Here is a 56,902-nt window from a genome sequence, read left to right on the forward strand (position 1 = left end):
CAGCGCCGCCAGGTACTGGACGGCATGGATATCAAGGACACCGTGCTGAACATGATGCACACCTCCATCGCCAACCACGTCTCCCTGGCCTTCAGCGAGAGCCAATCCCTGGACGCTGCCGCTTACCGGGAGATGCTGCGGGGCCTGGAGGGCACCTATTTCGCCAAGGGCGCCGTCCGGCTGAATGAATCTGAGATCGCCGGAAAGAACCAGGAGGAATTCACGGATCTGTTCATCGAGGCCGCTGAAAAGACCTACGCCGCCAAAGAGGCCGAGATCACCGCCCCCATCATGCGGGAGCTGGAGCGGGTCATCATGCTCCGGGTCGTGGATGAATACTGGATGGACCACATCGACGCCATGGACGATCTGAAACAGGGCATCCGGCTCCAGGCTTACGGCAACAACGACCCAGTGGACATGTATAAGCGGGAGTCCCTGGGGATGTTCGAGGAAATGGTGTCCGCCATCCAGGACGAGACCGTCCGCCGCCTGTACTCCGTCCGATTGAAGAAGGACGAGGAGGTCAAGCGGGAGCGGGTCGCCAAGGGCATGGTGGAGAACGTGGGCGGCGACGGCACCGCGCCGAAGAAAAAGCCCGTCGTCAAGTCCGTCAAGATCGGCCGCAACGACCCCTGTCCCTGCGGCAGCGGCTTGAAATGGAAGAAGTGCACCTGTAAAGAATATCACGACTGATATGAGACCGGTCGTTGCGGCTGATGCGAGCGCAAGCGAGCCGCGCCATCGTGCGCGTCCAAGCGGTTTGACGCATAGCGGCAAATCCTTGCCGCAGGCAGGCTCCGCCTGCCGAGGATGTGCAATCACAGGGTTCCCATGGGGTCCCGCCCCATGGGATTCGCAACGACCCCTGTCCCTGCGGCAGCGGCTTGAAATGGAAGAAGTGCACCTGCAAAGAATATCACGACTGATATGAAAAGCCGCCCTGCCGGGCGAGATCCCTGTCCCCCGCGCTACTGCGGCGCGGACCTCCTGACAAAACAGAGGTATGCTATGTCATTTCAGACCCATGAACAAAACGGCCTGGTCTGGCTGACCTCCCCGCTGCTGGCGGGAGTACGCCACGGCTTCTCCACCCGAAAGGGCGGTATCAGCAAGCCTCCTTTTGACTCTTTGAACCTGCGGACCGGCTGTGGAGACGCACCGGAAGCGCTGCGGGAAAACTACCGCCGCTTCTGCGCCGTCATCGGTGCGGACGCGGACCGGGCGGTCCTCAGCAAGCAGGTCCACGAGACCACAGTGCGGATCTGCACCGCCGCCGACGCCGGAAAGGGCCTGGGGCAGGAACGGGACTACACCGCCGACGCTCTCGTCACCAATGAGAGAGACCTGCCCCTGGTGGTTTTTTCCGCCGATTGCGGCATCATCCTGCTGTACGACCCGATCCACCAGGCCGTGGGCGCCGTCCACGCCGGATGGCGGGGCTGTGCCGGCGGGATCGTGGAAAAGGCCGTCCAGACCATGGAGTCCGCCTTCGCCTCGTCTCCTCGGGAGCTGCTGGCCGCCATCGGTCCCTGCATCGGCCAATGCTGCTTTGAAACGGACGGCGACGTACCCGCCGCCATGGAGGCCGCCCTGGGCGCGGAAGCAGTCCCGTTCCTGAAAAAACGGGGCCTTAAATGGCATGTGGATCTGGCGGGACTGAACCGCCGGTGGCTGCTGCGTTCCGGTCTGACGCCGGACCGCGTCGACGTCTGCGGCCTCTGCACCGCCTGCCACCCAGACCTCTTCTGGTCCCACCGGAAGATGGGGGAGGCCCGGGGCGTTCAGGGCGCCATGATCACGCTGCCGCCAAGGGAGGCATTATGAAAAAACGACTGCTCGCGCTCTGCGCGGTCCTCCTGCTGCTGGTCCCGCTGACCGGCTGCTGGCAGGAAACGGAAACCGGGGACGAGGGCCTGCCCCAGCCCAGCGAGGAGCCGGCGGAGAGCCGCGTCATCCTGCCGGAGCGCTTTGCTCTGCCCTACATGCCGGACCGCCCCCTGGACCCCGTGACCTGCCCTGACGGGATGCAGCAGACGGTGGCCTCGCTGGTATATGAGGGCCTGTTCCGCCTGGGCCCAGATCTTGAGCCGGAGCCGTGGCTGTGCGAGAGCTATACCTGCGAGCCGGACAGCCGTGCGTACGCCTTTGTCCTCCGCTCCGGGGTCGTCTTTTCCGACGGCTCTCCCCTGACCGCCGCTGACGTGAAGGCATCTCTGGACCGGGCCAGAAAGTCCGAGCGTTATGGCTCCCGGCTCTCCGCCGTCAGATCCGTGGCTGTACGGGACGGGGCCGTAGTGGTGGCCCTGTCCGCGGCTAATATTGCGCTTCCCGCCCTTTTGGACGTGCCCATCGTCAAAGCCGGCACAGAAAAGAACGGCGTGCCTACAGGCACCGGTCCCTACTTTTTCTCCCAGGAGGACACCGGCGCCTATCTGGTGGCAAACCAGTCCTGGTGGCAAGGAGAGGGCCAGCCGGTGGACCGCATCTCCCTCATCGAGGCCGCCGACCAGGATGCCATGCTCTACCGCTTCACCTCTCACGACGTCCAGCTGATTACCGCCGATCTGACTGGCACATCGCCCATCAGCGCCACCGGCAGCGTCAGCTTCCAGGATGCCGGCACCACCATTCTGCAATACGTGGGCTGCAACACCGCCCGGGAAGCCCTGCAGGACCCGGCCTTTCGCCGCGCCCTGAGCCTGGGCGTCAACCGGGCGCACATTGTCAGCGCCTTTCTGTCCGGCCACGGCAGCGCTGCACAGTTCCCCATATCCCCCCGTTCGCCCCTCTACCCTGAGGAGCTGGAAACGCGATATTCCTATGACGCTTTCACCACCGCTCTGGCGGCCTGCGGCAGCGATCAGCAGCCCCTCACTCTGCTGGTCAACCAGGAAAACAGCTTCAAGGTCTCCGTGGCCCAATACCTGGCCGAGTCCTTCACCGCCGGCGGCCTGCCGGTAACGGTCCGGTCTCTGCCCTGGGCGGATTATCAGGCCGCTCTGGCCGCCGGAGAATTTGACCTCTTCTACGGCGAGGTGCGACTCACCGCCGACTGGGATCTGTCCGCCCTGCTGGCCACCGGCGGCAGCCTGAATTACTGCGGCTGGGCGGATCAGCGGACCGACCAGCTGATCGCGGCCTTCGCCGCCGCCACAGACCGGGCCGCTGCTGCCGAGGCTCTGTGCGCCCATTTGCGGGACCAGGCCCCCATCCTGCCGGTGTGCATCAAATCCACCTCTGTGCTGACCCAAGCCGATGTGCTGGAGGGGCTTTCCCCCACCATGGCGGAGCCTTTTTACGATCTTTCCGCCTGTACGATCCATTTGCGGACAAACTGAATGTGTGAAAAAAGAACGCCCCGTAGGGCGTTCTTTTTTTGTTTCTTCACCGCTTGGCCTTGCCCGTGATCTCTTCCACCGAGATCTTCCAAATGGCTGTGCGGTGCAGGCTGGCGGCAACAGCCCGGTCAAAGTCCGCCATGTTTCCCGGCGTGTGCCGCTGGCACAGGAGCCGCAACGCATGGACCTTCTCACCGTCCCCCGTCACCTCCGCCGCTGTTCCAAAGGCCACAGCGGACTCAAACAAGGTCGTGAATTTTCCCTCTGGGACCCGGGTGTCCCCCACGCAGGTCAGGCACACCCGCGGCTGACGCCGCAGGCACTCCGCCTTCCGTCCCTCCATGGCGCTGTGAAAGTAGACGGCCCCGCCCTCCCGGACGATGGTGATGGGCAGGCAGTAGGGGCTGCCGTCCTCCGCCGTCATGGCCAGGACCGCATATGTGCACTTGTCCACTACCTCCCACGCGAATTTCTCCGGCATCTGCCGCTCTTTTCGCCGCATCTCTGTCATAAGCTCCTCTCCCTTTCCTCGATCAATTTCATCTTTTGCTGCCGGGTCAGCCGCTTTATTGCGATCTCCCGCCGCAGTGCAGCGGACTTGTCCGCCGCTTCCTCCTGATAGGCCAGCGTCACCGGCAGGCGGCTGCGGGTATACTTGGCCCCTTTGCCGCTCTGGTGGACCGCCAGCCGCCGCACTGGATCGTCAGTACAGCCGGTGTACAGCGTACCGTCGCCGCAGCGCAGCATATAGACAAACCAAGCCATCCGGCTCACCTCCTGTTTTGCCCAGTATACCATATCCCACCGCAAAAGGCAAAGCCCGCTTCCACCTTTCGGCAGCGCTCAGGGCCATAAGGCACATGCCGCATTCAGCAGTTAGCGCATAATCCCCCGTCCCGAGCCACCGCGCAACCACGCTTTCCTGTAGGAACCTGCTCCGCAAGGAGCATGCCGCATTTAGCCTTTCGGCAGCGCTCAGGGCCATAAGGCACATGCCGCATTCAGCAGTTGGCGCATAGGGACTTCCCTGCGGCGCATAGGTATGAAGGAACGGGAGGGATCTTATGCTGTCTGCCGCGCTGCTGCTTTTCGCCAACACACTGCTCTTCTCCCTGCGCCTGTCCGGCGGCGGGTCGTTCCCCAAGCCCCTCACCGCCTCGGAGGAGCGGGAGTGGCTATCCCGCTGCGCCCAGGGCGATCCGGAGGCCCGGAACGTGCTCATCGAACGGAACCTGCGCCTGGTGGCGCACATCGTGAAAAAGTACTATACGCAAAACGCCGATCAGGAGGACCTGATCTCCATCGGCACCATCGGTCTTATCAAGGGTATTTCCAGTTTCGATCCGGATAAAGGTGCCCGGCTGGCCACCTATGCCGCCCGGTGCATTGAGAACGAGATTCTTATGTACTTTCGAGGACAGAAAAAGCTGCAGGGGGAGGTCTCGCTTTCGGACCCCATTGAAAGCGACAAGGAGGGAAACGCCCTGCAATTGATCGACGTAGTGGGCATGGATGACACCATGCTGGAGGACATCCATGACCGGGACAGCGCTCTGCGGGTCCGCCAGCTGGTCCAGGAACGGCTGACCCCTCGGGAGGCCGAGATCATCCGCCTGCGGTATGGCCTGGGCGGAACCGTCCCCTTGACCCAGCGGGAAGTAGCCACCTCCTTCGGGATATCGAGGAGCTATGTTTCCCGCCGCCGCTAATGTAAACGATGCCCGGAGAAGCCTTGAAATGGAAGGCTTGTCCGGGCATCGGGCATTTGAGGGTAACGCCATCGTTATTGTAAACGGTGAGAAAATTTAGGATAAGCGGCCATTCTTCATGATTAAGTGGCGTTTGTTTTCGTTGACTGAATAGTGTCCTCTTCAGTTCCTGCCGCATTCCCTTCAATAGCATGCTTTAATTCATGCAGTTCATCAGCCTTGTCCGAACTTTTAGATTCATTTAGATCTTCTGGATTAATAATCTGTTGTTCTAACTCCTTAGCATATTTGGATCGAAATTCGTGATAATGCTCTGTTTTTCTAAACTGTATAAACAGTGGCCATGTTTCAACCATATTAGGAGTCATGCCAGTTAATAGTGCCTCATCCAACAAAGGAATTGCCTTTTCGTAGTTTTCTAAGAGGATTTCCTTCGCCATCCGAATTGAGACATCCATTGCAGAAAAATCTCTGCTTTCAATTTCTTCCTTTATATCTTTAAAATGCCCCATGTTTTTGTAAGAAATCCAGTAATTGATTTGACACAGCGTACTGGTTATTTTATCTTGAGCATCGTCCTTAGTCAATAATTCGAAAATATAACCACTTATAATCCAATCATTTTCCATCATGTGGTTAAAACCAGAACTGAACAAAAATTCCAAGTATTCCGGTTCATCATCTTTATTTCCTTTTAACGATGCGTATAAAAGGCCATAAACAATGACCATAGAAACATTAAAAGCATCCAATACATATTGTCTATTCGTAAGCAATTTTTCTCCAAGAGGATGCTCCTCTTCATCTTTTTTAATCCCTGCGAGATATTGACGGTTAACTTTACCTTTGTTATGGACAATTACATTTCGTCTATAGTATATTTCCACAAATTGCTCAAGGTACTTGGAGAGTGTTGATAAATCAAATTTATGACTTTTGATAACTCTTAACCATTCATCTAAAGGTTGACTCATTATGCTGTTGGCAGCTTCTAAAGAAAGCTCTTTTTTAAGGTTTTCAAAATCAAATTTAATTAATTCAGAATATCTGATACTCTTTTCATTCAAATATTTATTAGGATATTTCTTAACAAGCCACTCAAAATAGTCGGTTAAAAAACTTTCAAAACGAATAAGTAGTGAGATTAACGCATTGTTGTTATGTATGTCAAGCATCTGACGAGCTTTTTCATACTCGATAGCTGCTTTTTCAATGTTAAGTTCGTTTTTTTCGGGATCTACGCGTACTCTATTTATAGCCACAGAATAATAATGCCTATTAGATGTCTCAATTTCTTCTACTTTAACAACGGACTCAATATATTGTAGAAGTTTTTTGCCACTTTCTGTTTCGAAAAAAGACATATCACCAGAGGAAAGGCTCCGCAAATACATATCAATTATTGCGCCAAATTGATTTTTCTTTACATTCTTTTTACTAACTCTCTCAATCTGTTTATATTGAGACACATAAAAATATCTTGCAATTTTTATTTGTCGAATAAAATGATCTGCCATTGCTGCAAACATAAAACATTTCTTCTTTCTCTAATATTTCTCCAAGCGATACATTGTTATAAATCAAGCTTTATATATCCAACGTCCATTCTCGTGGCATTTGCCGAGTCTTTCTTCTTCAACTAAGCTACCAAGAATCCGATTCGCCGTCGCCGCCGACACACCACACAGTGCTCGGACGTCGGCGTTCATAATATAGTCGTGGGTTTTCAGAAACTCCTCAATCAGCTTCCAGCGCATCGCCGCTTTATCCATCTTCCCATCGCTCATTTCATCGCTCGTTTTGATAGCGTCAATGAGCGATGCTTTGATGGTTGAGAGCATGAACTCAATGAACACCGTGGACTCTCCGGCGTCGTTGGAGGCGTTGATGGCCTCGTAGTATTCCTGCTGTCGGTCGTGGATTATGGATTCTACCGGGAGCCAGGCAAAGGCGGAGTTCCACTTGGAGAGCAGCAGGGTGTGCCACAGGCGGCCCACGCGGCCATTGCCGTCGGCAAAGGGATGGATCAGTTCAAACTCATAGTGAAACACGCAGCTACGGATCAGCATATGGACGTCGCTGTTTTTGACCCAGTCCAGCAGTTCCATCACCAAGTCAGGCACATACTGCGGCAGCGTACCGAAGTGGAGAACGTGCCCTTCGTGATCCACCACTCCAACAGGACTGCTGCGGAATACGCCCGACTCCTCCACCAAACCCCGGGTCATAATACCGTGAGCCGTCAAAAGGTCATCCACGGAATAAGAATCAAGTTCATCCAACCGCTCATAGATCTCGTAGGCGTTCTTGACCTCGGCAATATCCTTCGGCGGAGCCAATATCTGCTTTCCATTCAGCACCGCAGTCACCTGCTCCAGGGTAAGGGTATTCTGCTCGATTGCCAGAGAGCCGTGGATCGTCCGAATGCGGTTTGCCCGCCGCAGGGTGGGGCTGATAGAAAGGCGCTGAGCAGAAGTCAATCGTCCAATCAGCTCAGAAATTTCCGCAACATAATCGATAACTTTATTTGTTATTTGAAAAGGGGGTTGTTTATGTTTCATCAAAATACCTCATAAGTCGATTTGAATTTATAGTTATTTTACCATATCCATGCAAATAATACAACCCATCGCTCATTTCATCATTCAAAATATTTTTGACAGACCTAAGGTGTCATCCAGCGCTATATGTTATGCTGAATAGCCAGCCCAAAGCGGCTGGCTATTTTAGTAGAAGGAGCTAAACATATGGCATCTATTGTAAAGCGTGGGAGCAGTTATTCCGTTGTCTATATGACCATGGTCCGCGGTCAGCGAAAGCAGAAATGGGAGACATACCATTCGAACGAGGAGGCGGAGCGCAGAAAACAGACATTAGAGATGTATTACCAGGCAAAACGCAAAAAGGAGGATCATCAAATTGAAACAGTTGCACAACTCATGGAGAAATATGTGGCTCTCTACGGAGTATCAAAATGGTCGGCATCCACGTTCCAGTCCAACTCCGGCCTGATCCGAAACTACATCCTTCCGCTGTTCGGAAATATACGGCTCAAGGAGCTATCGCCGCTGATGGCGGCCGAGTTGTACCGGGATCTTTTGCAACAGCCCAGATATGAGGACCCTTACCACAAAAACTGCGGGCAGACCGTGAGTCTATCCGTCCTGCGCGATATTCACAAACTGCTGCACAGTGCATTTGAACAGGCTGTCCTTTGGGAAACAGTTGACCGAAATCCGTTCCATCGGGTGCCGTTCCCTAAAATGAAAGGAAAGCGGCGGACTTTCCTTCGCCCAGAGCAGATCCAACACCTGCTGAGCCATTGTGATGACACTTGGCTCAGGCTGGCGATCCATTTGGCGTTTGCCGGGACATTGCGGAAAGGGGAGCTGCTGGCGCTGGCCTGGCAGGATGTGGACTGGGAAAACAACTCCATACAGGTCGGAAAAACCTTGAGACGGGTCAACTGTGAGGCATTACAGGCGCTTGGGCACCGGGATATTCTGTATGAATTTCCACCATCCGCACTGGCAAAGAAAACCGTACTGGTACTCAAGCAGCCTAAAACAATGTCCAGCCATCGCAAAATCTTTCTACCGGAAACGGTCATGTCCCTGTTGAGAGAGTACTGCAACCTTCAGGTGAAACAGAGAGTTGCGGGCTCAGCGGCATGCCCAGATTTAATTTTCCAATATAAGGATGGCAGACCGCTTCAAGAGACTACGCTTTCAAAATACTTCAAGGCCGCCCTTCAGAGGGCCGGGCTGCCGCAGGTTGACTTTCACAGTCTGCGGCACAGCAGCATTACCTACAAATTGACCCTAAGTTCCGGGGACATTAAAGCCGTTCAAGGAGATTCGGGACATGCCCAGGCGGAGATGGTCACAGAACTCTACGCCCACATTCTTGACGGAGCCCGGAAACTCAACGCACAAAAGTTTGAGACAGCATTTTATTGCAATTTAAACGCTGAGGGCCAGTGCGCCCAACAATAGACATGACCAAAACCGTTTATACCTACTATGCGATCTCACTGTTGCGGGAACCTTACAGGTACGGGAAAAGGAACTCCCTCTGCGGGGAAGCAGCCCGAGATCGGATGAGAGAGCACAAAAGTGAAGAGTCACGAAATGCTGTAACCAGCATCCCGTGGCGTCTTTTCTATCCGGCATTCATAAGAGGATTCGAACCGCCGACCTACCGCTTAGGAGGCGGTCGCTCAATCGGTATTAATATAAGGGGATAAAATTATGGATGCCATCAATAACCTTATCGAATTGAGAGAAATCATGGAAATCCTGCTATCTGAGCAAAAATTATCCCAAAAACTGATTTCGAACCTGCATGACCAGGTAGAACGCACCCTCATTATGGCCGCAAATGAGGCAATCATAGACAGGCATCCAGGCTGGATCGTATGTGAGGGCCATCGGGCGGCAGAGCTTTATCTTTGCCGGAATTGGCGGCGAAGCGGCAAACTGGAGGATGAAAAGGAGCGGCTGCGGGTATTGGCGGAGCAGATGAAGAAAGATTTCTTTGCCGCCCAAAATGAGAGGGTTGACCTGGAACTGGTTGAGAAAATCATGCGGGATTTGGATGAACAGGATCACTTCACCGAAAAAGTCCTGGGCAATGGGCTGCTTCTTATCCTTTCAGCTGGATGCGCTCACCGGCGCTTCAGCGCACTGTGCCGACCTTATATTTACCAAGATGACTCTTTTAGCTGCGATGTTTACTTATTTCAACGGACTTTGGAAGATCGCAGCACCTCATGGGGAAGCATTCTGCTCCACGAACTGGGCCACGTCCTCAACTTGCGGTTGACTGGAGATATTTCTGTTGTGCCAGATGACTTCCTATCTTTCGCAGAGTGGTTCTTTCCTGGCCTTAGTACCAAATACCGCGCCAGCGCACCGGAGTTTTTCGCCCACTGCTTTGCGATGGGTGTCGCCAGCCGGTCGGGCTTGGAATGCTATGACGCGTTTCCAAATATTCAGAAGGAGCATAAGCAACTGTTTGACATATATATGCGGTCAAAAATCGCCCAATTATGAGGAAATCCGTACAAATAAATATGTTTTGCTAAAACCAGTGATTGGCTTCCAGCCTGTCACTGGCTTTTATTTTCTGTCAGAACGCAGGATAAGGCACTTAACTTTCACGCTCATATCAAACACGAAAAGAGCATGAAAGTAAGGTAAACGCATAGAGCAATTTGTATGGACAAGCAATCGGGGGCCCGATTCCGCATATGATTTATCATTTCAGATAGGGGGTGTCCTTTTGCGAGCAAACGACGTGACCATCACCTGTATCTATCAGGAAAGCGACAGCAGTATCCAGCAGATCATCTTCCGCTCATTTACCGTGTTTTTACAAAAAGAGTTGAAATGTGTTGTAAATCGTCCCTGCCATGACGTATAAGATATATGATGAATGGCCGCTTATCTCTGGAGGTTACCTATGTATTTAGAGATAAGCAACCCCATGGATTATTATGTGGCACTGTACATCAGATTGTCAAAGGAGGATGAGAACGAGGGGCCGTCGGAGAGTGTAACCAACCAAAAGTCCCTGCTGACTGAATTTGTCCAGCAGCACCGCCTCAGCGTCTACGACACATACATCGACGACGGTTGGAGCGGTACGAACTTCGACCGTCCCAGCTTCCAGCGGATGATCGCCGACATCGAGGCCAAGAAGGTCAACATGGTCATCACGAAGGACCTATCCCGTTTGGGGCGCGACTACATCCTGACCGGCCACTACATGGAGCGCTACTTCCCGGAAAAACGGGTGCGGTACATCTCCCTGCTGGACGGCATCGACACCGGGGTGGACTCCACCGCCAACGACATTACGCCCTTTCGGGCCATCATGAACGACATGTACGCCAAGGACATCTCCAAGAAGATCAAGAGCGTCAAACGGGATAAGCAGCGCAAGGGCCAATTCATTGGCGGCAAGCCGGTCTACGGCTACAAGATGCACCCCACAGAGAAAAATAAAATTGTCATCGACGAGGGGGCGGCCCCCATGGTGCGGCGGATCTTCACCATGGCCCTGGACGGCATGAGCTGCCGACAGATCGCCGCCCAGCTGAACGCCGAGGGCGTCCCTACCCCGGCCACCTATGCGGGGCTGCCCGTCGCCAAGCCCGGCCCCTACACTGGGTTGTGGAGCAGCGAGCGGATCTCCGATATGCTGCAAAACGAGACCTACATCGGCAACATGGTCCAGGGCCGCAGCGTGAAGATCAGCTACAAGTCCAAGAAGTGCCTGAAGCAGGCGCCGGAAAACTGGATCGTTGTGGAGGGCACCCACGAACCGTTGATCGACGCCGAAACCTTCCGCAAGGTGCGGATGCTGGTCAACAGCCGCAAGCACACTAGGAGCCGAACATACGACTTCCTGCTGAAAGGGTTGATTTTCTGCCATGAGTGCGGCTACCCGCTGGCGGTGCTGAACCGCAAAAATGCCGCCGGGGAGGATGTACTGTACTTCGTTTGCCGCACCTATCAGCGATTTACCAAAGCCGGCGTCTGCACCTGCCACTCCATCAAGGAGAAAACGGTCACGGACGCAGTGATCAACAAGGTATGGGAAGTCTGTAAAGCCTACCTGAACCCGGCGGAGCTGCTGCCCATCGCGGAAAAAGCAGTAGTAGAAGCTCAAGAGGCAAAGAACCACGAGACAGAAATACAAGTTCTCTGCAGTAAGATCGACAGCCTGACCGCCAACCTGGATAAGATGTACCTGGATAAACTCAGCGGCCTGTTGGCAGAGACGGATTTTGAGCGCATCTATCAGCGGGTCAGGCTGGAACGCAGCGGGTTGGAGGAAGAGCTGAAAGACCTGGAACAGCAAAAAGCAAGCCCCATCCCCACAAAGGAGTGGGCAAAAGAGTTGGTCCAACGCTTCATGGACTCAGCCTTCACCAGCCGGGAACTGCTGGTCAGTCTCATCGAGCGGGTGGAGCTCACCGAGGACAAACAGATCATCATCAAATTCCGCTTCCGGGAGATGGAAGCGATTTCTTAGCAGGCATCGCTTACAATAGCCGCGGCGAACAGTATCCCGCATTGAGAAGCGGGCCTTGGAAAAACTACGGGCGGCGCTGGAGGGCGGTGAAACAGCTGGACGAAAAAGCGGGAGCCTGTGAAGACTCCCGCTCTTTCGCGTGTTTAACGCCGAGCCGCTCTCAGGCAGGCGGCGGATGAAAAAAGGATGCTTCGGGTCACCTCCGTGTGAACGCCCGCTCCGGCAGGACCGCCGCAAGCTGAAGCACCGCCTTCAGGGTCTCCTCTTCTGTAAGGTCCAGTCCCATGGCGGGAAACGCCTTTTGCAGACAGTCGACCCTGCGTCTGAACTCCTGGGCCTCCAGAAAACCGGCGTCTGTCAGGTAAACTTTCCCGTACCGCTCCCGGACCAGCAGCCCCTTTTCCATCAGGTTCCCCAGCATCCTGGTAACAGACGGCTTGGATACCGCCAGCGCCTTCGCGATCTCTGTGGCGCCCACAGCCGGCACGGTCCGGCTCAGGTCATAGACCGCCAGCAGGTACCGCAGATGCGTCTGTGTGATTTGGCTCATCGTCTCTCCCCCATTTTACGCAGACTGCAGAAAGGAACGCAAGGTGCTTCCCGGTCCCCGCGTTCCTTTCCGCATGTCGCTTACCTGCCGTGACAGCCGCCGCAGCTGCTGCAATCACCATTACAGTGTCCGCCGGACTTGTGGGACTTCCACAGGGACCGGACGGCCAGGGCCACGACAAGGACCAGGACCGCGATCACGATCGCATTTCCAAGCATACTGGGCATCATCATGCCCTCCTTTCAAGCGTTCCTCACTTCGCGGCAGCGGCCACGGAGGTCAGATGATGGGGGTCCTCCTCAGGCTGGTAGCCCTTGCGGAACAGCAGATAAATGATACCAGCCAGCAGAGCCGCCGCCACGATGGTTCCGATACCAAGACTCGCCTCGCCAGTGAACAGACCGCCGATCTGGTAGACGATCATGGAGACCACATAGGCGAAGCCGCACATGTAGCCGATGGCGCCCAGGGTCCATTTCGTGTTGTTCATCTCCCGCTTGATAGCACCCATGGCGGCGAAGCAGGGAGCGCACAGCAGGTTGAAGATCATGAAGGAATAAGCGGTCATGGCGCCGAAGTCAGCGCCCACCAACGCCCAGATGACGCTACTGTCTTCCATCAGGTCCACATCACCCGCATAGTGGTACAGCACACCGAAGGTATTGACCACTTCCTCCTTGGCGATGAGGCCGGTGATGGTGGCAACGGTGGCCTTCCAGGCCATGTCACCCATCCAGCCCAGAGGATAGAATATCCAGGCGATGGCATTGCCGATGACAGCCAGGAGAGAGTCGTTATTGTCCTCGACCGCCTGGAACACGCCGTCCACGAAGCCGTAACCCTGGAGGAACCAGAGAACGATGGAAGAGAGCAGGATGATGGTCCCCGCCCGCTTGATGAAGGACCATCCTCGCTCCCAGGTAGCCCGCAGGACGTTGCCGGCGGAGGGCAGGTGATAAGTGGGCAGCTCCATGACGAAGGGAGCGGGTTCCCCGGCGAAGGCCTTGAACTTCTTCAGCATAATGCCGGAAATCACCACGGCGGCGATGCCGATGAAGAACGCGGAGGTGGCGACCAGGGGAGATTCGCCGAAGACGGCCCCGGCGAACAGGCCGATGATGGGCATCTTGGCGCCGCAGGGGATGAAGCCGGTGGTCATGATGGTCATCTTGCGGTCACGGTCCTGCTCAATGGTGCGGGAGGCCATGATGCCGGGCACGCCGCAGCCGGTAGCCACCAGCATGGGGATGAAGCTCTTGCCGGACAGGCCGAAGCGGCGGAAGATGCGGTCCATGATGAAGGCGACACGGGCCATGTAGCCCACGTCCTCCAAAATGGCCAGCAGCAGGAACAGCACCAGCATCTGAGGCACGAAGCCCAGCACGGCGCCCACGCCGCCTACGATGCCGTCCTGGATCAATCCGTACAGCCAGGTGCCCTCGGCCACGCCCAGAGCGCCCAGAATGGTGTCAAACAGACCGGGGACCCACTCGCCGAACAGCACGTCGTTGGCCCAGTCGGTGCCCATGGTTCCGATGGAGATCCTCCAGCCGCCCATGGCGATGGCGTAGATGCAGAACATGATCACAGCGAAAATAGGCAGGGCCAGGACGCGGTTGGTGACGATCTGGTCGATCTTATCAGAGACGGACAGACTGCCTTTGGCGGCCTTTTTCTTCACCGCCTTGCCCACGACTCCGCTGATGTACGCATAGCGCTGGTTGGTGATGATGCTCTCGGCATCGTCATCCAGCTCCCTCTCGCAGTCCATGATGTGCTCTTCCAGGTGCTCGGCCAGGTCCTTGTCCAGTGCCAGGTCCTCCAGCACCTTTTCGTCCCGCTCGAAGAGCTTGATGGCGTACCAGCGCAGGTATTGGCTGTCCACCTTTCCCTGGATGGACTCCTCAATGTGGGCGACGGCGTGCTCCACACTGCCGGTAAACACGTGGGGCAGTTCTCCGGCCCGCTTGGCCTGGGCCAGAGCCACGGCCTTTTCTGCGGCGGCCATGCCGCCTTCGCCCTTCAGGGCGGACATCTCAACGACCTCGCAGCCCAGGGCCTGGCCCAGCTTCTGCAGGTCGATCTTGTCGCCGTTTTTGCGGACCAGATCGATCATGTTGACCGCCACCACCACCGGCAGGCCCAGCTCGATGAGCTGAGTGGTCAGATACAGGTTCCGCTCGATGTTGGTACCGTCCACGATGTTCAAAATGGCGTCCGGCTGTTCCTTCACCAGGTAATTCCGGGCCACCACCTCTTCCAGGGTGTAGGGGGACAGGGAGTAGATGCCGGGCAGGTCCTGGATGACTACATCCTTGTGGCCCTTCAGCTTGCCCTCCTTCTTCTCTACGGTGACGCCGGGCCAGTTGCCTACGTACTGGTTGGAGCCGGTCAGGCTGTTGAACAGCGTGGTCTTTCCGCAGTTCGGATTGCCCGCCAGCGCGATCTTGATATCCATGGTTCTCTCCTTCCAAAATGTTAGTTGTAGCTAACTTTCGTCCTTAAAAATCGGCGGTTCGCCCGCCCTCTTCCTTTGCTGCGGAGCGGCAAAGGATTTTCAATTATTTATGTCAGGACATGCGCCTGACATAAATACCCTGACCCCAGCCGCCTTGGTAACTCCCTCACTGGGGGAGATGGGCCGGCGGCACCAGCGGCCAACGTCACTGGCGGGGGACCTGAAAGGGGAAAGCAGCGAAGCGCCGCCAGCGGCGGAAAAAGCGAGCTGCTTTCGAGGCAGCGGCACGATTGGTGGCCCTGGTAAGGGGCGGAAATCGTAGCGCCGCAACGGTGTAAGCCTGTCCCCTCTTTACCCTACTTCGATCATTTCCGCGTCGGCCTTGCGGACGCTCAGTTCATAGCCCCGCACATTCAGCTCCATGGGGTCTCCCAGAGGCGCCACCTTGCGGACGTATATCTCCACGCCCTTGGTGATGCCCATGTCCATGATCCGGCGCTTTACCGGCCCCTCGCCGTGGAGCTTCGCCACGGTGACCATCTCGCCCACCTTTGCATCCTTCAATGTTTTCATGTTCTCCTCCTTCAAATCATGATCCGGTTCGCCATGGTCCTGTCCAGGGCGATCCGGCTGTCTTTCACCTGCAGGATCAGGTTTCCCCCGATCTCGCTCACTACCGTCACATTGCTCTCCACCACGAATCCCAGCTCTGCCAGGTGCTGCCGCACCTCATCCTTGCCCGTGATCTTCCGGATGGTGACGGTCTCACCCGTCCGCGCCATTGTCAGGGGTATCATGCGTCCGCCTCCCCGCAGAAAAGTTAGTATTTTCTAACCCCTGCGTCAAAATTATGGGTTAGAAGCTCCTAACCCTGAATTCGCTTTGAGTTTACCACCACTAACCGCCTGCGTCAAGGGGGTTTTTAAAAATTTCTTGCTTTTTTGGTTAGTTTGTGTTAACCTGATAAAGAAAAAGCTGGCGGTAAGGAGGTCGTTTTATGAATATTCACGAATCCGCGGAGGATTATCTGGAGGCCATCCTGATCCTGCAGGAGCGGAAGGGCGCCGTGCGCTCCATCGACATCGTGCGGGAAAAGAATTTCACCAAGCCCAGCGTCAGCGTGGCCATGAAACGCCTGCGGGAAAACGGATATATCGAGATGGACGCCGACGGCTTCATCACACTGCTGCCGCCAGGCGAGGAGATCGCCCAGCGGATCTATACCCGCCACCGCCTGCTCTCCCAGTTTTTGAAGAATCTGGGAGTCAGCCCGGAAGCGGCCGCAGCGGACGCCTGCAAGATCGAACACGATATCAGTGCGGAGTCCTTTGATAAGATCGTGGCCTTTGCCAGAGCGCACGGCCTGCTGGATAAGGCCGTGGAACAATGACGAGCAAAGCGCTCCGGGGCTTCCCCCGAAGCGCTTTTTTCATGGCTGGACCGGCAGCAGATGACCTCCAAGCCGGACCGACGGCTTTTCAGTGCGGCGTTTCCCACATCTCCGTGAGGGGTGCCGCGCCATTTTTACACGCCGGGCCGATCCGTTTTCGGCAGGGCCTGCCATGCCTCGTGATCTGTGTGGAGCAGGTGGTGGGACCGCTCCCCCAGGGGCTTTTTCAGGTAGGTCCGGTAGAGGGCCTGGACGTCCGGATTCTCGTGGGAGAAGCGGATGGGGGCCTTGGCGTCCAGCTTCCAGAGCTGGCTGCCCCGGGAGGACGCCATCTCCACGCCCTCGTGGATGGGCTGACCGCCGCCGCCGGCGCAGCCGCCGGGGCAGGCCATGACCTCCACAAAGTCGTAGTCCGCCTCGCCGCTGTCCACAGCCTCCATCAGCCTGCGGGTATTTGCCAGTCCGCTGACCACCGCGACCCGGACAGTGCCAGCGCCGGGGATGGTGAAGGCGGCCTCTTTCCAGGGCTTGCTCCCCCGTACCTCTGCAAAGGCGTCCGGGTCGGGATTTTCGCCGGTCACCAGATAGTAGGCGCTGCGGAGGGCCGCGTCCATCACGCCGCCGGTGGTACCGAAAATAACTGCCGCGCCGGTACCGGTACCCAGGGGACTGTCGAAGGCTTCCTCCTCCAGGTCGGAAGGAACGATGCAGTCGCTGCGGAACAGGCGCACCAGTTCCCGGGTCGTCAGCACCACGTCCACGTCAGGATCACCGCAGGCGTCCCGCATGGTGGGCAGCTCGCTCTCCGCCTTTTTGGCGGAGCAGGGCATGACGGACACCACGAACATCTTTTTGGGATCGATGCCCATCTTTTCCGCAAAGTAGCTCTTGGCCACCGCGCCGAACATCTGCTGAGGAGACTTGGCGGTGGAGAGGTTCTCTGTGTAGGCGGAATACTGGGTCTTTATGAACCGCACCCAGCCAGGGCAGCAAGAGGTGAACATGGGCCAGCGGTATTTGCCCCGGTGGGTAAAGCGCTCGATAAATTCACTGCCCTCTTCCATGATGGTCAGGTCAGCGGAGAAATTGGTGTCGAACACATAGTCGAAGCCCAGCCGCCGCAGCGCGGCCACCAGCTTGCCCACCGGCGCCTGCTTGTTTTTGTTGATGGTGCCAAACACCTCGCCCCATGCGACCCGCACGGCAGGGGCCACCTGCACCACAGTGGTGACGGAGGGGTCCGCCAAAGCCCGCAGGACCCGATTGGTATCGTCCCGCACTGTCAGAGCGCCGGTGGGACAGTGGGTCACGCACTGGCCGCAAAAAGTGCAGGCGGTGTTTTTCAGATAGCGGTTGTAGCTGACATCCACCGTGGTCCGGGAACCGGTGCCTGTCACATCCCAGATGTTCATGCCCTGCACCTTGTCGCAGATCTGGACGCAGCGCATACACTTGATGCACTTGCTGGCCTCCCGGACGATAGGAACGCTCAGGTCCACGCGGGACCGCTCCGGCTGGACCTCATAGGGCTGGTAATGGATGTTCAGGTCGTGGGACAGCCTTTGCAGCTCGCAGAAGCCGCTGCGGATGCAGGTGGTGCAGTTGGAGTTGTGCTGGCTGAGGATCAGCCGCAGATTGGTCTTGCGGGCCTGCCGGACCCGGGGCGAGTTGGTCTGGATGTCCATGCCCTCCAGCACCGCGGTGTTGCAGGCAGGCACCAGCCGCTGGGTCCCCGCGATCTCCACCACGCACATGCGGCAGGCGGCGATCTCGTTGATCTCTTTCAGGAAGCACAGGTGGGGGATGGGGATACCGGCCTTTTCAGCGGCCTCCAGGATAGTGGTGCCCTTGGCGGCGGACAGTTCCCGGCCATTGATCTTGAACGTTTCCATTTTTCCACACGTCCTCCCTTGAAGATACCATAGCCAAAGTGGTCGCACCGCAGGCAGCGGGAGGACTCCTGCGCGGCCTCCTCATCCGTCATGCTGCATTCGATGCACTGAAAATCGCATTTCCGCTCGCAGGCGTCCCGCTCTGTGGCGTTCACCCGGCCCCGGGGCCGCAGATCCGTGCAGCGGGGCGTGGGGACCTTCACATCCACCTTGATCTCATGGTTGAAGCCCATATATTCGTCGATATTGGCGGCGGCCGCCTTTCCGGCAGCGATAGCCCGGATGACCGTGGCAGGGCCGGTGACGCAGTCGCCGCCGGCGAACACTCCCTCCATATCCGGGATCTGGGTGCTGGTGTTGGCGGCCACGTTGCCGCCCCGCTGGATCTTGATGCCGCTCTCCTCCAGGCCCCGGGATTCGATGCCCTGGCCGATGGCCACGATCACCGTGTCCGCCGGGATGCGCAGCGGCTCCACAGAGGCGGTGTTGGGCCGGGGGCGGCCGGCCTTGTCGATCTCGCCGATGATCTGGGGCTGGGTCCAAAGAGCTGTTACATGCCCCGTCTCGTCGGCCTCAATCTTCAGGGGCGCCTGCAGCGTCAGCACCTCGGCGCCCTCGGCGATAGCGCCCTCCACTTCCTCCCGCTGGGCCGTCATATCCTCCTGGCGGCGGCGGTAGACACAGGTCACCTTGTCGGCCCCCAGGCGGATGGCGCTGCGGGTCACGTCCATGGCCACGTTGCCGCCGCCGATGACCACCACGTTCTGGCCGGTAAAGTCCGGCATCTCATCGTCGCCGATATGGCGCAGCATCTCCACGGCGGAGACGACGCCCTGACTGTCCTCCCCCTGGATGCCGGTCTTTTTGTCGGTATGGGCGCCGATGGAGATGTACAGACAGTCGTACTGATCCTTCAGCTGGTCAAAGGTGACGTCCTGGCCCACCTTGACGCCGGTGTGGACCTCGATGCCCAGAGAGAGGATGGAGGCGATCTCCGCGTCCAGTTTCTCCCGGGGGAAGCGGTAGCTGGGGATGCCGTAGCGCATCATACCGCCCAACTGCTTCTGCTGCTCATAGACTGTGACCCTGTGGCCCATGAGGGCCAGGTAGTAGGCAGCGGAAAGGCCGCCGGGGCCTCCGCCGACGATGGCCACGGATTTGCCGGTGGCAGGCGCTTTTTTGGGCTGGGGAACGTCCCCGGCATGGTCCACGGCATATCGCTTGAGACCGCGGATGTTCAGGGCGTCGTCCACCATGTTCCGGCGGCAGCGGGCCTCGCAGGGGTGCTCGCAGATGTAGGCGCAGGCGGTGGGGAAGGGATTGTCCTTCCGAATGAGCCGCACCGCGTCGGCACAGCGGCCCTCGTTCACCAGGGAGATGTAGCCGGGGATATCCACGCCCGCGGGACACAGCGCCACACAGGGTACGGGGTTTTTCAGCGTTCCCAGACAGCGGTGGTGGAGGATGTGCTCCTCATAGTCATCCCGGAAGCCTTTCAGGCCCATCAGCACCAAATTGGCAGCGTCGATGCCGATGGCGCAGTCCGCCGTGTCCACGATGACCTGGGCGGTGTTTTCGATACGGTGCAGGATGCTGATGTCCGGCTCGCCGTCCAGCACCTCCCGGATCATGTTGGAAAGCTGAGCGAGGCCGATGCGGCAGGGCACGCACTTGCCGCAGGTCTGGGCCTGACACAGATTCAAAAAATTAAGCGCCATATCCACCGGACACAGGCCCGGCGGACTGGCAGCGATCCGCCGCTCCATGTTCCGGTACAGCTGCTCTACAACGGCCTGGGCCTGGCCTGGCATCTTGACCTCTAGTCTGCTCACGCAGGGTCCCTCCTTTTCCCTGTGCCATGGAGACCCACGGCACGTTTTTTGTTGCCTAAGTATAACGTTGTTTTTGCGCAAAAGCAAGGTATTTTCTAAAAGTTAATTTGTTAACCTAAAAATTTATTATTTCACAAAGCTGCCCTGCGGTAAAAATCCGCGGCGTGGCCGTCATGAGGCGCTGTTGGGTCTGAAAGTCAATAACCATCCAAATGGCTGTTCTTCCGTGCCGGCGCTTCAAAGGCTGTAGGGCAAAAAGGCGGCGCGGTCCTTTCAGGACCGCGCCGTTCAGATGTTTCGTTGCAGAAACAGAGCCGCTGTCAGTCCAGCACCTGGACCGCCGCGCCCAGGATGCCGTCGCCGATGTAAACGCTCAGCGTGCCGTCGATCTCGCCTGCCCAAATGTGGTCGCAGTCCGGCAGGGCCGCCGTCAGCTTCTGGCGGATCAGCTCCATCTCCGCCGGAGCGCCGCCGTTGGCCACAGCCAGATTATAGCGCCTGTGGCCGCCGCAGGCCTTGACCGTCAGCTCCACCAGCTTGTCAATGACCTGATGCCGGCCCCGGACCTTCGCAATAGAGGTCAGCTGCCCGTCATCCGCGAAGGTGAGGATGGGCTTGATCTGCAGCAGCATTCCTGCCGTGGCGGTCACCTTACCGATACGGCCGCCCTTCTGCAGGTACTCCAGCGTATCCACGGAGAAAAAGGGACGGCTGCCCGCCAGCAGCTGCGGGATGCGCCGGGCCGTCAGTTCTTCCCAGCCCATACCGTTCCGGATATCCTCCGCCGCCTGCAGGATCGTCATCCCGACCCCCAGAGAACCGCTTTTGGAATCAAACACTTTGACCGGCAGCATGCCCCGGCACTCCTCGCCGATCAGCCGCACCAGGTTATAGGTGCCGGACAGTCCGCTGGACAGCATCACAGCCACCACGCCGTCATAGCCGTCCATCACGATCTGCCGCAGGATCTGCTCGATGCTCTCCCCCACAGGCAAAGAGGTCTGAGGCAGCTCTCCGGCCCGCAGGCGGGCATAGATGTCCTTTCCGGAAATATTTACACCGTCTAAATACTCTCCATCCGCACACAGGATCCGCAGCGGGACCACATAGATGTGATTCTCTGCCGCCAGCTGGGGAGACAGGTCCGCGCAGGAATCCGTCAGCAGTGCGATTTTTTGTGGGCTCATAACAGCATCTCCAACTCTCTTGCAAGTTTTTGCGCAGTAGTATAATTATTACATAAAACCCACAAAACTGCAAGTCCCATCCTTACACTTTTCCAAAAGGAAAAGAGCCGTTCACGCGGCTCTTCTCTCAAGACTGTTTCCACCGTTCCAGCGTCGGCAAAAGCCCCCGCATATAGGTCCGGCAGGCCTCCGGCTCCGTCTGGCCCAGCGGCATGAACTGGATGCAGTGCTCGATCATTTCCTCCATGGTGCAGTCCTGGGCAAAATGTCCGTCCTCCCAGCACCATTTGCAGTACGATTCGTTCAGCGTACCGTCCGCCTCCCTGGCCAGCAGATCGTCGCTGAGGGGCATCCCGCAGCTCTGACACACCAGTGTCCGGGGACTTCCCAGCAGAGTATTGATGGACACGCCGAACAGTTTGGACACTGCCAGCAGCGTATCTGTCTCCGGCACCGTCTCGCCCCGCTCCCAGCGGCTGACAGCCTGCCGGGTCACAAACAGCTTGTCCGCCACATCGTTTTGCGACAGGGCCGCCTTTTTCCGCAGCTCTGCGAATACGTCTTTAAATTCCATATCATTCACCTCCAGTTCCAGCTTATCATGACGGAATGGGGTTGTAAAGCAACCGTCCGTTGCCCTGCCCGATCACAATCCATGCTCCTTGATATTCTGTCACGCGCCAGGTCTCTGGCGCGTCCCGTTTTTTGCCTTGCTTTTTTCCCCGGCGGCGGTATACTGAAAAAAAGGAGGCGGGTTTATGGACAGATTTTCCATCATTGTGGGTGACATCACCTGTTCGGATGCCGAGGCCATCGTCAACGCCGCCAACACGACCCTGCTGGGCGGCAGCGGCGTGGACGGCGCCATCCACCGGGCCGCCGGGCCGGAGCTGCTGGCAGAGTGCCGGACGCTGGGCGGCTGCGAGACCGGTCAGGCCAAGCTGACGGCGGGCTACCGGCTCCAGGCCAAATACGTGCTCCACACCCCCGGCCCCATCTGGCGGGGCGGCGGACACGGAGAGGCGGCCCTGCTGGCCTCCTGCTACCGCTCCTGCCTGACGCTGTCGGCAGAGCGGGGTATCCGCACCGTGGACTTTCCCTCCATCTCTACCGGCGTTTACCGCTATCCCCTGCCCCAGGCCGCCACGGTGGCGCTGAAGGCCATCATGGACTTTCTGGCGGAGCACGATCTGCCGGAGCGGGTGCGGATGGTGTGCCACACAGAGGACGCCGCCCAAGTCTACCGCCAGACCTGGAACTTCTGGTACGCTGAGAGCAAGACAGACCGTATGTGAATTTCAAAAGGAGGGGACCTGGCAGGGCCGCGCCCCCTCCTTTTCAGTGCTTTCGACGCCGCCCAACTGTTTTTTAAAACAGGCCGATATAATAGCTTATATTGCTATTTTATTGTGCGTCTATCTTCTCTTTCAACTCATTGAGATAGACCCAGCGCTCTGTTTTTTCCTCCAGCTGGGTCTCCAGCTCCGCCTGCCGGGCCTGCAGCTCCTGGAGCTTCACATAGTCGCTGCCGCACCGGCCCTGGGCCTCCTGGCAGGCAGCCAGCCGGACTTCCAGCTCTGCCAGCTCGCCGTCGATAGTCTCAAATTCCCGCTGCTCCTTGAAGGAGAATTTCAGCTTCCGCTCCCGGGGCCGCTCCGCCACCGCCTTGGGTTTTTCCGCCCTGGCGGGGGCCTCCTCCGCCTGCCGCTTCCGTGCCCAGTCGGACCAGTTGCCGGTATAGCGCAGGATCTCCCCATTTCCCCGGACCTCCATAATGGACTCCGCCAGCCTGTCCAGGAAAAAGCGGTCGTGGGACACTGTCAGGATGGGGCCGGGAAAGCCCTGTAAATAGTCCTCCAAAATGGAGAGGGTCATCACATCCAAATCATTCGTCGGCTCGTCCAGCAGCAGCACATTGGGCGCCTCCATCAGCACCGACAGCAGGTACAGCCGCCGCCGCTCCCCGCCGGAGAGCCGTCCGATGGACAACGACTGCAGATCGCTGGGAAACAAAAACCGCTCCATCATCTGGTTGGCGGAGAAGGTCCCCTCGTCGGTCTTCACCTCGTCGGCAATGTCATGGATAAAGTCATAGACCCGCTGGTCCAGGTCCAGCTCCCGGCCCTCCTGGGAGAAATGGCCGATCTTCACCGTGGTGCCGGCATCCACGGTCCCGCTGTCCGGCTCCAGCTCCCCGGCGATGAGGTGCAGCAGCGTGGATTTGCCCGCGCCGTTGCGGCCCACGATGCCGATGCGGTCGTTCCGCAGCAGATTGTAGGAGAAATGCTCCACGATGGGCCGGCCGCCGAAGGACTTGGAGACATCACGCAGCTCGATGATCTTCTTGCCCAGGCGGCTGGAGGCCGCCGCCATCTGCACCGTGCCGTCGGTCTCCGGTGCCTCCCGGTTCAGCAGGTCCTCATACCGCTGGACGCGCTCCTTGCTCTTGGTGGTCCGTGCCCGGCAGCCCCGCATGATCCACTCCCGCTCGACCCGCAGGATGGACTGGCGCTTCCGCTCGCCGGCCTCGGCCATCTCCGCCCGCTGGGCCTTCAGCTCCAGGTATTTGGAGTAGTTGGCCTCGTAGTGGTACAGCTTGCCCCGGCTCAGCTCCGTGATGTGGTTCACAACCCGCTCCAGAAAGTAGCGGTCGTGGGTCACCATAACAAGGCCGCCCTTGAAGCGGCGGAGCCAGTCCTCCAGCCAGGCGGTCATCTCCGCGTCCAGGTGGTTGGTGGGCTCGTCCAGAAACAGCACGTCCGCCGGGCTGAGGAGGGCCGCCGCCAGGGCCGCCCGCTTCCGCTGGCCGCCGGAGAGGGTCCCCACCTTCTGGTCAAAATCCGGCAGCCCCAGCTTATTCAGCATGGCCTTGGCCTCGTACTCGTTCAGCGCCCGGAACTCCGCCGGGAAGTGGAGAAAGACCTGCTCCAGCACAGTGGCATCGTCGTCCATCACCGGGTTCTGGGGCAGGAAGCTGACCTGCACGTTGGGATTCCGGGAGATGCGACCCCCGTCCGCCTCCGTGGCCCCGGCCAGGACTTTTAAAAAGGTGGACTTGCCGGTGCCGTTGATGCCGATGACGCCGGTCTTGTCCCCTTCGTTCAAGTAAAAATTCACATCGTCCAGCAGCTGGCGGCTGCCGAAGTTGATGGAGAGGTGTTCCGCAGATAAGAGCATGCAATTGCCTCCTACATCGTAAATCAAGTTTGCCTATTAAAAATTGGGATTTGTTACCTGAGTTTCATTTTTCCATGGCATAAATTCCCCATGCCAGCAAATACCCAAGCAGGACAGCGGCCATGATCCACAGGCACACAGCAGCGCCGAACTCCCATCCCAGGAATCCGGACGACGGTCTTCGAAACACGTAATAAAATGTCCCTCCAAGTGGAAACAATCCCATGAAAACGATGGAGAGGTATCGAATTTTACACTGGGGCTTTTCTATTCCAAACAGAATAAACACCTGCACCATGAATGCAAATATGCCGCAGCAAGCTATGAATCCCACAGATACTCCTCCATTCCTCCATAAGCTCCCGTTTGCTGTTCTGAATATGATTATATAGTGTCGTTCCATTTCTTACAAGCTGTCCGGCAAAGTTTTAAATAATTATGTACTCTAGCTAAACTTCAAAATCTGTGCTATTCTAAGCTCCGAAAGGGGGCCGCGCCTTTGGAAACCATCACGAAAATCATCACAGCCAAAGAGGACGGCTCCACCGTCCGGCACATCTTAAAAGCCGTGCTGCACTTCTCCTCCCACGCCGTCTCCCGGCTGGCCCACGCGGAGGACGGCATCCAGGTCAACGGACGGCACGCCCGCACGGTGGACATCCTCCACACCGGGGATATCCTGACCGTGGAGACCGGGGACCACCGCCCGCCGAAAATTGAAGTCATCCCCGGCGACTGGCCCCTGCCCATCATCTGGGAGGACGGCCACCTGCTGGTGGTAAACAAGCCCGCGGGCATGACGGCCCACGCCTCCAACTTCCTGCCGGACACCCCCACGGTGGCGGGAGCACTGGCATGGACGCGGGGCACGGATTTCCTCTTCCACCCCGTCAGCCGGCTGGACAAGGGCACCACCGGGCTGATGGTGGTGGCAAAAAGCGGCTATGTCCACGACCTGCTGCGGCGCAGCCTCCACACCTCCGGTTTTTACCGGGAGTACCGGGCGGTCTGCGTGGGCTGCCCTTCGCCGGAGACGGGGACCATCGACGCCCCCATCGGCAGGGACGAACGCTCCGCCATCGCCCGGCGCATCCGGCCCGACGGCTCCCCCGCCGTCTCCCACTATGAGGTGCTGGCCAGGCAAAACGGTCTCTCCCTGCTGAAGCTGGTGCCGGAGACGGGCCGCACCCACCAGCTGCGGGTCCATATGGCCTTTATCGGCTGCCCTCTGGCGGGGGACTGGCTGTACGGCACCGAGGATCGGGACCTGATCCCCCGACCGGCTCTCCACTCTTACGCCCTGTCCCTGACCCACCCCGTCACCGGGGAGCTTCTGCGCTTCACTGCGCCGGTCCCCGCGGATATGGCCCGGCTCATCTCCCTTCCATAGCATTGAAAACTCTGTCCGGATGCTCGAAAGGCGGCCCCAAGGGGCCGCCTTTTTCCGTCGTAGTATATATCTGTATCTTTTTTGCTGAATTTCCCCGGTTTTCTCCATGATTTAGCAAATTTTCCGTATTTGTTTATAAAATTTTAACTGCCATCCCTCTTTACATTTATAAGTTGTCAGTGTATACTAGGGAATATCAACACAGCAAGGTGGTGGCCCACATGAGGCAGACAGTAGTACCGTCGCAGTATTTGCAGATCGCGCTGGACCTGGCCCGGCGCATCGCCGCGGGAGAACTTCCCGAGGGCAGCCGGGTCTATGGCCGGTCCGTGATGGCGTCGGAGTACAGCGTGTCGCCGGAGACCATCCGGCGGGCTCTGCGGCTGCTGGCGGACATGAAGGTGGTGGAGGTGAAGCCCCAGAGCGGAGCCGTGGTCCTCTCCGCCGACAGCGCCCGGCGGTACATCAAAAACTTTGAGGAGAGCGCCGACGTCCGCTCCCTGCGGCTCCAGCTGCGGGAGCAGATGGCAGAGTACGACGAACTGCACCGCCGCATGGCGGAGACGGTGAAAGCCCTGGTGAAGAGCCGGGAGACCTTCGCCGCCGCGGGGGAGCCTCTGCCCAACTACGAGGTCTCCGTTCCCCAAGGCTCTCCCTGCATCGGAAAGAGCATAGGCGCTCTGAAATTCTGGCAGTCCACCGGAGCCACCATCGTGGCCATCCGACGGGGCCAGACGGTCATTCTCTCCCCCGGACCCTACGCGGAGCTGTACGCTGGAGATGTGATCGTACTGGTGGGCAGCCTCGCCGCCGCGGAGGCGGCCAACAATCTGGTATCCCATGAAGTCCCATCCCTCGGGCGTTCCGGCGCCCCTGACATGTCCAACGGCAGAAAAGGAGGCAGAAATTGATCCAATTTGAACATGTGACCAAAAACTACGGCAAAACAGCGGTTTTGAAGGACCTGAACTTCACCATTCCGGACGGCCAGTTCGTGGTGCTGATCGGTCCCTCCGGCTGCGGCAAGACCACGACCCTGAAAACCATCAACCGGCTCATCGACATCGACTCCGGCTCCATCCTCATCGACGAACAGGACATCCGCACCGGCGACAAGGTGGAGCTGCGGCGGCACATCGGCTACGTCATCCAGCAGATCGGTCTGTTCCCCAACATGACAGTGGCTCAGAACATCTGCGTGGTGCCGAAGCTGCTGAAATACGACAAGGCCCGGTGCGGGGAGATCGTGCAGGAGCTTTTGAAAATGGTGGGCATGGAGCAGTATGCGGACAAATATCCCTCAGAGCTTTCCGGCGGCCAGCAGCAGCGCATCGGCGTGCTGCGGGCGCTGGCGGCGTCGCCCCCCATCGTGCTGATGGATGAGCCTTTCAGCGCTCTGGACCCCATGACCCGGGAGGTCCTTCAGGACGAGGTGAAGAATTTACAGCAGAAGCTGAACAAGACCATCGTGTTTGTCAGCCACGACATGGACGAGGCGCTGAAGCTGGCCGACACCATCATCTTCATGGCCGGCGGCCAGATCGTGCAGATGGCCTCCCCGGAGGAGATGCTGGAGAGGCCTGCCAGCGACCTGGTGCGGAATTTCCTGGGCAAGCACGCGTCGGACGTCCCCGCCCCCTCCGCGGTGGAGCACTTCATGCGGACCAATCTGGTAACGGTGAAGAAGGACCGGGGCGTGCTGGAGTGCGCCGAGCGCATGGCCCGCAGCAATGTGGATTCCCTGCTGGTCACCGATGAGCAAAAGCGCTATGTGGGGACCATCTCCATCGCCGACATCCGCCGCTGGGGCCGGGAGCTGACCAGCATCGAGCCGATGGTGCGGCAGACCGCCAGGACCGTTCGGGTGGGCGACGACGCAAAGGAATCCTTCGACTATCTGCTGGACTCCGGCGCGGCCTATGTGGTGGTGCTGAACGAGGACGACACCATTGCGGGCATCGTCACCAAGACCAGCGTGGCCCGGTCGGTGGCGGAGAACCTGTGGGGGGACGCGAGATGAAGGCGTTATTTGATGCTTACGGCGCCATGCTGGGAAAGGCCATCATCGTCCACACGGGATATGTGCTGGCAGCGGTCTGCGTCGGCTTTGTTCTGGGCCTGACGCTGGGCGTCCTGCTGTCCAGGGTCCCGAAGTGGTCCGGCGTCATCCTGCCCATTGTCTCCATCTTCCAGACCATCCCCGGCCTGGTGTTCATCGGCGTGCTGTTCTTGTGGCTGGGCATGGTCCCTCTCACCGTCATCATCGCCCTGTCCATTTACGCCATGTTCCCGGTACTGAAAAACACATACACCGGCATTCTGGAGGTGGAGGCACAATATGTGGAGGCTGCCAAGGGCTGCGGGATGTCCGGCTTTCAGGCGCTGGTGAAGGTGGAACTGCCCCTGGCCATGCCCACCATCATCGCGGGTCTGCGGATGGCCGCCATCTACACCGTCTCCTGGGCGGTGCTGGCCGCCATGATCGGCCTGGGGGGCCTGGGTGACTTCGTATACCAGGGCACCAACTCCAACAATAACACATTGATCCTGCTGGGCGCCATTCCGGCGGCTCTTCTGTCCATCGCCATCGGGGCAGTCATCGACGTCCTGCAAAAGAAGGTCACGCCCCGGGGCCTGCGGAAGGAGGCGGGCAAATGACCTGGACCATTGTTTGGGAACACCTGTTCATCGTGCTGGCAGCCAGTATCCTGTCCATCGTCATCGGCCTGCCGCTGGGCATTTTGTCCTACGTCTATCCAAAAGCCCGGGCCGTCATTCTCCGGGTCGTAGATATTTTGCAGACCATTCCCTCTCTGGCGCTGCTGGGCATCATCATGGTATTCATCGGCGCGGGCAAGCTGACCGTCATCACCGGCATCACCCTGTACTCCCTCCTCCCCATCGTGCGGAACACCTGTGTGGGATTGCAGGAGGTGGACCCCGGCGTAAAGGAGGCCGCCCGGGGCATGGGCATGAGCAGGGCCTACCGGGTGTTGATGGTGGAATTTCCCCTGGCCTTCCCCACGGTGTTCACCGGCATCCGCATCGCCATAGTGAACGCCATCGGCACCGCTGTGTTCGCAGCCTATGTGGGTGGCGGCGGCCTGGGCGGCATCATCAATCGGGGTATCCGCATCCAGAACATGACGCTGATCCTGGCCGGCACCGGAGTCCTGATGGTCATTGCCGTGGTCCTGGACCTGCTGATGGGCTGGTTCGAGCGGCTGATGCAAAAAAACCGGGGCAGCTCCCGGGCCATGCTGCTCCCCCTTGCCGCCTTCCTGCTGGCCTTTGTCCTGCTGCTGCCCTACGGTCTGCGCAGCAGCGGGGACGGCGAGCTGAAGCTCTATGACGGCGATTACTCAGAGACCCAGCTCATGCACCACATGGTCAAAATGCTGGTGGAGGACAAAACGGACCTGACTGTCACCATCCAGGACCAGATGTCCCAGGTGAACAACTTCAAATCCCTTATCGGTGACAGCCACACCTGCGACCTGATGATCTCCTACGACGGGACACTGCTGACCACCTTCTTCCACCAGGACGTCACCGACGTGCCGGAGGGCTTGTCTATCTACGATTATGTCAACCAGGTAGCCCAGGAGGCCTACGGCATGCGGCTGCTGGAAAAGCTGGGCTTTGACAACACCTACGCCATCGCGGTGCCCCAGGCCGTGGCAGACCGGTATGGCCTGGAGACCGTCAGCGATCTGATTCCCGTGGCGGGAGAGCTGGTATTCGGCGCAGAGCATGAGTTCTTTACCCAGGAGGGCAGCATGAAATACGGCCCCTTTACGGAGTTCTACGGCCTGAAATTCAAGGATTGGATGTCCGTGGACGTGAGTTTGAAGTACGCCGCTGCCGAAAAGGGCAGTTTTGACGTTACCGAGGTCTACGCCACCGACGGCCTGAACCGCAAGGCGGGCCTGAAGGTGCTGGAGGACGACCGGAGCTTCTTCCCCGACTACAACGGCGCTCTTCTGGTCCGGGAGGATACCTTCGAGCGCTTCGCCGGGATCGCGCCTGACCTGGAGGAGGTCTTGAACCTGCTGGCGGGCCAGATCTCCAACGATGACATGGTGGAGATGACCTATCAGGTGGACGTGATGGGCCGCACTGTGGACGACGTGGCCCAAGAATTTCTGGTGAGCCGGGGCTTGCTGACAACATAAGAATCTGATACGATGATTTCCGGGGAAACTTTTCCCCGGAAATTTTTTGGGCTTTCGTGGAACCGATCCGCTTTTTTCTCGTCTTTATTGGCAAAAGGGGGGATCATCATGAAACGACGCGCGCGTTTGCTGGCGGCCGCCGGGGCGGCTATTCTCCTGCTGGCGGCGGTGGGATACCTGAAGATCGGGTGGAGGCCCTTTCGGGGGCTGGACGCGGCGGAGATCCTGTCGGCTTCTGTCTGGCTGACGCCGCCGGACGTGACGGCGGAGCTGGACCGGGAGGAGATCGAGACCCTGGCGGAGCTGCTGCGGCAGGTACGGGTCTCCCGGCGGGACGACAGCTACACGGACTATTGCGGCCAGGGCGTGATCTTTACCCTGACGATGACCGATGGGACCGTGACGGAGGTTGTGGCCTTCAATCCCTTCCTGATCATCGACGGCGGCGGCTGGAGGATGACCCATCAGTCCCGCCCATCTTTGAACAGCTTCGGAAATCACCTATACAAACCATAAGAGAGGAGGCGGACCATGGAGGACAGAGCCATCATCGAGCTGTACTGGAACCGGGACCAGAGCGCCATTGCGGAAACCGACGGAAAATACGGCGGTTTTCTGCGGAACCTCTCCTGGAATGTGCTGCGGGACCACGGCGACGCGGAGGAGTGCGTCAACGATACCTATCTCCGGGCCTGGAACGCCATCCCGCCGGACCGGCCCGCGGCCTTCCGGGCGTGGCTGGGCCGGGTCGCCCGAAATCTGTCTCTGGACCGCTGGAAGCAGGGCCGGGCACAGAAGCGGGGCGGCGACAGCATGGAACTGCTGCTGGGAGAGCTGGACGGCTGCGTCCCCGCGCCCCACAGCATGGAGCGGGTCCTGGAGGACCGGGACATCGCGGCCCTCATCAGCAAATTTCTGCGGGAGCTGCCGGCGGAGAGCCGGATCATGTTCCTGCGGCGGTACTGGTACGGCCAGGACATCGGAGCTATCGCGGCGGGGCTGGGCTGCGGCCAGGGAAAGGTGAAATCCGCCCTGTTCCGGACCCGAAAGGCCCTGCGGGCATATTTGGAAAGCGAGGGGGTATCCATATGAAGGGCGAACGGTTATTCCGGATCTTGGGACTGGTGGACGAGGAGCTGATCGAGGAGGCAGTCCCGGGGGGGACCGTCTCCGGCGGAGCGGTCCGGCACATCCCCTGGCGGCGGTACGCGGCCATCGCGGCGTGTTTGGCGGTGGTATGCGCCGTGGGCTGGCAATTCACAGACCGCCTGGGCAATATCGTTGACGGAGCAGGCAGCAGCGGCAGCGGCATCAACCATTCGCCAGCGTCCGGCGAGGGACAGAGCGGCGCCGTTACGGACAACGAGCCGTTGTCTGTGGAGGGCACGACGTTCATGTCCTATGCCGGGCCGGTGTTCCCCCTGACCACGGCGGAGCCGGACACGGGCCTGAAGGCGGAGCGGACCCTCACCTGGGACTTTGCCATGGGCGCCTATGCCGACGGCTCCCCCCGGCAGTGGGGGGCCGCGGTGACGGACGGATACGTCCTCACCAATCCCACGGACAGCGATATCACCGTGACGGCGCTGTATCCCTTTGCGGGGTCCTTCTCTGATCTGGAAACAGAGCTGCCTGCGGCGGCGGTGGACGGCGCGGCCGTGGAGGCGGAGCTGCTGGCCGGGGCCTATGCCGGCGGCTTCCAGGGCGTGTGGCAGTCCGACGGAAAAGGCGGCTATGTGCTGGACGGCACTACGCTGAATCTGGCCCACCCCGACGACTGGACAGACTTCAAGGCCCTGCTGGAGAGCGGCGATTATCTGACGCGGGCCCTGGGAAAGGCGCCGGTGCTGGACATCCCGGTAACGGTATACGAATTTTCGGACTTCCAGGCCCCCCACGAGAAATACAGCGCCGCCACCCAGGCCGTCGAGTTCACCATCGACCAGGAGAAAACCACGGTGCTGACCTACGGCTTCAACGGCGGCAGCTGGGACTGGGAGACCGGCTGGCGGCAGTTCTCCTACTTCGTACCCGACGGTATGCGGGCGGAGCCGGAATATAAATGCCTGGTGGTGCTGGGGGAAGACATCGGAGACTACACCCTGGCGGGCTATGAGGACGGCGGCTGCGACAACGAGATCGACGGAGTCTCCTGTACCGTAGCCCGGCGGGAAACCACTTTGGACGAGGTGCTGGATACGCTGTGCCAATATTATCTGACGGAAAGAGCCAATTATCAGTATGGCATGGAGGACGCCGAAGGGACTGTTCCCTACGGACTGTTCCGTCGGGCTGTATCGGAGCTGATGGTCCAGTACGGCGTTCTGTCCGGGGAGAACGTGACGGACCGCTACGCCGACGGACGGCTGGACGACATGGTGGGCGAGACCATGAGCCACACCCGGGTGATGTACCTGGCCTTCCCCGTCACAGTGCCGGCGGGCGGGCCAGTTGACATAACATTTAACATGCGGAAGGAGCCAAGCTATGATTTTGGCTGTTCCGGCTCGGAAAACGTGGGGCTTCAGGGCTACGACCTGGTAACCCGGCTTGGTTCCACCCTGACATTCACCGCCCAGACCGCCGCCCTGGTGAACACGGAGAACGTGGAGCTGGTCCGGCAGAACCTGGGCTTCGACCTGGAAAATGGCGTGACGGAGGTGCCATTAGACATGGACGTGGAACATTATTACCTGGAGATCCGGCCAAAAGACGCGTAAGATAAAACACATCAGACAGTTGCCCCGGCCGCTTACAGCGGCCGGGGCACTTTAGCATGCCGTACTATTTTCCCGCAAATTCGACTTGACAGAAAGTACATTTTTTTCTATAATAGAAAGTACCGCCTGTGTTTCGGCAAAAAACGGCCCCGGCGGCAAAATTTTGGAAAGGAGGGAGCTTATGCACAGTCTGACCCATACCGCTGGGCAGTCCCACGATGTGGATATGACCACTGGCAGCGTGTTCCGGCATCTGCTGTACTTTTCCCTCCCCCTGCTGGCGGGCAACATCTTCCAGCAGCTCTACAACACCGTGGACACCTGGGTGGTGGGCAACTACGTCAGCAACGAGGCCTTTTCCGCCGTGGGCACCGTGGCTCCCATCATCAATATGCTCATCGGCACCTTCATGGGCCTTTCCAGCGGCGCGGGGGTCGTGATCTCCCAGTACTACGGTGCGAAAAATGAGGAGAAGGTCCACGACGCCGTCCACACCTCCATCGTCATCACGGTGATCCTGACCATCGCCTTTACCGCCCTGGGCGTGGGGATGACCCCCACCATGCTGCGGTTCATGAAGACTCCGGCGGAGGTCTTTCCCGAGTCCACCGCCTATCTCACCATCTATTTCGGCGGCATGGCAGGCCTGCTGTTTTACAACATGGGCGCGGCCATCCTGCGGGCCGTGGGCGATTCCCGCCGCCCCTTCTACTTCCTGGTAGTGGCGGCGGTCATCAACACGGTGCTGGACCTGGTGTTCGTCATCGTGTTCCAGATGGGTGTGCGGGGCGTGGCCTACGCCACCATCATTGCTCAGGGCGTGTCCGCCCTGCTGACCCTGGCCACGCTGCTGCGCACCTCCTCCTGGGTGCAGGTGATCCCCCGGGACCTGCGGCTCCACATGGACATACTGACGAAGATCATCCGGGTCGGCATCCCCGCCGCGCTGCAGATGGCGGTGACCGCCTTCTCCAACGTGTTCGTACAGTCCTACATCAATGTGTTCGGCGCCGACTGTATGGGCGGCTGGACCGCCTACCACAAGATCGACCAGCTGATCTTCCTTCCGATGCAGTCGCTGTCCCTGGCGGCCACCACCTTTGTGGGCCAGAATCTGGGGGTGCGGCAGGTCTCCCGCGCCAAGCAGGGAACTCGGACGGCCCTGTTCATGTCCATGGCGGTGACGCTGCTGATCTCCGCCGCCGTCATTCTGTTTGCCCCGGGCCTTGTGGCATTTTTCAATGACAAACCGGAGGTGGTGACGTTCGGAACCCTGTTCCTGCGGCATTTGACGCCGTTCTATGTCCTTTGCTGCTTGAACCAGGTCTACGCCGGCTCTCTGCGGGGCGCGGGGAACAGCCGGGCGCCCATGCTCATCATGCTGCTCTCCTTCGTGCTCTTCCGGCAGGCCTATCTCTATATCATGGCGAATTTCATCTCCAACGCCGTGCTGCCCATCGCCATGGGCTACCCCGCGGGCTGGCTGGTGTGCTCGGCCCTGATCCTGCTCTACTACCGTCATGCTCATTTGGAGCGGAACGTCCTGGTAACGGAGGACCAGGAAACGGCGAACTAAACTGATGCGATCTCCGGGGGATGTTCAGGTGAGGGAAAGGAGATATAAAATCCTGTTGGGATTATCAGAAGCAGACTGGGAGCGCTGAACTGATTATTTCTCCCCTGGGCAGAACGGAACGCCGGAAATTTCATCAGCCCGCCCTCGCCCGGAAGCCCTGTTTTTGCAGGCCCTCCGGGCAGTTGTTCCATATCCCACAGAGACAATGCCCCGGCATGACGCAGTCATGCCGGGGCGTTTCGCTATGCATTTTTCCGCCGGGCCAGCCGGGATACCAGCTTGGCGCCCAGCCAGCCGCAGGCGGCGCCCAGCAGCGCGCCGCCCAGCACGTCGCTGGGCCAGTGGACGTACAGGTACAGCCGGGAGAAGGCCATCACCACCGCCGCGGCCAGGGCGGGCTTCCACAGGGGGCTGCCCGCCGCTTTCAGGGCGAACACCGCCGCGAAGGAGGCCGCCGTGTGGCCCGAGGGAAAGGATGCGTCCAAAGGCGGCGGGACCAGCAGCTCCACCGCCGTATTCACCGCAAAGGGACGGATACGGCCGATCAGAGGCTTGAGCAGCAGGTTGCAGCTGAACAGGTCCAGCAGCAGGGCGCAGGCCACGGAGTATCCCTCCCGCCGCTTCCGCGCTGCCACCAGCAGAATGGCCAGAAAAATCCACAGCTCCCCGTGGTCCGCCAGCCGGGTATACCACGGCAGCACGGCGTCCAAAAAGCTACAGTGCAGATATGCCTGTATCCAGTCCAGCACCGCCAGTTCCATTGTCTGCATATCCCTGTCTCCTTCCAAGGGCTTCCCGGGTATGACCGGGTCACCTACAGCCTATGCGCCGGGAATACTGTTTCCTGATAAAACTCTTTAAAAAAGTTTTTATTGCGGCGCATCGTGCCGCCACGCCTGCGCCGCGCAGGAAAAGTATGGACTTTCATCACAGGCGGCTTCGCCGCCGGGGCCGCTTATGCGGCCCCAATCAGACAATTTCATTGTTTTGTGAGTGATTCGATCAGCCCCGGCTCCCGCAGTATGCCGTGATGGCCGCCGATAGGAACGACGCCGTCCCTCCGCCGAACCGGTCCAGATTTTTCCGGAAGCGCTCATCTGCCGTGTACATGGTGCCCAGGCCCGCCAGAATCTCATCGGTGCAGTCATAGCAGTGCGTGCTGATGAACTGCTTCCAATCCTCCACCAAGGTCCGGGCCTCCGGAGCGGCGGGATCGGTGTCCCGCAGAGCCGCGGCCCGGCGGAAAATGGCGTTCATCTCCTCGGCCTGTGCGGACCAGTCCTGGCCCGCCGCCAGCTTTTCCTGGCTCTGACGCCAGGCATCGGTATCGCCCCAGCGGGCTTTGGCCTCCGCGGCATACTCCCTGCGGGCGGCCTCCAGCTCCGAACTGTCAAACGCTTGAAATTCCATAATCTTGTCTCCTTTCAGATTAGCCTCCACCAGCGCCAGCAGGCGGTCCAGGCGGTCCCGCTTCATCCGAAGCAGCCGCCGCTGGCGCAGGAGGGCCTCTTGTTTGTCATAGTGAGGATCGGCCAAAATATCCCGGATGTCCGAAAGGGAGAAGTCCAGCTCCCGATAAAACAGGATCTGCCGCATTCGCGCCACATCGGCCTCCCCATACCAGCGGTAGCCGGAATCCGCCGCTGTTTCCGGATGGAGCAAACCGATCTGGCCGTAGTAGCGCAGAGTCCGCGCGCTGACCCCGCAGAGCTTTGCCATTTGGCTCACGGATAATCGCATGTGCCTCACCTCACTTGGGAGTGTAGACCATGACGCAGCGTCAAAGTCAAGCCTTTATTGCAGGAAATCTTTAAAAGCTCCGTCCGGCTGTGCCGGACGGAGCTTCACGCTGTTCAGGAGATGGTAAAATCCGCCGACAGGCGGCACTCCGTCCGGTACAGCTTGTCGCTGTACGGCGTCAGGGCCTTCTCGGTCTTTTGCGCAACGCGGTACTCGCCGGCGGGCAAGGACACCTGATAGCCATTGTTCCAATAGACCTGGCCCCAGCTCTTGGCCGTGCCCGGCCCCACGATGGTATCTCCGGTGGCGGCTTCCGTGTAAAATCCCAGCACGTACCAGCCGCCGTTTACCTTTCTGCACAGGCGGCTGTCCTCCTCCAGGTTCAGCCACTCCGTGCCGCTGTCGTGTACGCTGAAGGTCACGCCGGCAGCGGAGAAGCTGTCGATGGTCAGTTTGGCGTCCGGCGCCGCGTTATAGCCCGCCCAGTCCGTCTCCAGCTGGGCTCCGCCGGAGTAGATAGCCAAAAGGGCTGTCTCGCACTCCGCCCGGGTCACCTTGTCCCCAGGTCCCAGTTTCGAGGCGCTGCCGGAGAGCCACAGCCCCTCGCTCACCGCCCACCGCACCTGGGCGTCGGCCCAGGCAGGCACCGCCGCCGCGTCGGCATAGCCCTCCAGGCCTCCCTGGGGCAGGACGGCCGGGATCAGGGTCTTGAGCTTGGTCATGCTGGCGTAGCGGTACAGCATCACCGCCATCTGGGTTCGGGTCACGGCGGCATCCAGGCGAAGGCTGCCGTCGGCGTATCCCTGGACCACGCCCAGCGCGGCGGCCCACGCCGCCGGGTCCGTGGTCCCCTGGTTCCCATTGCGGGTCCTGTGGGCGTCATAGAGCATCTGGATGAACTGGCCCCGGGTCACGGTGGGCTCCGTTCCGGCAGCCCGGACCGAAAGGCTCAGCAGCAGACAGGCGCACACCGCCAGTGCCAGCAGGCGGGAAGTTCGTTTTTTCATAAGCCCCATTCCTCCGTTTGATGATACTTTGATTATACGGCCTCAGGCGGAAAAAAGCAATGGAAAGCGCAGATTTTAGCAAATGCCGCCTCCCGCCTGTCCAGCGGCAGGACGGGCCCCGCGTCCGCCGCTCACAAAGCCGCTGAAAAAAAGGACGCGCAAACTGTCACATTTGCCAATTGCGGGACAGCCGCAAATCCGATACAATTGGTATTACTTTTAAGGGTAGTACCTATTTTATCAATGAGGTGAAAGGCATGAGCCATCAGCTGTCCCAGTCCAAAACTATCCGCGCCCAACTGCTGTCCGCGATGCGCGAGGGCGAATACGCCGCCTGTGAGCGGCTGCCCCGAGAAAGCGTTCTGGCGGAAAAGCTGGGCATCAGCCGCACGCAGCTGCGGGACATCCTGGCCTCGCTGGAGCGGGAGGGCTTCATAACCCGCCGCCACGGCGTAGGCACCATCATCAACCGCCACGTTCTGAACGCCCAGACCCGCATGGACATCGAGGTGGAATTTCTGGACATGATCCGCCAGAGCGGCCATGAGGCCGCTGTGGCCTCCGTCCGGGTATCCGACGGTACGGCGGACGAAAAGATCGCCAAACAGCTGCAGATCCCCGAGGGAACGCCCATCATCCGGGTCTCCCGCCTCTGCACCGCCGATGGCAGGCCCGCCATCTACTGCGAGGATGTGGTGGAAAAGGCGCTGGCCCAGGGAGAGTACACCATCAAGGATCTGAAGCTCCCCATCTTCCACTTTTTACAGCAGTTCTGCGGCATCTATCCCTATCTGGATCTGACGGACCTGAAGCCCGTGGTGGCGGACGCCGCCCTGGCGGAGATCCTGCAGGTGCCCATAGGCGCGCCGCTGCTCCACATGGACGAGGTGGATTTCGACATCGACGGAAAGCCGGTGTTCTGTTCCACCGAGTATTTTGTGGACGGCATCTTCCGCCATACCGTGATGCGGAAAAAGCTGTGATCTGACACGAAAAAGGAGAATGCACAGCCATGAAAAAAGTAGCCATCATCATGGGCAGTGATTCCGACTGGCCCGTGGTCAAGGGGGCCTGCGCCCAGCTGGACGCCTTCGGCATCCCCTATGAGGCCCATATCCTCAGCGCCCACCGCACGCCGGCCGCCGCCGCAGAATTTGCCAAATGCGCCCGGGCCAACGGCTTCGGCGTGCTGATCTGCGCCGCCGGCATGGCGGCCCACCTGGCGGGGGCCTTTGCCGGCAACTCCACCCTGCCCGTCATCGGCATTCCCATGAAGGGCGGCGCCATGGACGGGCTGGACGCCTTGCTTGCCACCGTGCAGATGCCCAGCGGCATCCCCGTGGCCACCGTGGCCATCAACGGGGCCAAGAACGCCGCCGTTCTGGCCGCCCAGATCCTGGCCGTTTCCGACGGGGACCTGGCCGCCAAGCTGGACGCCGCCCGAGAGGACATGGCGAGGCAGATCGCCGAAAAGGAGGCCCGGCTCCAGGCCGAGCTGGCAGAGCGATCCCCTGCGGAATAATCATCAGGAGTTGGATACATGGGTGGTTTTTTTGGAGCGATCTCCAAGCGGGATTGCGTACTTGATATTTTCTTCGGCACCGACTATCACTCCCATCTGGGGACCCGCCGGGGCGGTATGGCGGTCTACGATCCCGCCAACGGCTTCCAGCGGCAGATCCACAACATCGAAAACACGCCGTTCCGCACCAAGTTTGAAAAAGATCTGGCAGACTTTCACGGCAGCAGCGGCATCGGCTGCATCTCCGACACAGACCCCCAGCCGCTGCTGGTGCGGTCTCACCTGGGGCTGTACGCCATCACCACAGTGGGCATCATCAACAACGCGGAAGCGCTGGTAGAGACCTATTTTTCTGACCACGGCCACCAGTTCATGGCCCAGAGCAGCGGCAAGGTGAATGCCACGGAGCTGACTGCCGCCCTCATCAATCAGGCGGACTCCCTGGTGGAGGGCATCCGCCACGCCCAGGAGATCATCGACGGCTCCGCCACCATCCTGCTGCTGACGCCGGAGGGCATCATCGCCGCCCGGGACAAGCTGGGCCGCCTGCCGGTGCTGGTGGGCAAAAACGGCCAGGGCCACTGTGTCGCCTTTGAGTCCTTCGCCTATCAGAAGCTGGGCTATCAGACCGTCTATGAGCTGGGCCCCCAGGAGATCGTGCGGATCACGGCGGAGGGCGTGGAATCCCTCTCGCCTCCGGGGGAGGAAATGCGCATCTGCGCCTTCCTGTGGACTTATTACGGCTATCCCAATTCCAATTATGAGGGCGTCAATGTGGAGGTCATGCGCTACCGCAACGGCGAGATCATGGCCCGGGACGAGGTGGCCCAGGGCCGCCTGCCCAAAGTGGACTTCGTGGCGGGAGTCCCGGACTCCGGCCTGCCCCACGCCATCGGCTTCGCCAACCGCAGCGGCAAGCCCTTCGCCCGCCCCTTTGTGAAATACACCCCCACCTGGCCCCGGTCCTTCATGCCCGCCAACCAGGATGTGCGGAACCAAGTAGCCAAGATGAAGCAGATCCCCGTGCCTGAGCTGATCGAGGGGAAGAAGCTGCTGTTCGTGGACGACTCCATCGTCCGCGGCACCCAGCTGCGGGAGACGGTGGAATTCCTCTACAGCAGCGGCGCGGCGGAGGTCCACATGCGCTCCGCCTGTCCGCCCATCATGTATGGCTGCAAGTATCTGAATTTCTCACGCAGCAACTCCCACATGGAGCTGCTGGCCCGGCGGACGGTCCAGGCTCTGGAGGGCGATGAAGGCCAAAAGCACCTGGATGAATACGCCGATGCCAAGACGGAGCGGGGCCAATGCCTGCTGCACACCATCTGTAAGGAGCTGGGCTTTGACTCCCTGGGCTACCAGTCCCTGGACGGGCTGCTGGAGGCCATCGGCATCGACAGGGAAAAGATCTGCACCTATTGCTGGACGGGCAGAGAGTGAATTTCTTCAAGGATGCGCAGGCGGCACCGTTGCGGCATTACGATTCCCGGCCTTTGCCAAGGCCGCCAATCGTGCCGCTGCCTCGAAAGCAGCTCGCTTCATCCGCCGCAGGCGGCGCTTCGCCGCTTTCCCCCTTGAGCATCCCCCATCACCAGTGACATCTGTCACTGGTGAACGCCGCCCAATGCGGCTGAGTCAATGTATTTTTGACACATACACGCCGCGGCAAAAATAATATCTACTCCGGGCAAAAGATTTCAGAGAACCGCTGGAAGCAGCCGTTCTGTTCCCCGTTCATTGTCCATTATCAATTCATTTACACAGGAGGACGCACATCATGCAGAAGTTAGAGCAGGTCTACGAAGGCAAGGCCAAGAAGGTCTTTAAGACCGACGATCCCGAGCTGTTCATCGTGGATTACAAGGATGACGCCACCGCCTTCAACGGCGCCAAGAAGGGCACCATCGTGGGCAAGGGCGTGATCAACAACCAGATGACCAACCGCCTGATGGTCAAAATGGAGAAGGCCGGCATCCCCACCCACTTCGTCAAGGAACTGAGCCAGCGGGAGACTCTGGTGAAGAAGGTCTCCATCGTGCCCCTGGAGGTCATCATCCGCAACATCTCCGCCGGCCATTTCGCCTCCCGCTACGGTGTGGAGGAGGGCATCGTGTTCGACCAGCCCACCATCGAGTTCTCCTATAAGTGCGACGAGCTGGACGACCCCCTACTGAACGCCTATCACGCCATTGCTCTGAAGCTGGCGACCCCCGAGGAGATCGAGCTGATCAAAAAGTACTCCTTTGCTGTCAACGATGTGCTGAAGACCTTCTGGGCCGAGTGCGGCGTGACCCTGGTGGACTTCAAGCTGGAATTCGGCAGGCTCAGCGACGGCACCATCGTCTTGGCCGATGAGATCAGCCCCGACACCTGCCGCCTTTGGGACTCCAAGACCCATGAAAAACTGGACAAAGACCGCTTCCGCCGGGATATGGGCGGCGTGGAGGACGCTTATGCCGAGATCATGAAGCGTCTCTTGGCCCATGATGCGGACTGACAGGAATATACCGGCGGGCCGTCTCAAGGTGGAGGCGGTCCCGGCCGGTTTTGACCAACGCCACATCCATGAGGAATGCGGCGTGTTCGGCGTTTTTTCGGAAGTTTCCGCTGACGTGGCCTCCCTGGCCTATTACGCGCTGTACGCCCTGCAGCACCGGGGCCAGGAGAGCTGCGGCATCGCGGTGAACGACGACGGGGTGTTCACCTCCTATCGGGACGTTGGCCTGGTCAGCGAGGTATTCCCGGCGGAGCGGCTGGCCGCCCTGGGGACCGGCCGCATCGCCGTGGGCCATGTGCGCTACGGCACCACCGGCAGCGACAACAAGCGGAACGTGCAGCCCATCCTGGTGAATCACTACAAGGGCCGGATGGCCCTTGCCCACAACGGCAACCTGACCAACTCCCTGGAACTGCGAAGCGAGCTGGAGAGCCGCGGCTCCATTTTTCAAACCACCACGGACTCCGAGGTCATCGCCTACATCATCGTGCAGGAGCGGCTGAAGGCCCCCTCCATCGAGGCCGCCGTCTCCGCCGCCATGGACCGGATCGTGGGCGCTTACTCCCTGGTCATCTCCTCTCCCAGCAAGCTCATCGCCGTCCGGGACCCCAACGGCTTCCGCCCCCTGTGTATGGGGCGGCTGCGGGACGGCGGCGTGGTGTTCGCCTCTGAGTCCTGCGCTCTGGACGCCATCGGCGCAAACTTCCTGCGGGATGTGCTGCCCGGAGAGATCATCGTGGTGGACAAGGACGGCGTCAGATCCGACACCAGCCACTGCGGCAAGGCTCCGAAAAAGCTGTGCGTGTTCGAGTTCATTTACTTTGCCCGGCCGGACTCCGTCATCGACGGCTCCAGCGTTCACACCGCCCGCCAGCGGGCAGGCGCTTTCCTGGCGCTGGAGCACCCTGTCCAGGCGGACATCGTGGTGGGCGTGCCGGATTCCGGCCTGGACGCCGCCATGGGCTACGCCAAACAGTCCGGCATCCCCTACGGCATGGGCTTCATCAAAAACAAATATATTGGCCGAACCTTCATCTCCCCAGCCCAGGCCATGCGGGAAAACGAAGTCAACATCAAGCTGAATCCCATCCGCTCAGTGGTAGAGGGCAAACGGGTGGTGCTGATCGACGACTCCATTGTCCGGGGCACCACCTGCCGCCGGACCATCGACCTGCTGCGCAGGGCCGGGGCCAGGGAGATCCACATGCGGGTCTCCGCGCCGCCCTTTGTCGCTGCCTGCTGGTACGGCACCGACATCGACGACCCCAGAAAACTCATCGCCAACCACCACTCAGTAGAGGAGATCGCCCGGATCATCGGCGTGGACTCCCTGGGCTATCTGAGCCTGGATAATGTGGTGAAGCTGGCGGACAACACGGAATGCGGCTTCTGCACCGCCTGCTTCGGCGGCGGCTATCCCACCGCCATTCCTCAGGATGGCGGCAAGGACCGCTTTGAGTGCAAGATCAGCGAAAGGAAGAAAGAACAACATGCGTAGTTTTTCTGACAGCTATCGGGAAGCCGGCGTCAACATTGAGGCCGGCTATGAAGGCGTGAAGCTCATGAGCCAGCATGTCAAGCGCACTGCCATTCCCGGCGTGGTGTCCGATATCGGCGGCTTCGGCGGCCTGTTTGCCCCAGATCTGACCGGCATGGCCGAGCCGGTGCTGGTCTCCGGCACTGACGGCGTAGGCACCAAGATCCGCATTGCCCAACTGATGGACAAGCACGACACCGTGGGCATCGACTGCGTGGCCATGTGCGTCAACGACATCATCTGCTGCGGTGCCAAGCCCCTGTTTTTCCTGGATTACATCGCCATCGGCAAAAATGACCCGCAGAAGGTGGCCGCCCTGGTCTCCGGCGTGGCGGAGGGCTGCGTTCAGGCCGGCTGCGCCCTCATCGGCGGCGAGACCGCCGAGCACCCCGGCATAATGGCTGCGGAGGACTATGATCTGGCGGGCTTTTCCGTGGGACTGGTGGACAGGCCCAAGGTCATCGACCACAGCGCCATGCAGGCCGGAGACGTGATCCTGGCCCTGCCCTCCAGCGGCATCCATTCCAATGGCTTCTCCCTGGTACGGAAGGTCTTTAACGTGGAGCACGCGAATCTGGAGCTTTACTGCCCTGAGCTGGGCCGCACCCTGGGTGAAGCGCTGCTGGAGCCAACTGTTATCTATGTCAAACCCGTTCTCCGCTGTCTGGAGGCAGTCTGCGTGAAGGGCATCAGCCACATTACCGGCGGCGGCTTCTTTGAGAATATTCCCCGCTGCCTGCCGGAGGGCCTCACCGCCAAGATCGAAAAGGCAGCCCTCAAAACGCCTCCCATTTTCTCCATGCTGCAGAAAACGGGCAATATCCCCGAACACGACATGTTCAACACCTACAATATGGGCGTGGGCATGACCGTCATCGTTTCCAAAGAGGACGCGGACAAGGCCCTGTCCGTCCTGAAAGCTGCGGGCTGCGCCGCCTATGTCATGGGTGAGATCGCGGAGGGCGATGAACGGGTGATATTATGTTAACAAAAGCTCGAGTAGCCGTATTCGTCTCCGGCGGCGGCACCAATCTGGAGGCGCTGCTGAAAGCACAGAAGGCCGGCGCCATCCCCCACGGAGAGATCGTGCTGGTGATCGCCAGCAACAAGAGCGCCTACGCCCTGACCCGGGCCGCCAACCACGGCGTGCCCGGTGTAGCCATTCCCAGAAAGCAGATGACCCAAGCGGACTTCGAGTCCGCCATTTCCGAAAAGCTGGCGGAATTCCAGATAGACGTCATCATCCTGGCGGGATTCCTGTCCATTTTATCCGAGAACTTTGTCAAACAGTGGCCGGACCGCATTCTGAATGTCCACCCCTCCCTCATCCCCTCCTTCTGCGGCAAGGGGATGTACGGCTTGAAGGTCCACGAGGCCGCTTTGGAAAAAGGCGTGAAGGTCACCGGGGCCACCGTGCATCTGGTGAACGAGATCCCCGACGGCGGACGCATTCTGCTGCAAAAGGCCGTGGACATCCTGCCGGACGACACGCCAGAGGTCCTGCAGCGCCGGGTCATGGAGCAGGCCGAATGGGTCCTGCTGCCCCAGGCTGCGGAGCTGGTGTGCAAACAAATTTGTGAGAATTGAGGTACGCTTCCATGAACGAACTGGAACTGAAATACGGCTGCAACCCCAACCAAAAGCCCTCCCGCATCTTTATGAGGGACGGCGGCGATCTGCCCATCACTGTGCTGGGCGGCAAGCCCGGCTACATCAACTTCCTGGACGCCTTCAACTCCTGGCAGCTGGTGCGGGAGCTGAAGGCCGCTACCGGCCTGCCCTCCGCCGCCTCCTTCAAGCACGTCTCCCCTGCCGGTGCCGCCGTGGGCCTGCCCCTCAGCGACGTGGACCGGAAGATCTATTTCGTAGACGAGGGTGCGGAGCTCTCCCCCATCGCCTGCGCCTACATCCGGGCCCGGGGCGCGGACCGGCTGTGCTCCTACGGCGACTGGGCGGCCCTCAGCGACGTGTGCGACGGGGCCACTGCCAGTTACCTCAAGGCCGAGGTGTCCGACGGCGTCATCGCCCCCGGCTACACCGACGAGGCGTTGGAGATTTTGAAAACCAAGAAAAAGGGCGGCTACAACGTGGTGCAGATCGACCCTGATTACGTCCCCGCTCCCCAGGAATACAAGGATGTGTTCGGCATCACCTTCCAGCAGGGGCGGAACGAGTTCAAGATCGACGGGGAACTGCTGGGCAACATCGTCACGGAGAACAAGGACCTGCCCGAAGCCGCCAGGATCGACATGATCGTCTCTCTCATAACCCTGAAATACACCCAGTCCAACTCCGTGTGCTACGTGAAGAACGGCCAGGCCATCGGTGTGGGCGCGGGCCAGCAGAGCCGCATCCACTGTACCCGTCTGGCAGGCCAGAAGGCGGACAACTGGTATCTGCGGCAGCACCCCAAGGTCCTGGGGCTCCAGTTCGTGGAAGGCATCCGCCGCCCCGACCGGGACAATGCCATCGACATCTATACCTCCGACGAGTACGAGGACATTCTGGCCGACGGCGTGTGGCAGAACACCTTCCAGGTCAAGCCGGAAGTCCTGACCGCGGAGGAGAAGAGGGCCTGGATCGCCACTCAGTCCGGCGTGACCGTCGGCTCCGACGCATTCTTCCCCTTCGGCGACAACGTGGAGCGGGCCAGGAAGAGCGGCGTGCAGTACATCGCCGAACCGGGCGGCTCCATCCGGGACGACCATGTGATCGCCACCGCTAACAAGTATGGCATGACCATGTGCTTTACGGGGATGCGGCTGTTCCACCACTAAAGCTTTTAAAGAGGGGACTTCGTCCCCCCTTTAGTTTCCCCCCACCAGTCTGCGGACTGGTGCGTGTGCCCCAAGGGCACACAAGTCAAGGTATTTTCGCCACGCGCATGTCGCGGCGAAACTGATGAAAAATCATTTGCCCGTGGCAAAATTCTATGCAAGGAGGCCCTTTGTGTCATGAAGCTTCTCGTCGTCGGCGGCGGCGGCCGCGAACATGCGATCATTAAAAAGCTCAAGGAAAATCCCAGTGTGGAGACCATCTATGCCCTTCCCGGCAACGGCGGCATCGCCCAGGACGCTGTGTGCATCCCGGAGATCGGGGCCAAGGATCTTGACAAGATCGTGAACTTTGCCAAGTCCCACAACATCGGCTTTGCCGTGGTGGCGCCGGACGATCCCCTGGCCCTGGGCTGCGTGGACCGGCTCCACGAGGCGGGCATCCCCTGTTTCGGCCCCGACGCCAAGGCCGCCCGCATCGAGGCCAGCAAGGTGTTCTCCAAGAACCTGATGATGAAATACGGCATCCCCACCGCCCGATACGCCACATTCACCGACATGGAGGAGGCCCTGGATTATCTGACCACCGCCCCGATCCCCATTGTTATCAAGGCCGACGGCCTGGCCCTGGGAAAAGGCGTCACCATCGCCATGACCCGGGGGGAGGCGGCCCGGGCCGTCCGCGCCGCCATGGAGGACCGGGTCTTTGGCGACAGCGGCAATGCCATCGTGATCGAGGAGTACCTGGAGGGCCCGGAGGTCAGCGTGCTGGCTTTCACCGACGGCACTGCCATCCGCCCTATGGTATCCTCCATGGACCATAAGCGGGCCGGAGACGGCGACACCGGCCTCAACACCGGCGGCATGGGCACCGTGGCCCCCAATCCCTATTACACCGCCGACGTAGCCCAGGTGTGCATGGACACCATCTTCCTGCCCACACTGGCCGCCATGCGGGCGGAGGGCTGTCCTTTTAAAGGCTGTTTGTACTTCGGCTTGATGCTGACCTCCGACGGTCCCAAGGTCATCGAGTACAATTGCCGCTTCGGAGACCCGGAGACCCAGGTGGTCCTGCCCCTGCTGAAGACCGACCTGCTGACCATCATGCAGGCGGTGGAAAACGAAACTCTGTCCGATTTGGATATCGAGTGGTCCGGCGGTTCCGCTGCCTGTGTCATCCTGGCTTCCGGCGGCTATCCCAGCCACTATGAAAAGGGGAAGGCCATGACCTTCCCCGCAAGTCTGCCCGCCAACGTGGCGCTCTACCACGCCGGCGACAAGCTGGACGGCCAGGGCCGTCTGGTCACCAGCGGCGGACGGGTCCTGGGCGTCACCGCCGTGGCTCCCACGCTGAATGAGGCTCTGGCGGACGCTTACGCCGCCGCGGAGACCGTGGATTATGAGGGCAAATACCTGCGCCGTGACATCGGCCGCCGCGCACTGGCCGCGATGGAGGGACAGTAAATGGTAAGACGCGTTTATGTAGAGAAAAAGCCCGCTCTGCGGCAGGAGGCCGCGGACCTTTTGAACGAGCTGCGCTCCCTGCTGGGCATCTCCGCCCTGACGGGCCTGCGGCTCATCAACCGCTATGACGTGGAGGGGCTGGAGGACGACGCCTTTCAGCGGGCCGTGCAGACCGTGTTTTCCGAGCCGCAGGTGGACGACGCCACCGCCGCCCTGCCCGCCGGAGACTTCACCGCCTTCGCGGTGGAGTATTTGCCCGGGCAGTTCGACCAGCGGGCGGATTCCGCCGCTCAGTGCATCCAGCTGATGACCCAGGGAGACCGGCCTTTGGTGCGTACCGCCCGGGTGTATCTGCTCTCCGGCGAGCTGACCCCCAGCCATGTGGAGAAGATCAAGCGCTACGTCATCAATCCTGTGGAGGCCCGGGAGGCGGGCCTGGAGCCGGTCGAAACGCTGAAGATGGAGTACGACATCCCCACCGCCGTGGAGACCGTCTCCGGTTTCACCGCCCTGGACGAAGCGGGCCTGGCCGCCCTGCTGGACAAGCTGGGTCTGGCCATGGACCTGGACGATCTGAAGTTCCTTCAGGCCCACTTCCGGGATGACGAGCGCCGGGACCCCACCATCACAGAAGTCCGGGTCGTGGACACCTACTGGTCCGACCACTGCCGCCACACCACCTTCTCAACCCATCTGGACGAGATCAACATCGCGGACCCTGCGGTCCGGGCCGCCTATGCGCGGTATCTGGCTGCCCGGGAAGAGGTCTACGGTGCGGAAAAGGCCGCCCGGCGGCCCCAGACCCTGATGGATATCGCCACCATCGGCGCCAAGACGCTGAAAAAACGGGGGCTGCTCCCTGAGCTGGACGAAAGCGAGGAGATCAACGCCTGCTCCATCCACGTCCCCGCCCAGGTGGACGGCGAGACCCGGGACTGGCTGCTGATGTTCAAAAACGAGACCCACAACCATCCCACGGAGATCGAACCCTTCGGCGGCGCGGCCACCTGTATCGGCGGCTGCATCCGGGACCCCCTGTCCGGCCGTGCCTATGTCCATCAGGCAATGCGCCTCACCGGCTGCGGCGATCCCCGCACGCCGGTCAGTGAGACCATCCCCGGCAAGCTGCCCCAGCGCAAGCTTGCTCAAACTGCCGCAGCGGGCTATTCCTCCTACGGCAACCAGATCGGTCTGGCCACCGGACACGTAGACGAGCTTTACCATCCCGGGTATGTGGCCAAGCATCTGGAAGTAGGCGCCGTGGTGGGCGCCGCCCCCGCTGAAAACGTGGTGCGGGAGCGGCCCGCCCCCGGCGACGTGGTGATCCTGCTGGGCGGCCGCACCGGCCGGGACGGCATCGGCGGCGCCACCGGCTCCTCCAAGAGCCACGACCGCAAATCCCTGCAGACGATGGCCAGTGAGGTCCAGAAGGGCAACGCTCCCGAGGAGCGGAAGATCCAGCGGCTATTCCGGGACGGCAACGTCACCCGGCTCATCAAACGCTGCAACGACTTTGGCGCGGGCGGCGTATCCGTGGCCATCGGCGAGCTGGCCGACGGCCTGGAGATCAGCCTGGACGCCGTACGCAAGAAGTACGACGGCCTGGACGGCACCGAGCTTGCCATCTCCGAATCCCAGGAGCGGATGGCCGTGGTGGTGGCCCCCGAGAACGCCGCCGCTTTCATCGCCGCTGCGGAAAAGGAAAATCTGGAGGCCTATCAGGTAGCCGTCGTGACCGAAGAGCCCCGCATGGTCATGCGGTGGCAGGGGGAAACGATTGTCAACCTCAGCCGGGAATTTCTCAATTCTAATGGTGCGGTGAAACACGCCAAGGTCGCTGTGACGTTGGCACAGGCGTCTGCGGCGGAACCGGACTGCCATGTGGATCTGCGCAAAACCGCTTCCAGCTTGAAATGCGCCTCCCGCCGGGGGCTTGTGGAGCGATTTGACTCCACCGTCGGCGCGGGCAGCATTCTGATGCCCTACGGCGGGAAGACCCAGCGCACGCCCGCCCAGGCTATGGCGGCGCTGCTGCCCGTCCTGCCGGGACAGGAAACCGACCAGGCCAGCGTTATGGCCTGGGGCTTCGACCCGGAGGCCATGAGCGCGGACCCCTATCGGGGGGCCTATGACGCCGTGACAGTCTCCCTCGCCAAGTTGGTGGCCTCCGGCGCAGACTACAAGAAAGCCTACCTGACCCTTCAGGAGTATTTTGAAAAACTCCGGAACGAGCCGGAGCGCTGGGGCAAGCCCTTTGCCGCCCTCTTAGGCGCACTGGACGCGCAGCTGGACTATGGAGCGGCGGCCATCGGCGGCAAGGACTCCATGTCCGGTACCTTCAACGATCTGGACGTGCCCCCGACCCTGATTTCCTTTGCCATCGCTCCTATCAAGGCAGGGAAAGTCATCACACCCGAATTCAAAGAGGCCGGACATCCGGTGTATTTGTTTTCTGCAGAACACGACACCGCAGAAGAACAGAAAGCAGTTTGGGCCCTGCTGTATACACTCAGCAGGACCGGAAAGGTCAAAGCCGCTTGGGCTGTGGAACACAACTTCGCCGAAGCTGTGATGAAGATGTCCTTTGGCAACCGCATCGGCTTCTCTGCCAAGGCAGAGGAGGCAAATGGTTTTTGGGACAATGCATGTGATTGGCCCGGTGCGATCATGGCGGAATTGACAGAAGACGTCGACAGTCCCTATGCTACCCGCTTCGGTATCACGACGAAAGAACCGGTCATTGCTTTGGGCGGTGACTCTGCTCTCATCGACGAGCTGCTCTCCCTCAACGAGGCCGTGCTGGAGGACGTCTATCCCAATCACACCGCCGCTGTTTCCGAAGCTGTCCCTGTGCTGGAGGCCCCTGCCGGCATCCGCTCCGCGCCCAAGATCGGCGTTGCCCGGCCCAGAGTGCTGATCCCCGTATTCCCCGGCACCAACTGCGAGTACGACAGTGCCCGGGCCGCGGCCCGGGCGGGGCTGGTCCCGGAGATCCTGGTGCTGAACAATCAGTCCGCCCAAAGCGTGGCCGATTCTGCCGCCCGCTTTGCCAGGGCGGCCCGAGAGAGCCAGATCATTTTCATCCCCGGCGGCTTCTCCGGCGGCGACGAGCCGGACGGCTCCGGCAAGTTCATCACCGCTTTCTTCCACAATCCGGCGGTGAAGGACGCGACCCACGACCTGCTGAAAAACCGGGACGGATTGATGCTGGGCATCTGCAACGGCTTCCAGGCCCTTATCAAGCTGGGTCTGGTGCCTTACGGCGAGATCATCGACACCGATGAGACCTGCCCCACTCTGAGCTATAACGTCATCGGCCGCCACCAGTCCAAGATCGTCCGCACCCGGATCGCCTCCAACCGCTCCCCCTGGCTGTCCCGCGTGCAGGTGGGCGACATTGTGAGCGTCCCCATCTCCCACGGCGAGGGCCGGTTCCTCTGCTCTCCCGAGCTGCTGGCAAAGCTTGCTGAAAACGGCCAGATCGCGACCCAGTATGTGGATCTCAGCGGCGCACCCACCATGGATGTGGACTTCAATCCCAATGGCTCTGCCTGGGCGGTGGAGGGCATTCTCTCCCCCGATGGCCGGGTTTTGGGCAAAATGGGCCACTCCGAGCGGGTGGGGTCCGGCCTGTATCAAAACGTCCCCGGCAATTATGATCTGGGACTGTTTGATTCCGCCAGGGATTATTTTGCAATTTAATTCTTGCTTTTCCGCGAATCTGTGATATCCTAGGAAAAATACTTTGAAATGAGGTGGCCGCATGGCGTACTTTTTCAGTGAACCCTCCCATACCTTCAGCGAATATCTGCTGGTCCCCGGCTACTCCTCCTCCGAGTGCATCCCCGCCAACGTCTCTCTCAAGACCCCGGTGGTGAAGTTCAAGAAGGGCGAGGAGTGCCCCCTGACCATGAACGTCCCCATGGTCTCCGCCGTGATGCAGTCTGTGTCCGGCGAAAAAATGGGCATCGGCCTGGCCAAAGAGGGCGGCATCGCCTTCATCTATGTCTCCCAGCCCATTGACCAGCAGGCCGAGATGGTCCGCAAGGTCAAAAATTACAAGGCCGGCTTCGTGTCCAGCGACTCCAACCTCCGCATCGGGGACACGCTGGCAGACGTGCTGGCCCTGAAGGAGCGCACCGGCCACTCCACCATGGCCGTCACCGAGGACGGCACCGGTACCGGCAGACTGCTGGGCCTGGTGACCAGCCGGGACTACCGTGTCAGCCGCATGGACCCCGCAACCCCTGTGACGGATTTTATGACCCCCTTTGAGAAGCTGATCTACGCCCCTGAGGGCACCAGCCTGAAGGAGGCCAACGACATCATCTGGGACCGGAAGCTCAACGCCCTGCCCATCGTCTCCAAGGACGGCCATCTGGTGAGCTTTGTGTTCCGCAAGGACTACGACTCCCACAAGGGCAATCCTCTGGAGCTGCTGGACGATCAGAAGCGCTATGTGGTGGGCGCGGGCATCAACACCCGGGACTACGCCCAGCGGGTCCCCGCCCTGGTGGAAGCCGGTGTAGACGTGCTGGTCATCGATTCCTCCGAGGGCTATTCCGAATGGCAGCTGCGGACCCTGCAATGGATCCGGGAGCGCTATGGCGACACCGTGAAGGTGGGCGCCGGCAACGTGGTGGACGGCGAGGGCTTCCGCTTCCTGGCGGACGCGGGGGCCGACTTCGTGAAGATCGGTATCGGCGGCGGCTCCATCTGCATCACTCGGGAGACCAAGGGCATTGGCCGGGGCCAGGCCACCGCCGTCATCGACGTGGCGGCGGAGCGGGACAAGTACTTTGAAGAGACCGGCGTTTACGTTCCCATCTGCGCCGACGGCGGCATTGTGCAGGACTACCATATCACCCTGGCCCTGGCCATGGGCGCGGACTTCTGCATGCTGGGCCGCTACTTTTCCCGGTTCGATGAATCCCCTACCAACAAGATCCTCATCGGCGGCAGTTACATGAAGGAGTACTGGGGCGAGGGCAGCGCCCGCGCCCGGAACTGGCAGCGCTACGACCTGGGCGGCGCGGCGAAGCTCTCCTTCGAGGAGGGCGTGGACTCCTATGTCCCCTACGCCGGCGCACTGACCGACGGCATGGCCACAACCCTGGCCAAGGTCCGCTCCACCATGTGCAACTGCGGTGCGCTGACCATCCCCGAGCTGCGGGAAAAGGCCAAGCTGACCCTGGTATCCGCTGTTTCCATCGTGGAAGGCGGCGCCCACGACGTGCTGCTGAAGGATACTACCAACGGCAATCAGCGCAGCTGATCCGAAGATATTTCCGGCACGCCGCCTTCCACTTCGCGCGGCAGCGCGTCCAAGCATTTTGCAATGCAAAATCTTGAACAGGACAGGCTTTGCCTGCCCCGTTCAGTTTCTATGCGGGGCCCCCATGCGCCCCCGGCACATGCCAGGGAACATCTGTTATAGCCCTATTGTTTATCATTTAACTTGCTAAAAGGGCTTGCTTTTTTACAGTAAAGTCTTATAATAAGAACATTACTGAATCGGTTACTTGCAATAGGAGTTATCGCGTCATGCATAGAACACCTCGCATCTTAGTCGTCGGCAGTTTTGTCATGGATGTCATCGCCACCACGGAGCGGATCCCCAGGTCCGCCCAGACCGTATATGGGAAGTCCTTTCATATGGCCCCCGGAGGCAAGGGCGCCAATCAAGCCCTGCAATGCGCCCGCCTGGGAGCGGATGTGACCATGATGGGCTGTGTAGGCGACGACCTCTTCGGAGAAAAGCTGGTGGAAACCCTCCGGACGGACGGCGTGGATACGAGCCATGTGGTGGTTCGCTCCGGCGTTTCTTCCGGTGTGGGCCATGTGACCCTGGAGGTATCGGAGCACTCCGCCCAAAATCGCATCATCGTCATTCCCGGCGCCAACCAGACCCTGACCACAGAGGAGGTCGCCTGGGTCCGGGATCAGATCGGCACATATGATATGGTCCTTCTGCAGCTGGAGGTGCCTCTCCCGGTGAACCGGGCGGTGGCCCGCTGGGCCAAGGAGGCAGGGGTACCCGTCATGCTGAATCCCGCCCCTGCCACGGACCTGGACGACGAGCTTTTGAGCTTGGTGACCTATCTGACCCCCAATGAGCAGGAGGCCTCCATGGAGACGGGCCTGCCCCTGGGCATGGATGAAAACGGCCCCCTGCGGGAGGATCTGCAAAAGATCGCCGCCGCTCTTTGGAGCAAGGGCGTGGAAAACGTCATCATCACACTGGGGGGCAGCGGCTCCGCCGTGGTGAAGGCGGATACCATCCAGTACATTCCCTGCGTCCACATGGACCATGTGGCGGACCCCACCGCTGCGGGGGATTCCTTTGTGGGTGCCTTGTCTGTGGGGCTGACTGCCGGACTTTCCCAGGAAGCCGCGCTGGCCTTCGCCAGCCACACTGCCGCTATCACCGTGTCCCGAATGGGGGCGATGCCCTCCCTGCCCACGCTGAAAGAGGTCATCTCGCTGCTGAAGGAGCGGGATTACCGAGGCTTCGACCTGTCCGCACTGGATGTACTGCAATAAAGAGAACCGGCGCCGGGATCTCCCGGCGCCGGTTTTGTCAGAAATTTGCAAGAGTTTTGTCCACTATTTTGTCAGGATCCTCTGCTACATTGGCTTTCAACAAAGGAGGGGGCTAGTGAACTATCAACAACTAAGCAAAAACGATTGCGGATACCGCCGGACCGTGGTATCCTGTGTATGAGGTGAACGGCATGCGGATCCTGTGTTTCGGCGATTCCAATACCTATGGTTACGATCCCCGCTCCTATTTGGGAGACCGCTATCCGGCAGAGGTCCGTTGGCCGGACCGGCTGGCAAGGACTACCGGCTGGGAGATCTGCAATTTAGGACAGAACGGCCGGGAGATCCCCGACACGGCCCCGGCGTTTCCTCCCTACGACCGGCTGGTGGTCATGCTGGGCAGCAACGACCTGCTGCGGCCAGGGGCCACCGCCGCCGGAGTGTCGGCCCGGATGGAACGGTTTTTACAGGGGCTGTCCCATGTTCTGCTGATCGCTCCGCCGCCCATGGCACCCGGAGCCTGGGTCACAGAAGAGCGGCTTTTAACGCAGTCCGCCGCCTTGGCGAGCTATTATGAGGACCTGGCCCGCCGTTTGGGCTGCGCCTTTGCCGATGCGGGCCAGTGGGGCGTGGAGCTGGCCTTTGACGGCATCCACTTTTCTGAGGCAGGACACCGGGCCTTTGCCAAAGCGCTCCAGCTCGTGCTGGGATCGCTGGGCTGAAACGGGACCGTTGACATGCCATGGCGCGCCAACCCGGGCAAAGCGTCATGGGATCTCCCGCTCTTGGTCATACCGCCGGCATGTCTTGCCTTGGACAGATATACATGATACAATCAGAATAGAAAGGTCCAATTTGATAAAAGGGGGGCAAAGAACATGCAGGTCATTTTGGGATTGGGGATCTTATGGACACTGTATGGGATCGCGGGCATCGCGGGATTCCAGGTCATCGATGAAGCGTACAAGCACCGCGACTGGACTGCAGACTATATCCGCATGCGGGGAATCTCATGGCTGATGCTCGGGCTCCCGATGCTGCTCCTGTATTTGTTGGTAAGCGGCAGGGACCTCAACAGGCTCTTGATGTGCCTGCTGATCCTGTTGTGCGGGACCCCCTCGCTTATATACACCGTTGTGAAAGAACGCGCGTACAAGCGTCTGCTGAGGGAAGAAGCGGACTGCTGATCCCAGCTTGCCGAGAAGTCCTTCCCGAGAAGGGTCCACCTGTTCCCGTATTTGCCAAACGCTCTTCCAGTTCAACATTCGGTGATACCAATCTGATTTAGCGCTTATAACAATCTTTTTCATCAATATAAAAGCCCTTCCACGGTATTTTCCCGTGGAAGGGCTTTTCTTACAGCAGAACATCCACTGTCCCGATCCCATAATGGCAAAACAGAGCAAGAGCTTCCGGACCGATGACCTCGCCGGAGACGGCGATGGGGATGGCCGGAGGACAGGACACTGCCGGCGCGCCGCAGACCCGGCCCAGGGCCTGCTCCACAGAAACGGTCTCCTGGGGGGCAAACAGGGCACCCCGGACGGAGAGAACGCGTTCTCCCCTCGCCAGGGGCAGGACGGGACGGGGACCGCGGGGTTTCGGAGAAACGGAACGCAGCGCGTCCGCTATGAATTGGAACGCCTCCTCATCCGTGGCCCCGGAGGCCATCAGGACCACATGGTCCTGGTCCATGTACTCCGGCTCCACGCCTCCCGTCCGCAGAATATCCGCCAGATCCAGGCCGTTCCAACCGCAGGCGGCGGCGTTGATGGTGAGCTTCAGCGGCTCATCCCCCGCCAGAGCCCAGCCCCAGACGGACAACTCGCGCTTCACTGCCGCCAGCCTCCCGGCGGCGGTTCGGATGCGCTCCGGTTCCTCCCCGGCCAAAGCCTGATTGCAGAGGTCCAGAGAAGCCAGCGTCAGATAAGAGGGGCTGGTGGACCCAAACAGGGCCAGCGCGGCCCTGGCGCACTCCGCAAAGGCCGCTGGAGCGCTTTTGGAAATGTGCAGATATGCGCCCCCCGTCAGGACAGGCAGGGTCTTGTGGGCGGAGTCACAGCACAGGTCCGCCCCTTGGTCCAGGGGGTGCCGGGAGGGCTGGAGAAAGCGGAGATAAGCCCCGTGGGCGTTGTCCACCAGCAGCAGGGTCCCCCGGCGATGGCAGACCTGTGCCAGGGCGGCGATATCTGCCATGCCGCCCAGGTAATCCGGGCTGGTGATGTAGACGGCGGCAGGAGGCGCGTCCAGTGCCGAAAGGGTCCGGTCCAGGCCCTCCGCCGTGATGGGACAGGCACAGAGGGAATCGGCTCCCTCCTCTTCCGGCCACAGCCAGACGGTCTCAAAGTCCAGCAGGGCGGCGGCGTAGACAAAGGTCTTGTGGACGTTCCGGGCGGCCGCGATGACCGGCGGCGTCCCGGCGGGGCGGTTCGTCAGAGCCAGGTGCAGCATGGCCCGGATGCACTGGCTGGATCCTTCGGTGGAGTAAAAGGTGGCCCTGGAGCCGAAGAGGGCGGCGGCATTCCTCTCGCTCTCTGCAATGATGCCCGATGCTTCGTAGAGGGAATCGGCCCCCAGGACCTCGGTGATGTCCCACTTCTCACAGCCCAGAGGCCCCTTCCCCTTGTGTCCCGGCATGTGGAAGCGGGCCATGCCCTCGATCTGGTAGCCCCGCAGGAAATCGGCGATGGGGGTCGTCATGCTTCTTCCGCCTCAGCGGCTTTCATCATAATGGCGCACTCGATCCGCTTGCGGAACAGCTCGCAGCCCGCCTCATACACGCCCCGGATGGAGCCGGTGGCGTGGTAGGCGTTGGCGGCACAGCCGCCGGAGCAATAGAACTTGGCCCAGCAGCCGGCGCACTCCGGCCGGGCATAGGCGTTGCAGGCCCGGAATTCCTCCCGCAGCGCCGTGTTGGTCACGCCGTTCCAGATGTCGCCCAGTTTGTACCGCTCCTCGCCCACGAACTGGTGGCAGGGGTACAGGTCGCCCCAGGGGGTCACCGCCATGTACTCCGTACCAGAGCCGCAGCCGGAGATGCGCTTGTAGATGCAGGGGCCGCCGGTCAGGTCCAACATGTAGTGGTAGAAGGTGATGGGCCTGCCCGCCTTTTCCCGACGGAGCATGTCCTTTGCCAGCAGCTCATACTGCTCTTTCACGATCTCCAGGTCCTCCGCTGTCAGGGCTGCCGGATCGTCCGGCGCACAGACCACTGGCTCCATGCTCAGCTCCGTGAAGCCCAAGTCGTCGGCCATGTGGAAGAGGTCTTTGGTGAATTCCGGGTTAGCGTGGGTAAAGGTCCCCCGCATGTAATAGTTTTTCCCGCCCCGGGCCGCCACCAGCTTCTGGAACTTGGGTACGATGCGGTCATAGCTGCCGTT

General features: G+C 60.1%; 54 protein-coding genes (1 of these 54 cut by a window edge). 34 read left to right on the plus strand and 20 right to left on the minus strand.

The window, feature by feature from the left end:
• The 4 genes from Q0Z69_RS09570 to Q0Z69_RS09585 form a co-directional block, all read left to right on the plus strand.
• On the plus strand, positions 1–696 hold a 696-nt coding region (locus Q0Z69_RS09570; protein ID WP_298032613.1), incomplete at its 5' end, for an SEC-C metal-binding domain-containing protein.
• A gap of 119 nt (positions 697–815) precedes the next feature.
• Positions 816–929: an SEC-C metal-binding domain-containing protein gene (locus Q0Z69_RS09575; RefSeq protein ID WP_298032616.1), complete on the plus strand. Its 114-nt coding sequence runs from the start codon at positions 816–818 to the stop codon at positions 927–929.
• Positions 930–1,011: 82 nt separating this feature from the next.
• The gene (gene pgeF, locus Q0Z69_RS09580; protein WP_298032620.1) at positions 1,012–1,827 is read left to right on the plus strand and encodes a peptidoglycan editing factor PgeF; all 816 of its coding nucleotides are present in this window, start codon (positions 1,012–1,014) and stop codon (positions 1,825–1,827) included.
• Complete coding sequence (locus Q0Z69_RS09585; RefSeq protein WP_298032624.1) at positions 1,824–3,341, plus strand: ABC transporter substrate-binding protein; 1,518 nt, start codon at positions 1,824–1,826, stop codon at positions 3,339–3,341. The genes pgeF and Q0Z69_RS09585 overlap by 4 nt, the downstream gene beginning before the upstream one ends.
• Before the next feature lie 46 nt (positions 3,342–3,387).
• Here Q0Z69_RS09585 and Q0Z69_RS09590 read toward each other — a convergent pair whose 3' ends face one another.
• A complete protein-coding gene (locus Q0Z69_RS09590) occupies positions 3,388–3,852 on the minus strand; it encodes a pyridoxamine 5'-phosphate oxidase family protein (RefSeq protein WP_298032627.1) in 465 nt (154 codons plus the stop codon).
• Positions 3,849–4,106, minus strand: coding sequence for a GIY-YIG nuclease family protein (locus Q0Z69_RS09595; RefSeq protein ID WP_298032630.1), 258 nt, complete (start codon positions 4,104–4,106; stop codon positions 3,849–3,851). Before Q0Z69_RS09595 ends, Q0Z69_RS09590 begins: the two co-directional genes overlap by 4 nt.
• A gap of 299 nt (positions 4,107–4,405) precedes the next feature.
• On the opposite strand from Q0Z69_RS09595, the gene sigK reads away from it, so the two are divergent.
• Entirely contained in the window at positions 4,406–5,050 is a 645-nt protein-coding gene (gene sigK / locus Q0Z69_RS09600; protein WP_298032633.1) for an RNA polymerase sporulation sigma factor SigK, read from the plus strand.
• Positions 5,051–5,172: 122 nt separating this feature from the next.
• Here sigK and Q0Z69_RS09605 read toward each other — a convergent pair whose 3' ends face one another.
• Both Q0Z69_RS09605 and Q0Z69_RS09610 read right to left on the minus strand, forming a co-directional pair.
• The gene (locus Q0Z69_RS09605) at positions 5,173–6,579 is read right to left on the minus strand and encodes a hypothetical protein (protein WP_298032636.1); all 1,407 of its coding nucleotides are present in this window, start codon (positions 6,577–6,579) and stop codon (positions 5,173–5,175) included.
• Between the two features lie 51 nt (positions 6,580–6,630).
• Positions 6,631–7,530 carry a Fic family protein gene (locus tag Q0Z69_RS09610; protein WP_298032667.1) on the minus strand — a complete coding sequence of 300 codons (900 nt, stop codon included), beginning with the start codon at positions 7,528–7,530 and terminating at the stop codon, positions 6,631–6,633.
• 267 nt (positions 7,531–7,797) lie between these two features.
• On the opposite strand from Q0Z69_RS09610, the gene xerC reads away from it, so the two are divergent.
• From xerC to Q0Z69_RS09630, 4 genes are all read left to right on the plus strand, one after another.
• Positions 7,798–9,045 (plus strand): tyrosine recombinase XerC, encoded by a 1,248-nt coding sequence (gene xerC / locus Q0Z69_RS09615; RefSeq protein ID WP_298032669.1) that lies wholly within the window; start codon positions 7,798–7,800, stop codon positions 9,043–9,045.
• A gap of 255 nt (positions 9,046–9,300) precedes the next feature.
• On the plus strand, positions 9,301–10,104 hold the full coding sequence (locus Q0Z69_RS09620; RefSeq protein ID WP_298032671.1) for a hypothetical protein: 804 nt from the start codon (positions 9,301–9,303) through the stop codon (positions 10,102–10,104).
• 229 nt (positions 10,105–10,333) lie between these two features.
• Positions 10,334–10,474, plus strand: coding sequence for a hypothetical protein (locus Q0Z69_RS09625; RefSeq protein ID WP_298032673.1), 141 nt, complete (start codon positions 10,334–10,336; stop codon positions 10,472–10,474).
• A 39-nt stretch (positions 10,475–10,513) separates the two neighbouring features.
• The gene (locus tag Q0Z69_RS09630; RefSeq protein ID WP_298032674.1) at positions 10,514–12,091 is read left to right on the plus strand and encodes a recombinase family protein; all 1,578 of its coding nucleotides are present in this window, start codon (positions 10,514–10,516) and stop codon (positions 12,089–12,091) included.
• Between the two features lie 196 nt (positions 12,092–12,287).
• On the opposite strand, the gene Q0Z69_RS09635 is transcribed toward Q0Z69_RS09630, so the two are convergent.
• The 5 genes from Q0Z69_RS09635 to Q0Z69_RS09655 all read right to left on the minus strand — a co-directional run bounded on the left by Q0Z69_RS09635 (position 12,288) and on the right by Q0Z69_RS09655 (position 15,896).
• The gene (locus Q0Z69_RS09635; RefSeq protein WP_298032677.1) at positions 12,288–12,641 is read right to left on the minus strand and encodes a metal-dependent transcriptional regulator; all 354 of its coding nucleotides are present in this window, start codon (positions 12,639–12,641) and stop codon (positions 12,288–12,290) included.
• An 80-nt stretch (positions 12,642–12,721) separates the two neighbouring features.
• Positions 12,722–12,874 (minus strand): FeoB-associated Cys-rich membrane protein, encoded by a 153-nt coding sequence (locus tag Q0Z69_RS09640; protein ID WP_298032679.1) that lies wholly within the window; start codon positions 12,872–12,874, stop codon positions 12,722–12,724.
• Positions 12,875–12,894: 20 nt separating this feature from the next.
• Entirely contained in the window at positions 12,895–15,099 is a 2,205-nt protein-coding gene (gene feoB / locus Q0Z69_RS09645; RefSeq protein ID WP_298032682.1) for a ferrous iron transport protein B, read from the minus strand.
• A 351-nt stretch (positions 15,100–15,450) separates the two neighbouring features.
• Positions 15,451–15,672: a FeoA family protein gene (locus tag Q0Z69_RS09650; protein WP_298032685.1), complete on the minus strand. Its 222-nt coding sequence runs from the start codon at positions 15,670–15,672 to the stop codon at positions 15,451–15,453.
• Positions 15,673–15,683: 11 nt separating this feature from the next.
• Entirely contained in the window at positions 15,684–15,896 is a 213-nt protein-coding gene (locus Q0Z69_RS09655; protein ID WP_298032687.1) for a FeoA family protein, read from the minus strand.
• 200 nt (positions 15,897–16,096) lie between these two features.
• Between Q0Z69_RS09655 and Q0Z69_RS09660 the strand changes: the two genes are divergently transcribed.
• Complete coding sequence (locus tag Q0Z69_RS09660) at positions 16,097–16,489, plus strand: metal-dependent transcriptional regulator (RefSeq protein ID WP_298032689.1); 393 nt, start codon at positions 16,097–16,099, stop codon at positions 16,487–16,489.
• 134 nt (positions 16,490–16,623) lie between these two features.
• Here Q0Z69_RS09660 and Q0Z69_RS09665 read toward each other — a convergent pair whose 3' ends face one another.
• The 4 genes from Q0Z69_RS09665 to Q0Z69_RS09680 all read right to left on the minus strand — a co-directional run bounded on the left by Q0Z69_RS09665 (position 16,624) and on the right by Q0Z69_RS09680 (position 21,974).
• Positions 16,624–18,381 (minus strand): [FeFe] hydrogenase, group A, encoded by a 1,758-nt coding sequence (locus Q0Z69_RS09665; protein WP_298032691.1) that lies wholly within the window; start codon positions 18,379–18,381, stop codon positions 16,624–16,626.
• Positions 18,273–20,213, minus strand: a complete 1,941-nt coding sequence (locus Q0Z69_RS09670; protein ID WP_298032693.1) for an NAD(P)-binding protein — start codon at positions 20,211–20,213, stop codon at positions 18,273–18,275. The genes Q0Z69_RS09665 and Q0Z69_RS09670 overlap by 109 nt, the downstream gene beginning before the upstream one ends.
• A gap of 320 nt (positions 20,214–20,533) precedes the next feature.
• Entirely contained in the window at positions 20,534–21,400 is an 867-nt protein-coding gene (locus Q0Z69_RS09675; protein ID WP_298032695.1) for a DegV family protein, read from the minus strand.
• Between the two features lie 127 nt (positions 21,401–21,527).
• Entirely contained in the window at positions 21,528–21,974 is a 447-nt protein-coding gene (locus tag Q0Z69_RS09680; protein WP_298032697.1) for a zinc ribbon domain-containing protein, read from the minus strand.
• Positions 21,975–22,158: 184 nt separating this feature from the next.
• On the opposite strand from Q0Z69_RS09680, the gene Q0Z69_RS09685 reads away from it, so the two are divergent.
• Positions 22,159–22,695: an O-acetyl-ADP-ribose deacetylase gene (locus Q0Z69_RS09685; protein WP_298032700.1), complete on the plus strand. Its 537-nt coding sequence runs from the start codon at positions 22,159–22,161 to the stop codon at positions 22,693–22,695.
• Between the two features lie 109 nt (positions 22,696–22,804).
• Here the strand turns inward: Q0Z69_RS09685 and Q0Z69_RS09690 are convergent, their stop codons facing one another.
• Both Q0Z69_RS09690 and Q0Z69_RS09695 read right to left on the minus strand, forming a co-directional pair.
• Positions 22,805–24,577 carry an ABC-F family ATP-binding cassette domain-containing protein gene (locus tag Q0Z69_RS09690; protein WP_298032704.1) on the minus strand — a complete coding sequence of 591 codons (1,773 nt, stop codon included), beginning with the start codon at positions 24,575–24,577 and terminating at the stop codon, positions 22,805–22,807.
• A 64-nt stretch (positions 24,578–24,641) separates the two neighbouring features.
• A complete protein-coding gene (locus Q0Z69_RS09695; RefSeq protein ID WP_298032707.1) occupies positions 24,642–24,911 on the minus strand; it encodes a hypothetical protein in 270 nt (89 codons plus the stop codon).
• A 165-nt stretch (positions 24,912–25,076) separates the two neighbouring features.
• On the opposite strand from Q0Z69_RS09695, the gene Q0Z69_RS09700 reads away from it, so the two are divergent.
• The 9 genes from Q0Z69_RS09700 to Q0Z69_RS09740 all read left to right on the plus strand — a co-directional run bounded on the left by Q0Z69_RS09700 (position 25,077) and on the right by Q0Z69_RS09740 (position 34,438).
• Positions 25,077–25,967, plus strand: a complete 891-nt coding sequence (locus Q0Z69_RS09700; protein ID WP_298032709.1) for an RluA family pseudouridine synthase — start codon at positions 25,077–25,079, stop codon at positions 25,965–25,967.
• 221 nt (positions 25,968–26,188) lie between these two features.
• Entirely contained in the window at positions 26,189–26,878 is a 690-nt protein-coding gene (locus tag Q0Z69_RS09705; protein WP_298032711.1) for a TrkA C-terminal domain-containing protein, read from the plus strand.
• Positions 26,875–27,987: a betaine/proline/choline family ABC transporter ATP-binding protein gene (locus Q0Z69_RS09710; RefSeq protein WP_298032713.1), complete on the plus strand. Its 1,113-nt coding sequence runs from the start codon at positions 26,875–26,877 to the stop codon at positions 27,985–27,987. Before Q0Z69_RS09705 ends, Q0Z69_RS09710 begins: the two co-directional genes overlap by 4 nt.
• Positions 27,984–28,625, plus strand: coding sequence for an ABC transporter permease (locus Q0Z69_RS09715; RefSeq protein ID WP_298032716.1), 642 nt, complete (start codon positions 27,984–27,986; stop codon positions 28,623–28,625). The genes Q0Z69_RS09710 and Q0Z69_RS09715 overlap by 4 nt, the downstream gene beginning before the upstream one ends.
• Positions 28,622–30,142 (plus strand): glycine betaine ABC transporter substrate-binding protein, encoded by a 1,521-nt coding sequence (locus Q0Z69_RS09720; protein WP_298032718.1) that lies wholly within the window; start codon positions 28,622–28,624, stop codon positions 30,140–30,142. Before Q0Z69_RS09715 ends, Q0Z69_RS09720 begins: the two co-directional genes overlap by 4 nt.
• A 108-nt stretch (positions 30,143–30,250) precedes the next feature.
• Positions 30,251–30,658 carry a hypothetical protein gene (locus tag Q0Z69_RS09725; protein WP_298032720.1) on the plus strand — a complete coding sequence of 136 codons (408 nt, stop codon included), beginning with the start codon at positions 30,251–30,253 and terminating at the stop codon, positions 30,656–30,658.
• A gap of 15 nt (positions 30,659–30,673) precedes the next feature.
• Positions 30,674–31,234, plus strand: a complete 561-nt coding sequence (locus Q0Z69_RS09730; RefSeq protein ID WP_298032722.1) for an RNA polymerase sigma factor — start codon at positions 30,674–30,676, stop codon at positions 31,232–31,234.
• A complete protein-coding gene (locus Q0Z69_RS09735; RefSeq protein ID WP_298032725.1) occupies positions 31,231–32,862 on the plus strand; it encodes a hypothetical protein in 1,632 nt (543 codons plus the stop codon). Before Q0Z69_RS09730 ends, Q0Z69_RS09735 begins: the two co-directional genes overlap by 4 nt.
• A 181-nt stretch (positions 32,863–33,043) precedes the next feature.
• A complete protein-coding gene (locus Q0Z69_RS09740; protein ID WP_298032728.1) occupies positions 33,044–34,438 on the plus strand; it encodes an MATE family efflux transporter in 1,395 nt (464 codons plus the stop codon).
• A gap of 242 nt (positions 34,439–34,680) precedes the next feature.
• Here the strand turns inward: Q0Z69_RS09740 and Q0Z69_RS09745 are convergent, their stop codons facing one another.
• From Q0Z69_RS09745 to Q0Z69_RS09755, 3 genes are all read right to left on the minus strand, one after another.
• A complete protein-coding gene (locus Q0Z69_RS09745; protein ID WP_298032730.1) occupies positions 34,681–35,208 on the minus strand; it encodes a phosphatase PAP2 family protein in 528 nt (175 codons plus the stop codon).
• 232 nt (positions 35,209–35,440) lie between these two features.
• On the minus strand, positions 35,441–36,178 hold the full coding sequence (locus Q0Z69_RS09750) for a MerR family transcriptional regulator (RefSeq protein WP_298032732.1): 738 nt from the start codon (positions 36,176–36,178) through the stop codon (positions 35,441–35,443).
• A 113-nt stretch (positions 36,179–36,291) separates the two neighbouring features.
• Positions 36,292–37,185: an S-layer homology domain-containing protein gene (locus tag Q0Z69_RS09755; protein ID WP_298032735.1), complete on the minus strand. Its 894-nt coding sequence runs from the start codon at positions 37,183–37,185 to the stop codon at positions 36,292–36,294.
• Positions 37,186–37,442: 257 nt separating this feature from the next.
• On the opposite strand from Q0Z69_RS09755, the gene Q0Z69_RS09760 reads away from it, so the two are divergent.
• From Q0Z69_RS09760 to Q0Z69_RS09825, 14 genes are all read left to right on the plus strand, one after another.
• A complete protein-coding gene (locus Q0Z69_RS09760; protein ID WP_298032736.1) occupies positions 37,443–38,168 on the plus strand; it encodes a GntR family transcriptional regulator in 726 nt (241 codons plus the stop codon).
• Between the two features lie 29 nt (positions 38,169–38,197).
• The gene (purE, locus tag Q0Z69_RS09765; protein ID WP_298032738.1) at positions 38,198–38,707 is read left to right on the plus strand and encodes a 5-(carboxyamino)imidazole ribonucleotide mutase; all 510 of its coding nucleotides are present in this window, start codon (positions 38,198–38,200) and stop codon (positions 38,705–38,707) included.
• Positions 38,708–38,725: 18 nt separating this feature from the next.
• Positions 38,726–40,147 carry an amidophosphoribosyltransferase gene (locus Q0Z69_RS09770; protein ID WP_298032739.1) on the plus strand — a complete coding sequence of 474 codons (1,422 nt, stop codon included), beginning with the start codon at positions 38,726–38,728 and terminating at the stop codon, positions 40,145–40,147.
• Between the two features lie 337 nt (positions 40,148–40,484).
• Complete coding sequence (purC, locus tag Q0Z69_RS09775; RefSeq protein WP_298032740.1) at positions 40,485–41,204, plus strand: phosphoribosylaminoimidazolesuccinocarboxamide synthase; 720 nt, start codon at positions 40,485–40,487, stop codon at positions 41,202–41,204.
• Positions 41,191–42,702 carry an amidophosphoribosyltransferase gene (gene purF, locus Q0Z69_RS09780; RefSeq protein WP_298032741.1) on the plus strand — a complete coding sequence of 504 codons (1,512 nt, stop codon included), beginning with the start codon at positions 41,191–41,193 and terminating at the stop codon, positions 42,700–42,702. Before purC ends, purF begins: the two co-directional genes overlap by 14 nt.
• Positions 42,695–43,729: a phosphoribosylformylglycinamidine cyclo-ligase gene (gene purM, locus Q0Z69_RS09785; protein WP_298032743.1), complete on the plus strand. Its 1,035-nt coding sequence runs from the start codon at positions 42,695–42,697 to the stop codon at positions 43,727–43,729. The genes purF and purM overlap by 8 nt, the downstream gene beginning before the upstream one ends.
• Positions 43,723–44,328: a phosphoribosylglycinamide formyltransferase gene (gene purN, locus Q0Z69_RS09790; protein ID WP_298032744.1), complete on the plus strand. Its 606-nt coding sequence runs from the start codon at positions 43,723–43,725 to the stop codon at positions 44,326–44,328. The genes purM and purN overlap by 7 nt, the downstream gene beginning before the upstream one ends.
• 11 nt (positions 44,329–44,339) lie before the next feature.
• The gene (locus Q0Z69_RS09795; RefSeq protein WP_298032746.1) at positions 44,340–45,518 is read left to right on the plus strand and encodes a phosphoribosylaminoimidazolecarboxamide formyltransferase; all 1,179 of its coding nucleotides are present in this window, start codon (positions 44,340–44,342) and stop codon (positions 45,516–45,518) included.
• 177 nt (positions 45,519–45,695) lie between these two features.
• The gene (purD, locus tag Q0Z69_RS09800; protein WP_298032748.1) at positions 45,696–46,979 is read left to right on the plus strand and encodes a phosphoribosylamine--glycine ligase; all 1,284 of its coding nucleotides are present in this window, start codon (positions 45,696–45,698) and stop codon (positions 46,977–46,979) included.
• Positions 46,980–50,681 carry a phosphoribosylformylglycinamidine synthase gene (locus Q0Z69_RS09805; protein WP_298032762.1) on the plus strand — a complete coding sequence of 1,234 codons (3,702 nt, stop codon included), beginning with the start codon at positions 46,980–46,982 and terminating at the stop codon, positions 50,679–50,681.
• A gap of 61 nt (positions 50,682–50,742) precedes the next feature.
• Complete coding sequence (locus tag Q0Z69_RS09810; RefSeq protein WP_298032767.1) at positions 50,743–52,254, plus strand: IMP dehydrogenase; 1,512 nt, start codon at positions 50,743–50,745, stop codon at positions 52,252–52,254.
• A 269-nt stretch (positions 52,255–52,523) separates the two neighbouring features.
• Positions 52,524–53,522 carry a ribokinase gene (gene rbsK, locus Q0Z69_RS09815; protein WP_298032768.1) on the plus strand — a complete coding sequence of 333 codons (999 nt, stop codon included), beginning with the start codon at positions 52,524–52,526 and terminating at the stop codon, positions 53,520–53,522.
• A 191-nt stretch (positions 53,523–53,713) separates the two neighbouring features.
• Positions 53,714–54,244 (plus strand): GDSL-type esterase/lipase family protein, encoded by a 531-nt coding sequence (locus Q0Z69_RS09820; protein ID WP_298032769.1) that lies wholly within the window; start codon positions 53,714–53,716, stop codon positions 54,242–54,244.
• Between the two features lie 156 nt (positions 54,245–54,400).
• Positions 54,401–54,709, plus strand: coding sequence for a hypothetical protein (locus Q0Z69_RS09825; protein WP_298032770.1), 309 nt, complete (start codon positions 54,401–54,403; stop codon positions 54,707–54,709).
• A 169-nt stretch (positions 54,710–54,878) separates the two neighbouring features.
• Here Q0Z69_RS09825 and Q0Z69_RS09830 read toward each other — a convergent pair whose 3' ends face one another.
• Together Q0Z69_RS09830 and scfB are read right to left on the minus strand one after the other, a co-directional pair.
• Positions 54,879–56,222: an amino acid decarboxylase gene (locus Q0Z69_RS09830; RefSeq protein WP_298032771.1), complete on the minus strand. Its 1,344-nt coding sequence runs from the start codon at positions 56,220–56,222 to the stop codon at positions 54,879–54,881.
• Positions 56,219–56,902, minus strand: the final stretch of a protein-coding gene (scfB, locus tag Q0Z69_RS09835) for a thioether cross-link-forming SCIFF peptide maturase (RefSeq protein WP_298032772.1). 699 nt of this gene lie beyond the right edge of the window; only the last 684 of its 1,383 coding nucleotides appear in the window; the start codon falls outside the window, past its right edge — the gene reads right to left on this strand; its stop codon occupies positions 56,219–56,221. Before scfB ends, Q0Z69_RS09830 begins: the two co-directional genes overlap by 4 nt.

The sequence above is a fragment of the uncultured Dysosmobacter sp. genome (assembly GCF_947631165.1).
Taxonomy (GTDB): Bacteria; Bacillota; Clostridia; order Oscillospirales; family Oscillospiraceae; genus Oscillibacter.

What these genes read in the sequence shown, in the direction of transcription:
- pgeF (WP_298032620.1), top strand. Translation starts at nt 1,012, where the DNA reads ATGTCATTTCAGACCCATGAACAAAACGGCCTGGTCTGGCTGACCTCC.
- Q0Z69_RS09585 (WP_298032624.1), top strand. Translation starts at nt 1,824, where the DNA reads ATGAAAAAACGACTGCTCGCGCTCTGCGCGGTCCTCCTGCTGCTGGTC.
- Q0Z69_RS09590 (WP_298032627.1), bottom strand. Translation starts at nt 3,852, where the DNA reads ATGACAGAGATGCGGCGAAAAGAGCGGCAGATGCCGGAGAAATTCGCG.
- Q0Z69_RS09595 (WP_298032630.1), bottom strand. Translation starts at nt 4,106, where the DNA reads ATGGCTTGGTTTGTCTATATGCTGCGCTGCGGCGACGGTACGCTGTAC.
- sigK (WP_298032633.1), top strand. Translation starts at nt 4,406, where the DNA reads ATGCTGTCTGCCGCGCTGCTGCTTTTCGCCAACACACTGCTCTTCTCC.
- Q0Z69_RS09605 (WP_298032636.1), bottom strand. Translation starts at nt 6,579, where the DNA reads ATGTTTGCAGCAATGGCAGATCATTTTATTCGACAAATAAAAATTGCA.
- xerC (WP_298032669.1), top strand. Translation starts at nt 7,798, where the DNA reads ATGGCATCTATTGTAAAGCGTGGGAGCAGTTATTCCGTTGTCTATATG.
- Q0Z69_RS09620 (WP_298032671.1), top strand. Translation starts at nt 9,301, where the DNA reads ATGGATGCCATCAATAACCTTATCGAATTGAGAGAAATCATGGAAATC.
- Q0Z69_RS09630 (WP_298032674.1), top strand. Translation starts at nt 10,514, where the DNA reads ATGTATTTAGAGATAAGCAACCCCATGGATTATTATGTGGCACTGTAC.
- Q0Z69_RS09635 (WP_298032677.1), bottom strand. Translation starts at nt 12,641, where the DNA reads ATGAGCCAAATCACACAGACGCATCTGCGGTACCTGCTGGCGGTCTAT.
- Q0Z69_RS09640 (WP_298032679.1), bottom strand. Translation starts at nt 12,874, where the DNA reads ATGATGATGCCCAGTATGCTTGGAAATGCGATCGTGATCGCGGTCCTG.
- feoB (WP_298032682.1), bottom strand. Translation starts at nt 15,099, where the DNA reads ATGGATATCAAGATCGCGCTGGCGGGCAATCCGAACTGCGGAAAGACC.
- Q0Z69_RS09650 (WP_298032685.1), bottom strand. Translation starts at nt 15,672, where the DNA reads ATGAAAACATTGAAGGATGCAAAGGTGGGCGAGATGGTCACCGTGGCG.
- Q0Z69_RS09655 (WP_298032687.1), bottom strand. Translation starts at nt 15,896, where the DNA reads ATGATACCCCTGACAATGGCGCGGACGGGTGAGACCGTCACCATCCGG.
- Q0Z69_RS09660 (WP_298032689.1), top strand. Translation starts at nt 16,097, where the DNA reads ATGAATATTCACGAATCCGCGGAGGATTATCTGGAGGCCATCCTGATC.
- Q0Z69_RS09665 (WP_298032691.1), bottom strand. Translation starts at nt 18,381, where the DNA reads ATGGAAACGTTCAAGATCAATGGCCGGGAACTGTCCGCCGCCAAGGGC.
- Q0Z69_RS09675 (WP_298032695.1), bottom strand. Translation starts at nt 21,400, where the DNA reads ATGAGCCCACAAAAAATCGCACTGCTGACGGATTCCTGCGCGGACCTG.
- Q0Z69_RS09680 (WP_298032697.1), bottom strand. Translation starts at nt 21,974, where the DNA reads ATGGAATTTAAAGACGTATTCGCAGAGCTGCGGAAAAAGGCGGCCCTG.
- Q0Z69_RS09685 (WP_298032700.1), top strand. Translation starts at nt 22,159, where the DNA reads ATGGACAGATTTTCCATCATTGTGGGTGACATCACCTGTTCGGATGCC.
- Q0Z69_RS09690 (WP_298032704.1), bottom strand. Translation starts at nt 24,577, where the DNA reads ATGCTCTTATCTGCGGAACACCTCTCCATCAACTTCGGCAGCCGCCAG.
- Q0Z69_RS09705 (WP_298032711.1), top strand. Translation starts at nt 26,189, where the DNA reads ATGAGGCAGACAGTAGTACCGTCGCAGTATTTGCAGATCGCGCTGGAC.
- Q0Z69_RS09715 (WP_298032716.1), top strand. Translation starts at nt 27,984, where the DNA reads ATGAAGGCGTTATTTGATGCTTACGGCGCCATGCTGGGAAAGGCCATC.
- Q0Z69_RS09720 (WP_298032718.1), top strand. Translation starts at nt 28,622, where the DNA reads ATGACCTGGACCATTGTTTGGGAACACCTGTTCATCGTGCTGGCAGCC.
- Q0Z69_RS09725 (WP_298032720.1), top strand. Translation starts at nt 30,251, where the DNA reads ATGAAACGACGCGCGCGTTTGCTGGCGGCCGCCGGGGCGGCTATTCTC.
- Q0Z69_RS09730 (WP_298032722.1), top strand. Translation starts at nt 30,674, where the DNA reads ATGGAGGACAGAGCCATCATCGAGCTGTACTGGAACCGGGACCAGAGC.
- Q0Z69_RS09735 (WP_298032725.1), top strand. Translation starts at nt 31,231, where the DNA reads ATGAAGGGCGAACGGTTATTCCGGATCTTGGGACTGGTGGACGAGGAG.
- Q0Z69_RS09740 (WP_298032728.1), top strand. Translation starts at nt 33,044, where the DNA reads ATGCACAGTCTGACCCATACCGCTGGGCAGTCCCACGATGTGGATATG.
- Q0Z69_RS09745 (WP_298032730.1), bottom strand. Translation starts at nt 35,208, where the DNA reads ATGCAGACAATGGAACTGGCGGTGCTGGACTGGATACAGGCATATCTG.
- Q0Z69_RS09750 (WP_298032732.1), bottom strand. Translation starts at nt 36,178, where the DNA reads ATGCGATTATCCGTGAGCCAAATGGCAAAGCTCTGCGGGGTCAGCGCG.
- Q0Z69_RS09755 (WP_298032735.1), bottom strand. Translation starts at nt 37,185, where the DNA reads ATGAAAAAACGAACTTCCCGCCTGCTGGCACTGGCGGTGTGCGCCTGT.
- Q0Z69_RS09760 (WP_298032736.1), top strand. Translation starts at nt 37,443, where the DNA reads ATGAGCCATCAGCTGTCCCAGTCCAAAACTATCCGCGCCCAACTGCTG.
- purE (WP_298032738.1), top strand. Translation starts at nt 38,198, where the DNA reads ATGAAAAAAGTAGCCATCATCATGGGCAGTGATTCCGACTGGCCCGTG.
- Q0Z69_RS09770 (WP_298032739.1), top strand. Translation starts at nt 38,726, where the DNA reads ATGGGTGGTTTTTTTGGAGCGATCTCCAAGCGGGATTGCGTACTTGAT.
- purC (WP_298032740.1), top strand. Translation starts at nt 40,485, where the DNA reads ATGCAGAAGTTAGAGCAGGTCTACGAAGGCAAGGCCAAGAAGGTCTTT.
- purF (WP_298032741.1), top strand. Translation starts at nt 41,191, where the DNA reads ATGATGCGGACTGACAGGAATATACCGGCGGGCCGTCTCAAGGTGGAG.
- purM (WP_298032743.1), top strand. Translation starts at nt 42,695, where the DNA reads ATGCGTAGTTTTTCTGACAGCTATCGGGAAGCCGGCGTCAACATTGAG.
- purN (WP_298032744.1), top strand. Translation starts at nt 43,723, where the DNA reads ATGTTAACAAAAGCTCGAGTAGCCGTATTCGTCTCCGGCGGCGGCACC.
- Q0Z69_RS09795 (WP_298032746.1), top strand. Translation starts at nt 44,340, where the DNA reads ATGAACGAACTGGAACTGAAATACGGCTGCAACCCCAACCAAAAGCCC.
- purD (WP_298032748.1), top strand. Translation starts at nt 45,696, where the DNA reads ATGAAGCTTCTCGTCGTCGGCGGCGGCGGCCGCGAACATGCGATCATT.
- Q0Z69_RS09805 (WP_298032762.1), top strand. Translation starts at nt 46,980, where the DNA reads ATGGTAAGACGCGTTTATGTAGAGAAAAAGCCCGCTCTGCGGCAGGAG.
- Q0Z69_RS09810 (WP_298032767.1), top strand. Translation starts at nt 50,743, where the DNA reads ATGGCGTACTTTTTCAGTGAACCCTCCCATACCTTCAGCGAATATCTG.
- rbsK (WP_298032768.1), top strand. Translation starts at nt 52,524, where the DNA reads ATGCATAGAACACCTCGCATCTTAGTCGTCGGCAGTTTTGTCATGGAT.
- Q0Z69_RS09820 (WP_298032769.1), top strand. Translation starts at nt 53,714, where the DNA reads ATGCGGATCCTGTGTTTCGGCGATTCCAATACCTATGGTTACGATCCC.
- Q0Z69_RS09825 (WP_298032770.1), top strand. Translation starts at nt 54,401, where the DNA reads ATGCAGGTCATTTTGGGATTGGGGATCTTATGGACACTGTATGGGATC.
- Q0Z69_RS09830 (WP_298032771.1), bottom strand. Translation starts at nt 56,222, where the DNA reads ATGACGACCCCCATCGCCGATTTCCTGCGGGGCTACCAGATCGAGGGC.